The sequence below is a fragment of the Nocardioides sp. BE266 genome, assembly GCF_031457855.1.
Classification (GTDB): domain Bacteria; phylum Actinomycetota; class Actinomycetes; order Propionibacteriales; family Nocardioidaceae; genus Nocardioides.
Map to the genome: position 1 here is coordinate 556,402 of NZ_JAURTI010000004.1, position 56,556 is coordinate 612,957.

Annotated in this window: 57 protein-coding genes (2 of these 57 cut by a window edge); 42 read left to right on the top strand and 15 right to left on the bottom strand. The window is 71.1% G+C overall.

What is annotated here, in order from left to right:
• The 13 genes from uvrA to J2X46_RS15070 form a co-directional block, all read left to right on the top strand.
• Positions 1-1,786, top strand: the 3' portion of a protein-coding gene (uvrA, locus tag J2X46_RS15010) for an excinuclease ABC subunit UvrA (protein ID WP_310252086.1). The gene continues 1,238 nt to the left of window position 1, outside the view; only the last 1,786 of its 3,024 coding nucleotides appear in the window; the start codon falls outside the window, past its left edge; its stop codon occupies positions 1,784-1,786.
• Between the two features lie 40 nt (positions 1,787-1,826).
• Positions 1,827-2,282, top strand: coding sequence for a Rieske (2Fe-2S) protein (locus tag J2X46_RS15015; protein WP_310251882.1), 456 nt, complete (start codon positions 1,827-1,829; stop codon positions 2,280-2,282).
• Between the two features lie 89 nt (positions 2,283-2,371).
• A complete protein-coding gene (locus J2X46_RS15020) occupies positions 2,372-4,549 on the top strand; it encodes a hypothetical protein (protein WP_310251884.1) in 2,178 nt (725 codons plus the stop codon).
• Positions 4,550-4,615: 66 nt separating this feature from the next.
• Positions 4,616-6,592 (top strand): excinuclease ABC subunit UvrC, encoded by a 1,977-nt coding sequence (gene uvrC / locus J2X46_RS15025; RefSeq protein ID WP_310251886.1) that lies wholly within the window; start codon positions 4,616-4,618, stop codon positions 6,590-6,592.
• Positions 6,593-6,595: 3 nt separating this feature from the next.
• Positions 6,596-7,471 carry an RNase adapter RapZ gene (gene rapZ, locus J2X46_RS15030; RefSeq protein ID WP_310251888.1) on the top strand — a complete coding sequence of 292 codons (876 nt, stop codon included), beginning with the start codon at positions 6,596-6,598 and terminating at the stop codon, positions 7,469-7,471.
• Position 7,472: 1 nt separating this feature from the next.
• Positions 7,473-8,444, top strand: coding sequence for a uridine diphosphate-N-acetylglucosamine-binding protein YvcK (yvcK, locus tag J2X46_RS15035; RefSeq protein WP_310251889.1), 972 nt, complete (start codon positions 7,473-7,475; stop codon positions 8,442-8,444).
• Between the two features lie 32 nt (positions 8,445-8,476).
• Positions 8,477-9,463 (top strand): DNA-binding protein WhiA, encoded by a 987-nt coding sequence (gene whiA, locus J2X46_RS15040; protein ID WP_310251891.1) that lies wholly within the window; start codon positions 8,477-8,479, stop codon positions 9,461-9,463.
• A gap of 218 nt (positions 9,464-9,681) precedes the next feature.
• Entirely contained in the window at positions 9,682-10,677 is a 996-nt protein-coding gene (gene gap / locus J2X46_RS15045; RefSeq protein WP_310251893.1) for a type I glyceraldehyde-3-phosphate dehydrogenase, read from the top strand.
• Positions 10,678-10,680: 3 nt separating this feature from the next.
• Positions 10,681-11,883, top strand: a complete 1,203-nt coding sequence (locus J2X46_RS15050) for a phosphoglycerate kinase (RefSeq protein ID WP_310251895.1) — start codon at positions 10,681-10,683, stop codon at positions 11,881-11,883.
• A 28-nt stretch (positions 11,884-11,911) separates the two neighbouring features.
• Positions 11,912-12,682 carry a triose-phosphate isomerase gene (tpiA, locus tag J2X46_RS15055; protein WP_310252087.1) on the top strand — a complete coding sequence of 257 codons (771 nt, stop codon included), beginning with the start codon at positions 11,912-11,914 and terminating at the stop codon, positions 12,680-12,682.
• Between the two features lie 44 nt (positions 12,683-12,726).
• Entirely contained in the window at positions 12,727-12,966 is a 240-nt protein-coding gene (secG, locus tag J2X46_RS15060) for a preprotein translocase subunit SecG (RefSeq protein WP_310251897.1), read from the top strand.
• Between the two features lie 29 nt (positions 12,967-12,995).
• Complete coding sequence (locus tag J2X46_RS15065; RefSeq protein WP_179620948.1) at positions 12,996-13,355, top strand: RNA polymerase-binding protein RbpA; 360 nt, start codon at positions 12,996-12,998, stop codon at positions 13,353-13,355.
• 162 nt (positions 13,356-13,517) lie between these two features.
• Entirely contained in the window at positions 13,518-14,501 is a 984-nt protein-coding gene (locus J2X46_RS15070; protein ID WP_310251899.1) for a hypothetical protein, read from the top strand.
• 114 nt (positions 14,502-14,615) lie between these two features.
• Here the strand turns inward: J2X46_RS15070 and pgl are convergent, their stop codons facing one another.
• Genes pgl through tkt form a run of 6 tightly spaced genes read right to left on the bottom strand, consistent with a single transcriptional unit; the run spans position 14,616 to position 22,705 of the window.
• Positions 14,616-15,359 carry a 6-phosphogluconolactonase gene (gene pgl / locus J2X46_RS15075; RefSeq protein WP_310251901.1) on the bottom strand — a complete coding sequence of 248 codons (744 nt, stop codon included), beginning with the start codon at positions 15,357-15,359 and terminating at the stop codon, positions 14,616-14,618.
• Positions 15,356-16,273: a glucose-6-phosphate dehydrogenase assembly protein OpcA gene (locus J2X46_RS15080; protein ID WP_310251903.1), complete on the bottom strand. Its 918-nt coding sequence runs from the start codon at positions 16,271-16,273 to the stop codon at positions 15,356-15,358. The genes pgl and J2X46_RS15080 overlap by 4 nt, the downstream gene beginning before the upstream one ends.
• Entirely contained in the window at positions 16,273-17,796 is a 1,524-nt protein-coding gene (gene zwf / locus J2X46_RS15085) for a glucose-6-phosphate dehydrogenase (RefSeq protein ID WP_310251905.1), read from the bottom strand. The genes J2X46_RS15080 and zwf overlap by 1 nt, the downstream gene beginning before the upstream one ends.
• Positions 17,796-19,448: a glucose-6-phosphate isomerase gene (gene pgi / locus J2X46_RS15090; protein WP_310251907.1), complete on the bottom strand. Its 1,653-nt coding sequence runs from the start codon at positions 19,446-19,448 to the stop codon at positions 17,796-17,798. Before pgi ends, zwf begins: the two co-directional genes overlap by 1 nt.
• Complete coding sequence (gene tal / locus J2X46_RS15095; RefSeq protein WP_310251909.1) at positions 19,445-20,560, bottom strand: transaldolase; 1,116 nt, start codon at positions 20,558-20,560, stop codon at positions 19,445-19,447. Before tal ends, pgi begins: the two co-directional genes overlap by 4 nt.
• Before the next feature lie 30 nt (positions 20,561-20,590).
• Positions 20,591-22,705, bottom strand: a complete 2,115-nt coding sequence (tkt, locus tag J2X46_RS15100; RefSeq protein ID WP_310251911.1) for a transketolase — start codon at positions 22,703-22,705, stop codon at positions 20,591-20,593.
• 216 nt (positions 22,706-22,921) lie between these two features.
• Between tkt and J2X46_RS15105 the strand changes: the two genes are divergently transcribed.
• The 3 genes from J2X46_RS15105 (at position 22,922) to J2X46_RS15115 (ending at position 25,698) form a co-directional block, all read left to right on the top strand.
• Positions 22,922-23,923 (top strand): heme o synthase, encoded by a 1,002-nt coding sequence (locus J2X46_RS15105; RefSeq protein ID WP_310251913.1) that lies wholly within the window; start codon positions 22,922-22,924, stop codon positions 23,921-23,923.
• A 219-nt stretch (positions 23,924-24,142) separates the two neighbouring features.
• On the top strand, positions 24,143-25,228 hold the full coding sequence (locus tag J2X46_RS15110; RefSeq protein WP_310251915.1) for a hypothetical protein: 1,086 nt from the start codon (positions 24,143-24,145) through the stop codon (positions 25,226-25,228).
• Positions 25,228-25,698 (top strand): class F sortase, encoded by a 471-nt coding sequence (locus J2X46_RS15115; RefSeq protein WP_310251917.1) that lies wholly within the window; start codon positions 25,228-25,230, stop codon positions 25,696-25,698. Before J2X46_RS15110 ends, J2X46_RS15115 begins: the two co-directional genes overlap by 1 nt.
• A gap of 8 nt (positions 25,699-25,706) precedes the next feature.
• Here J2X46_RS15115 and J2X46_RS15120 read toward each other — a convergent pair whose 3' ends face one another.
• From J2X46_RS15120 to J2X46_RS15130, 3 genes are read right to left on the bottom strand one after another with little or no spacing between them, the layout of a single operon-like run.
• Positions 25,707-26,633, bottom strand: a complete 927-nt coding sequence (locus J2X46_RS15120; protein WP_310251919.1) for a COX15/CtaA family protein — start codon at positions 26,631-26,633, stop codon at positions 25,707-25,709.
• Positions 26,633-27,412, bottom strand: coding sequence for an ABC transporter permease (locus J2X46_RS15125; RefSeq protein ID WP_310251921.1), 780 nt, complete (start codon positions 27,410-27,412; stop codon positions 26,633-26,635). Before J2X46_RS15125 ends, J2X46_RS15120 begins: the two co-directional genes overlap by 1 nt.
• Positions 27,409-28,347: an ABC transporter ATP-binding protein gene (locus J2X46_RS15130; protein WP_310251923.1), complete on the bottom strand. Its 939-nt coding sequence runs from the start codon at positions 28,345-28,347 to the stop codon at positions 27,409-27,411. Before J2X46_RS15130 ends, J2X46_RS15125 begins: the two co-directional genes overlap by 4 nt.
• 79 nt (positions 28,348-28,426) lie before the next feature.
• Between J2X46_RS15130 and J2X46_RS15135 the strand changes: the two genes are divergently transcribed.
• The 10 genes from J2X46_RS15135 (at position 28,427) to J2X46_RS15180 (ending at position 36,884) form a co-directional block, all read left to right on the top strand.
• Entirely contained in the window at positions 28,427-29,428 is a 1,002-nt protein-coding gene (locus tag J2X46_RS15135; RefSeq protein ID WP_310251925.1) for an ATP-binding cassette domain-containing protein, read from the top strand.
• Positions 29,425-30,252: an ABC transporter permease gene (locus tag J2X46_RS15140; protein WP_310251926.1), complete on the top strand. Its 828-nt coding sequence runs from the start codon at positions 29,425-29,427 to the stop codon at positions 30,250-30,252. Before J2X46_RS15135 ends, J2X46_RS15140 begins: the two co-directional genes overlap by 4 nt.
• A 70-nt stretch (positions 30,253-30,322) precedes the next feature.
• Positions 30,323-31,030 (top strand): metalloregulator ArsR/SmtB family transcription factor, encoded by a 708-nt coding sequence (locus J2X46_RS15145; RefSeq protein WP_310251928.1) that lies wholly within the window; start codon positions 30,323-30,325, stop codon positions 31,028-31,030.
• A complete protein-coding gene (gene sufB, locus J2X46_RS15150; protein ID WP_310251930.1) occupies positions 31,027-32,445 on the top strand; it encodes a Fe-S cluster assembly protein SufB in 1,419 nt (472 codons plus the stop codon). The genes J2X46_RS15145 and sufB overlap by 4 nt, the downstream gene beginning before the upstream one ends.
• A gap of 43 nt (positions 32,446-32,488) precedes the next feature.
• Entirely contained in the window at positions 32,489-33,691 is a 1,203-nt protein-coding gene (sufD, locus tag J2X46_RS15155; RefSeq protein WP_310251931.1) for a Fe-S cluster assembly protein SufD, read from the top strand.
• On the top strand, positions 33,691-34,026 hold the full coding sequence (locus J2X46_RS15160) for a non-heme iron oxygenase ferredoxin subunit (protein WP_310251933.1): 336 nt from the start codon (positions 33,691-33,693) through the stop codon (positions 34,024-34,026). Before sufD ends, J2X46_RS15160 begins: the two co-directional genes overlap by 1 nt.
• Positions 34,023-34,781: a Fe-S cluster assembly ATPase SufC gene (sufC, locus tag J2X46_RS15165; RefSeq protein WP_310251935.1), complete on the top strand. Its 759-nt coding sequence runs from the start codon at positions 34,023-34,025 to the stop codon at positions 34,779-34,781. Before J2X46_RS15160 ends, sufC begins: the two co-directional genes overlap by 4 nt.
• 35 nt (positions 34,782-34,816) lie before the next feature.
• On the top strand, positions 34,817-36,055 hold the full coding sequence (locus J2X46_RS15170; protein ID WP_397214595.1) for a cysteine desulfurase: 1,239 nt from the start codon (positions 34,817-34,819) through the stop codon (positions 36,053-36,055).
• Positions 36,052-36,507: a Fe-S cluster assembly sulfur transfer protein SufU gene (sufU, locus tag J2X46_RS15175; protein WP_310251936.1), complete on the top strand. Its 456-nt coding sequence runs from the start codon at positions 36,052-36,054 to the stop codon at positions 36,505-36,507. Before J2X46_RS15170 ends, sufU begins: the two co-directional genes overlap by 4 nt.
• Entirely contained in the window at positions 36,504-36,884 is a 381-nt protein-coding gene (locus J2X46_RS15180) for a metal-sulfur cluster assembly factor (RefSeq protein ID WP_310251938.1), read from the top strand. The genes sufU and J2X46_RS15180 overlap by 4 nt, the downstream gene beginning before the upstream one ends.
• Here the strand turns inward: J2X46_RS15180 and J2X46_RS15185 are convergent, their stop codons facing one another.
• A complete protein-coding gene (locus J2X46_RS15185) occupies positions 36,885-37,853 on the bottom strand; it encodes a superoxide dismutase (RefSeq protein WP_310251940.1) in 969 nt (322 codons plus the stop codon). It lies immediately after the preceding gene.
• Positions 37,854-37,973: 120 nt separating this feature from the next.
• On the opposite strand from J2X46_RS15185, the gene J2X46_RS15190 reads away from it, so the two are divergent.
• The gene (locus tag J2X46_RS15190; protein ID WP_310251942.1) at positions 37,974-38,756 is read left to right on the top strand and encodes an aminoglycoside adenylyltransferase domain-containing protein; all 783 of its coding nucleotides are present in this window, start codon (positions 37,974-37,976) and stop codon (positions 38,754-38,756) included.
• Positions 38,757-38,778: 22 nt separating this feature from the next.
• Positions 38,779-39,180, top strand: coding sequence for a hypothetical protein (locus J2X46_RS15195; protein WP_310251944.1), 402 nt, complete (start codon positions 38,779-38,781; stop codon positions 39,178-39,180).
• Positions 39,181-39,184: 4 nt separating this feature from the next.
• Here J2X46_RS15195 and J2X46_RS15200 read toward each other — a convergent pair whose 3' ends face one another.
• Positions 39,185-40,111, bottom strand: coding sequence for a hypothetical protein (locus J2X46_RS15200; protein ID WP_310251945.1), 927 nt, complete (start codon positions 40,109-40,111; stop codon positions 39,185-39,187).
• A gap of 58 nt (positions 40,112-40,169) precedes the next feature.
• Between J2X46_RS15200 and J2X46_RS15205 the strand changes: the two genes are divergently transcribed.
• The 5 genes from J2X46_RS15205 (at position 40,170) to J2X46_RS15225 (ending at position 44,801) form a co-directional block, all read left to right on the top strand.
• Positions 40,170-40,715, top strand: a complete 546-nt coding sequence (locus tag J2X46_RS15205; protein WP_310251946.1) for an NYN domain-containing protein — start codon at positions 40,170-40,172, stop codon at positions 40,713-40,715.
• A 5-nt stretch (positions 40,716-40,720) separates the two neighbouring features.
• Positions 40,721-41,326: an acVLRF1 family peptidyl-tRNA hydrolase gene (locus J2X46_RS15210; RefSeq protein ID WP_310251948.1), complete on the top strand. Its 606-nt coding sequence runs from the start codon at positions 40,721-40,723 to the stop codon at positions 41,324-41,326.
• A gap of 74 nt (positions 41,327-41,400) precedes the next feature.
• Positions 41,401-42,279: an ABC transporter ATP-binding protein gene (locus J2X46_RS15215; protein ID WP_310251950.1), complete on the top strand. Its 879-nt coding sequence runs from the start codon at positions 41,401-41,403 to the stop codon at positions 42,277-42,279.
• The gene (locus J2X46_RS15220; protein ID WP_310251952.1) at positions 42,263-43,888 is read left to right on the top strand and encodes an ABC transporter permease; all 1,626 of its coding nucleotides are present in this window, start codon (positions 42,263-42,265) and stop codon (positions 43,886-43,888) included. Before J2X46_RS15215 ends, J2X46_RS15220 begins: the two co-directional genes overlap by 17 nt.
• A 10-nt stretch (positions 43,889-43,898) precedes the next feature.
• Positions 43,899-44,801: a phosphotransferase gene (locus J2X46_RS15225; RefSeq protein WP_310251954.1), complete on the top strand. Its 903-nt coding sequence runs from the start codon at positions 43,899-43,901 to the stop codon at positions 44,799-44,801.
• Positions 44,802-44,820: 19 nt separating this feature from the next.
• On the opposite strand, the gene J2X46_RS15230 is transcribed toward J2X46_RS15225, so the two are convergent.
• On the bottom strand, positions 44,821-45,759 hold the full coding sequence (locus tag J2X46_RS15230) for a neutral zinc metallopeptidase (RefSeq protein ID WP_310251955.1): 939 nt from the start codon (positions 45,757-45,759) through the stop codon (positions 44,821-44,823).
• Between the two features lie 110 nt (positions 45,760-45,869).
• Between J2X46_RS15230 and abc-f the strand changes: the two genes are divergently transcribed.
• From abc-f to J2X46_RS15250, 4 genes are all read left to right on the top strand, one after another.
• Positions 45,870-47,468 carry a ribosomal protection-like ABC-F family protein gene (abc-f, locus tag J2X46_RS15235; RefSeq protein ID WP_310251956.1) on the top strand — a complete coding sequence of 533 codons (1,599 nt, stop codon included), beginning with the start codon at positions 45,870-45,872 and terminating at the stop codon, positions 47,466-47,468.
• A 28-nt stretch (positions 47,469-47,496) separates the two neighbouring features.
• Positions 47,497-48,282: an enoyl-CoA hydratase/isomerase family protein gene (locus tag J2X46_RS15240; RefSeq protein WP_310251957.1), complete on the top strand. Its 786-nt coding sequence runs from the start codon at positions 47,497-47,499 to the stop codon at positions 48,280-48,282.
• A gap of 92 nt (positions 48,283-48,374) precedes the next feature.
• Positions 48,375-50,261, top strand: a complete 1,887-nt coding sequence (locus J2X46_RS15245; RefSeq protein ID WP_310251958.1) for an ABC transporter ATP-binding protein — start codon at positions 48,375-48,377, stop codon at positions 50,259-50,261.
• Between the two features lie 108 nt (positions 50,262-50,369).
• On the top strand, positions 50,370-51,140 hold the full coding sequence (locus tag J2X46_RS15250; protein WP_310251960.1) for an SDR family oxidoreductase: 771 nt from the start codon (positions 50,370-50,372) through the stop codon (positions 51,138-51,140).
• Here the strand turns inward: J2X46_RS15250 and J2X46_RS15255 are convergent.
• A complete protein-coding gene (locus tag J2X46_RS15255; protein WP_310251962.1) occupies positions 51,084-52,001 on the bottom strand; it encodes an SURF1 family protein in 918 nt (305 codons plus the stop codon). The two genes, J2X46_RS15250 and J2X46_RS15255, sit on opposite strands and share 57 nt — an antisense overlap.
• Before the next feature lie 60 nt (positions 52,002-52,061).
• On the opposite strand from J2X46_RS15255, the gene moaA reads away from it, so the two are divergent.
• Positions 52,062-53,051, top strand: a complete 990-nt coding sequence (moaA, locus tag J2X46_RS15260) for a GTP 3',8-cyclase MoaA (protein WP_310251963.1) — start codon at positions 52,062-52,064, stop codon at positions 53,049-53,051.
• 169 nt (positions 53,052-53,220) lie between these two features.
• Here the strand turns inward: moaA and J2X46_RS15265 are convergent, their stop codons facing one another.
• Both J2X46_RS15265 and J2X46_RS15270 read right to left on the bottom strand, forming a co-directional pair.
• A complete protein-coding gene (locus J2X46_RS15265; RefSeq protein ID WP_310251965.1) occupies positions 53,221-53,424 on the bottom strand; it encodes an acetone carboxylase in 204 nt (67 codons plus the stop codon).
• A gap of 196 nt (positions 53,425-53,620) precedes the next feature.
• The gene (locus J2X46_RS15270) at positions 53,621-53,911 is read right to left on the bottom strand and encodes a DUF3099 domain-containing protein (protein WP_310251967.1); all 291 of its coding nucleotides are present in this window, start codon (positions 53,909-53,911) and stop codon (positions 53,621-53,623) included.
• Positions 53,912-54,008: 97 nt separating this feature from the next.
• On the opposite strand from J2X46_RS15270, the gene J2X46_RS15275 reads away from it, so the two are divergent.
• The 4 genes in view from J2X46_RS15275 to J2X46_RS15290 are tightly spaced (at most 42 nt apart) and all read left to right on the top strand, a layout consistent with a single transcriptional unit that may run on beyond the window.
• Positions 54,009-54,221: a dodecin gene (locus J2X46_RS15275; RefSeq protein ID WP_310251969.1), complete on the top strand. Its 213-nt coding sequence runs from the start codon at positions 54,009-54,011 to the stop codon at positions 54,219-54,221.
• Between the two features lie 37 nt (positions 54,222-54,258).
• Positions 54,259-54,990 carry a 3-oxoacyl-[acyl-carrier-protein] reductase gene (fabG, locus tag J2X46_RS15280; protein WP_310251971.1) on the top strand — a complete coding sequence of 244 codons (732 nt, stop codon included), beginning with the start codon at positions 54,259-54,261 and terminating at the stop codon, positions 54,988-54,990.
• Positions 54,991-55,029: 39 nt separating this feature from the next.
• Positions 55,030-55,800 (top strand): enoyl-ACP reductase FabI, encoded by a 771-nt coding sequence (gene fabI, locus J2X46_RS15285; RefSeq protein ID WP_310251973.1) that lies wholly within the window; start codon positions 55,030-55,032, stop codon positions 55,798-55,800.
• Between the two features lie 42 nt (positions 55,801-55,842).
• Positions 55,843-56,556, top strand: partial view of a Mur ligase family protein gene (locus tag J2X46_RS15290; RefSeq protein ID WP_310251974.1) — the 5' end (the start) only. 975 nt of this gene lie beyond the right edge of the window; the window shows 714 of its 1,689 coding nt (coding positions 1-714); it begins with the start codon at positions 55,843-55,845; the stop codon falls past the right edge of the window.

Sequence of the window (56,556 nt, forward strand, 5' to 3'; positions counted from 1 at the left end):
GTCCTGCAAGGGCACCCGCCTCAAGCCGGTCTCGGTCTCGGTGACCCTCGGCGCCAAGGACCAGGGCGGCAAGAACATCGCCGAGGTCTGTGCCCTCCCGATCAACGAGACCGCCGACTACCTCCGCAACCTCGACCTCTCGGTCCGCGAGCGCCAGATCGGCGAGCGGGTGCTCAAGGAGATCCAGGAGCGGCTCCAGTTCCTCCTCGACGTCGGCCTCGACTACCTCTCCCTCGACCGGCCCAGCGGCTCGCTGTCCGGCGGCGAGGCGCAGCGGATCCGGCTCGCCACGCAGATCGGCGCGGGCCTCGTGGGCGTGCTCTACGTCCTCGACGAGCCCTCGATCGGCCTCCACCAGCGCGACAACCACCGCCTCATCGAGACGCTGGTGCGCCTCAAGGAGCTCGGCAACACCCTGATCGTCGTCGAGCACGACGAGGACACCGTCCGGGTGGCCGACTGGGTCGTCGACATCGGCCCGGGCGCCGGCGAGCACGGCGGCCAGGTCGTCCACTCGGGCTCGGTCGAGGACCTGCTGACGCACCCCGACTCGATGACCGGCCAATACCTGAGCGGTCGCCGCGAGATCCCGATCCCGGCCGTACGCCGTCCGCGCACGGTGGGCCGCGAGCTGACCGTCCACGGCGCCCGTGAGCACAACCTGCACAACGTCGACGTCAGCTTCCCGCTCGGCGTCTTCACCGCCGTCACGGGCGTCTCGGGCTCCGGCAAGTCCACCCTGGTCAACGACATCCTCTACACCTCGCTGGCCAAGCAGATCTACAACGCCCGCGCGGTCCCCGGGCGGCACACGAAGATCACCGGCCTCGAGCACGTCGACAAGGTGATTCACGTCGACCAGTCGCCGATCGGCCGCACCCCGCGGTCCAACCCGGCGACCTACACCGGCGTCTTCGACCACGTCCGCCGGCTCTTCGCCTCCACCCCGGAGGCCAAGATGCGCGGCTACCTCCAGGGCCGGTTCTCGTTCAACGTCAAGGGCGGCCGCTGCGAGGCGTGCTCCGGCGACGGCACGATCAAGATCGAGATGAACTTCCTCCCGGACGTCTACGTCCCGTGCGAGGTGTGCCACGGCGCGCGCTACAACCGCGAGACGCTCGAGGTCCACTACAAGGGCAAGACGATCGCCGAGGTCCTCGACATGCCGATCGAGGAGGCCGCCGACTTCTTCGCCGCGGTGCCCGCGATCGCGCGCCACATGAACACCCTCAAGGAGGTCGGCCTCGGCTATGTCCGGCTCGGCCAGCCCGCGACCACCCTGTCCGGTGGTGAGGCGCAGCGCGTCAAGCTCGCCAGCGAGCTGCAGAAGCGGTCGACGGGACGCACCGTCTACGTCCTCGACGAGCCCACGACCGGTCTGCACTTCGAGGACATCCGCAAGCTCCTCCACGTGCTGTCCGGCCTCGTCGACAAGGGCAACACCGTCCTGGTGATCGAGCACAACCTCGACGTCATCAAGACCGCCGACTGGCTGATCGACATGGGCCCGGAGGGTGGCTCGCGCGGTGGCACCGTCGTCGCCGAGGGCACCCCCGAGGACGTCGCTGCGGTCCCGGAGAGCCACACCGGCACCTTCCTCGCGCCGATCCTCGAGGGCCGGGCGGCCAAGCAGCCGGGGAAGCCGCGCCGGGCCGCGGCGGCGACGTCCGCGCCGGCCCGCACGAGCGCCACCAAGAAGGCCCCCGCCAAGAAGGCAGCAGCGAAGAAGGCCGCGGCGAAGAAGGCGCCCGCCAAGAAGGCGACGGCCCGCAAGGCCACGTCGTAGTCACAGGCTCTTCTCAGGACCGCTGGCTACTGTCCGGGCCATGACAACGATCAACAGACGTCGTGCCCTCACCGGTTCCGCAGCGATCGCGGTGGGCGTGCCCGTCCTCGCTGCCTGCGGGTCGGACAGCTCGAACGCCGAGGACTCCACGGGCTCCGGCGACTCGGGCTCAGGCGACTCGGGGTCGAGCGACGGCGGCGGGACCAGCGGGGAGGTGCTGGCCTCTGCTGCCGACGTACCTGTCGGGGGTTGCTTCGTGGTCTCCGGCGCCAAGGTGGTCGTGACCCAGCCGACCGAGGGCGACTTCAAGGCCTTCACCGCGGTGTGCACCCACCAGGGCTGCCTGGTCGAGACGAGCACGGAGGGCGACATCCCGTGCCCGTGCCACAACAGCAAGTTCTCCCTCGACGACGGCTCGCCGATCTCCGGCCCGGCGTCGGCTGCCCTCGCCGCCGTCGACATCACCGTGGACGGGGACTCGATCACCCGCGCCTGACTTCGCGCGTGCGGGTTTGAGACCGCCCTGCGTGAGACAGAATGCTCCCGGACGCCCCGGACGGGGGCACGGCGCAGGGGGAGCACCACATGTCGTTGACGGCTGTTCGGGCACGGGTCACGGTCGCGACGGCCGCAGCCGTCATGGCCGCGTTGCTGACACCCACTCCAGGTGGTGCAGCCGCCCCGCCAGACGCGTCGCGCGACACCGTGGAGGTCTCGGGCACGGTCCTGGTGACCGCCGGGGAGGGCGACGACGACCGCTACTCCCTCCTGCTGCCGTCCGGCAGCACGGTCGAGCTCGCCGACGGCTTCGAGGCCGAGCCGCTCTCGTCGTTCGTCGGCACCGTCGCGGTGCCGGGCTCCGGCACCGGCGCGCGTCTGACCGGCTCGCTGCGCGGCAGCGCGCTGCGCCGGGCCGCCGCCTCGGGCGCGCCGCTGAAGGTCGTCACCTCCCGCACGTCCGCGCCGGCGCCCTCGCCCGGCCCGGCCAACCACACGACGTACGTCGCCCGGGTGACGAACTTCGGGCCGATCGCCCTGACCGACGCGCAGATCCTGGCGACCGTCGACGCCTCGCAGGCCTACTGGGTCCGTGAGTCCAGCGGCCAGATCCCGGCGTGGAGGCGGGCCACGGGCGTCGTGCCGGTCGCCTCGAGCGTCGGATCCACCAGTGACTGCGGGCTGGGCAACGGAGGAGCCAGCTTCGCCTCGATCAGCCAGGCCGTCGGCAGCGCCGCCTTCCCGGGCGTCGACTTCTCCGGTGCCTCGACCAACCACCTCGTCGTGGTCGTGCCCAACGGGTGCGGCGGCACCACCAGCGGCCGCGGCCGGATCGGTACGTCGTTCGCCAACGGCGGCCCGGTCATCATCGACGCGCGGCCGCAGCCCCAGCCGACGCTCGACCACGAGTTCGGCCACAACCTCGGCCTCCAGCACGCCAACAACTCCGCAGCGGAGTACGGCGACGTCTACGAGGTGATGGGCGCCGGACCCGACCAGTACCGCAGCCCCGTGCTCGGCACGGTCTACCGCTGGGAGCAGGGCATCATCGCGCCCGGCGAGACCGTCGACGGCAGCGCCGGCGGTTCGTGGGCGCTCAACCCCCGTGCCGCCGGGAGCGGCCTGCGCGGCGTCGTCTTCATCGACCCCGACAACGGCCGCCGGATGTTCGTCGACTACCGCACCGGCACGGGCAACGACGCCGGCACCTGCTACATCTCCGGGGCCTGCAACTACACGAGCGGCTCCTACGGCCAGAACTACCTCGCCGGCCTCACAGTCACGCGGGAGAACGAGTCCAGCGGCGCCTTCCTGATGCCCGACCCGGGCAACGACGGCGTGCTGACCGGCGGCCAGCAGTGGCAGAGCGCCAGCACCCGGCTCAAGGTCGCCGGCAACGGCAGCACCGTGACCATCACCCGTGGCCCCGCGGCCGGCACGGTCTCCGGCGGCACCGCCGGCATGACCGCGCCGACGGCGCTGCGCGACGTGACGGCCACGGGCGCCGGCTTCGTCCCCGCACCTGGCGGCTACCGCTACCAGTGGCTGTTCAACGGACAGCCGATCCCGGGCGCGGAGGACGCGACCTTCCGGCCCACCGCCGCGATGACCGGCGGGGCGCTCAGCGTGACCGTCACGGCCTACGCACCGAGCTACGACCCGGTCTCGCGCACCTCGGCGCCGCAGACCGTCGCGCCCGCCGGCTGGTACGCCAACGGCACGCGTCGCTACCCCGAGATCACCGGCAGCACCCGGGTCGGCGGCACGCTGACCGCGGTGGGCCTGGACTGGGTGAACTACTACGGCCAGAAGCCCGCCGACTACGCGCCGGTCTACCAGTGGACCCGCAACGGCAGCGTCATCAAGGGCGCCTCGGCCAGCACCTACCGCCTGACGTCGAAGGACAAGGGCAAGACGATCCAGGTCAGCGAGTACCCGCGCGCCGGCGGCTATGCCACGTCGACGTACGCCCGCTCGGACTCCACGGGCAGGATCCGCATCGGCAAGCTCGTCACGAAGCGGCCACTCATCGGCGGCAAGGCCAAGGTCGGCAAGCGCGTCGTGGCGAAGGCGAAGGGCTGGACCAACGGCACGAAGTTCACCTACCAGTGGTTCGCCGGCAAGTTGGCGATCCGTGGTGCGACCACGAAGAAGCTCAAGGTCACCCGCTCGATGCGGGGCAAGAAGCTGGTCGTGAAGGTGACGGGCAAGAAGAACGGGTACAAGAAGGCGAGCTCGAAGTCGAAGCCGAAGAAGGTGAAGTGACCTGAGCCCCGACCGGGCGGCCCCCACCAGATGAGCGGTGTCGGGGGTCGCCCGTAGGGTTGGCGGGTGGCCACGCCGAGCTCCTATCGACCCGCTCCCGGGTCGATCCCGACCAAGCCCGGCGTCTACCGCTTCCGCGACGCCAAGGGCCGCGTGATCTACGTCGGCAAGGCCAAGAGCCTGCGCCCCCGCCTGTCGTCGTACTTCCAGGACATCGGCAACCTCCACCCGCGCACGGCCACCATGGTCACCACCGGCGCGAGCGTCGAGTGGACCGTCGTCGACACCGAGGTCGAGGCCCTCCAGCTGGAGTACAGCTGGATCAAGGAGTTCGACCCGCGCTTCAACGTGAAGTACCGCGACGACAAGTCCTACCCGTGGCTCGCGGTCACGGTCGGCGACGAGTTCCCGCGGGTGATGGTCGGGCGCGGCGCCAAGCGCAAGGGCACCCGCTACTTCGGCCCCTACAGCCACGCCTGGGCGATCCGCGAGACCGTCGACCTGCTGCTGCGCGTCTTCCCGATGCGCTCGTGCAGCAACGGCGTCTTCAAGCGGTCGGCGCAGATCGGGCGTCCGTGCCTGCTCGGCTACATCGACAAGTGCTCGGCGCCGTGCGTCGGCAGCGTCACCCCCGAGCAGCACCGCGAGATCGTCGACGACTTCTGCGACTTCATGGCCGGCAACACCACGGCCTTCACCCGACGCATCGAGAAGGAGATGTACGCCGCCTCGGAGGCGCTCGACTTCGAGAAGGCCGCCCGGCTGCGTGACGACCTCGGTGCGCTGACCAAGGCGCTCGAGAAGCAGGCGGTGGTGCTCGGTGACGGCACCGACGCCGACGTGATCGCGCTCGCCGAGGACCCGCTCGAGGTCGCAGTGCAGATCTTCTACGTCCGAGGCGGCCGCATCCGCGGCCAGCGGGGCTGGGTCGCCGACCGCTCCGACGACGGCGGCACCCCCGAGCTCGTCCAGGACTTCCTGCTCCAGCTCTACGGCGGAGAGACGGAGTCGATCCCGCGCGAGGTGCTGGTTCCGGCGCTCCCGCCCGACTCCGGCGTGCTCGAGGAGCTGCTCGGCGAGCGGCGGGGGAGCAAGGTCGCGATCCGGGTGCCGCAGCGCGGCGACAAGCGCGACCTCCAGGAGACCGTGGCGACCAACGCCGCGCAGGCGCTCGCGCTCCACAAGACCAAGCGCGCCAGCGACCTCACCACCCGCAACCGGGCGCTGGAGGAGATCCAGCAGTCGCTCGGCCTCGACGAGGTGCCGCTGCGCATCGAGTGCTACGACGTCTCCAACCTCCAGGGCACCGAGGTCGTCGCCTCGATGGTCGTCTTCGAGGACGGCCTCTCCCGCAAGTCCGAATACCGGCGCTTCGTGATCCGCGGTGTCGACGGGCAGAACGACGTCGCCTCGATGCACGAGGTGATCACCCGTCGCTTCAAGCGGCTCCTCGACGAGCAGGCGCGGAGCGAGACCGTGACGACCGACTCCGGTCCGATGCTCGTCGATCCGGAGACAGGAAGGCCGCGGAAGTTCGCCTACGCGCCGTCCCTCGTCGTGGTCGACGGTGGTCCGCCCCAGGTCGCGGCCGCCCAGCAGGCGCTCGCCGAGCTCGGCATCAACGACGTACCCGTGTGCGGGCTCGCGAAGCGGCTCGAGGAGGTGTGGCTGCCGGGCGAGGAGGACCCGGTGATCATGGCCCGCACCAGCGAGGGGCTCTACCTCCTCCAGCGGATCCGCGACGAGGCCCACCGCTTCGCGATCACCCACCACCGCAACCGCCGCTCCAAGTCGATGGTCGAGAGCATGCTCGACGACGTGCCGGGGCTCGGCGAGGTGCGCCGCAAGACGCTGCTCAAGCACTTCGGGTCGCTGAAGAAGCTGCGCGAGGCGGAGGTCGAGGCGATCGCGCTGGTGCCCGGCATCGGCCCCCGCACCGCGACCGCCATCAAGCACGCGGTCGCGAAGGCCGACGCGACCCGCAAGACTTCAGCCAAGGCACCGACGATCAACACCGCCACCGGCGAGATCATGGAGGACTAGGGCATGGCTGCCAACGAGCAGGCTCCCGGCGAGCTGGTCATCGTCACGGGCATGACCGGCGCCGGTCGCAGCACCGCCGCCAAGGAGCTCGAGGACCTCGGCTACTTCGTGGTCGACAACCTCCCGCCCACCCTCGTGCGCGACGTGGTCCGGCTCGTCGACGACAGCCGGGGGATCCACCAGCCCATCGCGGTCGTGGTCGACGTGCGCTCCGGCTCCTTCTTCGACTCCCTCCACGCCAACCGCCACCAGCAGGTGACCGGCAGGCCGACCACGTTGCTCTTCCTCGAGGCCACCGACGACGTCCTCGTGCGCCGCCAGGAGGCCGCCCGGCGCCCGCACCCGCTCCAGGCGGGCGGGCGTCTGCTCCACGGCCTCCAGCGTGAGCGGGAGGCGATGGGCGCGATCCGCGGCGACGCCGACGTGCTCCTCGACACCTCCAACTTCAACGTGCACCAGCTCCAGGACCGGATCAGCGCGCTCTTCGGCACCGAGGCCTCGACCCGGCTCAAGGTGACGGTGATCAGCTTCGGCTTCAAGTACGGCATCCCGGTCGACGCCGACTGGGTCGCCGACATGCGGTTCCTGCCCAACCCGCACTGGATCCCCGAGCTGCGCCCGCAGAACGGCCGCGACCCTGATGTCTCGGCCTACGTCCTGTCCCAGCCCGGGGCCGGGAAGTTCCTCGAGCAGTACCTCCCGGTCCTGCGCACGGTCGCCGACGGCTACCTCACCGAGGGCAAGCGGTTCATGCAGGTCGCTGTCGGCTGCACCGGCGGCAAGCACCGCAGCGTGGCGATGACCGAGGCGATCGCCGGGCTGATGCGCGAGGCCGGCTACGACGTCAGCACCGCGCACCGCGACCTCGGCAGGGAGTGACGTGGCGCGCCACACCGCGCAGGCCGCGGTCGCCCTCGGAGGCGGGCACGGCCTCGCGGCCACCCTGTCGGCGCTGCGACGCCTCCACGACGACCTCACCATCGACGACCTGACCGCCGTCGTGACCGTCGCCGACAACGGCGGGTCGTCCGGCCGGCTGCGCGGCGAGTTCGGCGTGCTGCCGCCCGGCGACCTCCGGATGGCGCTGGCCGCGCTGTGCGGCGACGACGAGTGGGGCCGCACCTGGGCGGAGGTCGTCCAGCACCGCTTCGCCGGCGACGGCGAGATGAACGGCCACGTCGTCGGCAACCTGCTGATCGTGTCCCTGTGGGAGCAGATGGGCGACCACGTGCGCGCGCTCGACTGGGTGGGCCGCCTCCTCGGCGCCCACGGCCGGGTGCTGCCGATGGCGACCACCCCGATGGACATCACCGCCCGGATCCGCGGCGCCGACCCGGCCGACCCCGCCGGCGTCGCCGTCGTACGAGGTCAGGTGGAGGTCGCCACGAGCGCCGGGCAGATCGAGTCCGTCGCCCTCGTGCCGGAGGACCCGGAGCCGTGCGCGGAGGCGGTCGACGCCATCCGCTCGGCCGAGTGGGTCGTGCTCGGGCCGGGGTCGTGGTTCACCTCCGTGATCCCGCACCTGATGGTGCCCGGCCTGCGCCGCGCCCTCGCCGAGACCGAGGGCAAGCTCGTCGTCGTGCTCAACCTGGAGGCGCAGGCGGGGGAGACCACCGGGTTCGGGCCCGAGGACCACCTGGCCGCCCTCTACGAGCACGCGCCCGACCTCACCGTGCACGCGGTCATCGTCGACGCGGCCTCGGTGGGCGACGACCGCGAGCAGCTGGCCAAGGCGGTGGCGGACCGCGGTGCCCGGCTCGTCGTCGACGACATCGCGGTCCCGGGTGAGCCGCGTCACGATCCCGACCGGCTCGCCGCCGCCTTCCGCAAGATCGTCGAGGGAACCGGCTGAGGGTCGTTGACCCGCATGGCAGGATTCCGACCATGGCAATGACGGCACAGGTGAAGGCAGAGCTCGCCTCCACCCAGATCACCAAGACCTGCTGCCGGAAGGCCGAGGTTGCCTCCATGCTCCGCTTCGCGGGCGGCCTCCACATCGTGAGCGGCCGCATCGTCGTCGAGGCCGAGCTCGACACCGGCGCCGCCGCCCGTCGGCTGCGCAAGGACATCTCCGAGGTCTACGGCCACCCCTCCGACGTGGTGATGGTCCAGGGCAACGGCATCCGCAAGGGCAGCCGCTACATCGTGCGCGTGACCAAGGACGGCGAGGCCCTGGCCCGCCAGACCGGGCTCCTCGACCAGCGCGGCCGCCCCGTGCGCGGCCTGCCGCCCGCTGTCGTCAGCGGTGGCGGCTGCGACGCCGTCGCCGCCTGGCGCGGCGCGTTCCTCGCCCACGGCTCGCTGACGGAGCCCGGCCGGTCGTCCTCGCTCGAGATCACCTGCCCGGGCCCCGAGGCCGCCCTCGCGATCGTCGGCGTCGCGCGGCGACTCGGGATCTCCGCCAAGGCCCGCGAGGTGCGCGGCGTCGACCGGGTCGTGATCCGCGACGGCGACGCGATCGGTGCCCTGCTCACCCGCCTCGGCGCCCACGAGTCGCTGATGGCCTGGGAGGAGCGGCGGATGCGCCGCGAGGTCCGCGCCACCGCCAACCGGCTCGCCAACTTCGACGACGCCAACCTGCGCCGGTCCGCCCGCGCGGCCGTGGCCGCCGGAGCCCGCGTCGACCGTGCGCTGGAGATCCTCGGCGAGGAGATCCCCGACCACCTCCGCCAGGCCGGCCACCTCCGGCTCGAGCACAAGCAGGCCTCGCTCGAGGAGCTCGGCCAGCTGCACGACCCGGTCCTGACCAAGGACGCGATCGCCGGCCGCATCCGTCGCCTGCTCGCGATGGCCGACAAGCGCGCCGAGGAGCTCGGCATCCCCGACACGGAGGCCTCGCTGACCCCGGAGATGCTCGCCGACGAGGGCTGACCTCGGGACCATCTCCTCGGGCGCGGGCCCTTGCGCCCGGCGTACGACTCTGTGACGCTCGTCCCGACCTTTGGAACGATCCAAAGTTACCTGTCCGTACCGCGGGAGACTGCGGTTCAGCCGGTGTTCGCGACCCGCTAGTGTCGGTCTCGGTCACCAAAGGCCACAGTTGTCCACGGGGTCACCAAAGGCCCCACACCTCAAGGAGACATGCACCCATGACCGTCCGCGTAGGTATCAACGGATTCGGCCGCATCGGCCGCAACTTCTTCCGCGCCGTCCGTGCGTCGGGCGCCGACATCGAGATCGTCGGCGTCAACGACCTGACCGACAACGCCTCCCTCGCCAACCTGCTCAAGTTCGACTCGATCCTGGGCCGCCTCGACGCCGACGTGTCGAGCGACGACACCTCGATCAAGGTCGGCGACCAGAGCATCGCCGCGTTCGCCGAGCGCGACCCGTCCGCCCTCAAGTGGGGCGACCTCGGTGTCGACATCGTCGTCGAGTCGACCGGCTTCTTCACCGACGCGACCAAGGCCAAGGCCCACGTCGACGCCGGTGCCAAGAAGGTCATCATCTCCGCGCCCGCCTCCAACGAGGACATCACCATCGTGATGGGCGTCAACCACGAGCTCTACGACCCGGCCGCCCACACGGTCATCTCCAACGCCTCGTGCACGACCAACTGCCTCGCGCCGATGGCGAAGGCCCTCAACGACGGCCTCGGCATCACCAAGGGCCTGATGACCACGATCCACGCCTACACGGCCGACCAGAACCTCCAGGACAACATCCACAAGGACCCGCGCCGCGCCCGTGCCGCCGCGCTCAACATGGTCCCGACGTCGACCGGTGCCGCCAAGGCCATCGGCCTCGTGCTGCCCGAGCTCAAGGGCAAGCTCGACGGCTACGCCATGCGCGTCCCGGTGCCGACCGGCTCGGCCACTGACCTCACCTTCGAGGCCGCGCGCGAGACGTCCGTCGACGAGGTCAACGAGATCGTCAAGGCGGCCGCCGACGGTCGCTACCTGAAGTACTCCACCGACCCGCTGGTCTCGACCGACATCGTCACCGACCCGGCGTCGTGCATCTTCGACGCGCCGCTGACCAAGGTCATCGGCAACCAGGTCAAGGTCCTCGGCTGGTACGACAACGAGTGGGGCTACTCCAACCGCCTCGCCGACCTGATCACGCACGTCGGCTCGTCGCTCTGATCGATGTCCGACATCACCTCGCTGGGTGACCTGAAGGGCAAGCGCGTCCTGGTCCGCTCGGACCTGAACGTGCCCCTCGACGGCACCACCATCACCGACGACGGCCGGATCCGCGCGAGCGTGCCGACCATCCAGCAGCTGTCCGACGCAGGGGCCCGGGTGGTCGTCACCGCCCACCTGGGCCGCCCGGACGGCTCGCCCGACCCGAAGTACTCGCTCGAGCCGGTCGCCGCGCGGCTCTCCGAACTGCTCGGCCGCCCGGTCGCCTTCGCGACCGACACGGTCGGGGCCAGCGCCACGGAGACCGTCGCGGGCCTCGAGGACGGCGGCATCGCCGTGCTCGAGAACGTCCGGTTCAACGACGGCGAGACCAGCAAGGACGACGCCGTGCGTGGCTCGTTCGCCGACCAGCTCGCGCAGCTCGCCGACGCCTTCGTCTCCGACGGCTTCGGCGTGGTCCACCGCAAGCAGGCCAGCGTGTACGACGTCGCGCTGCGGCTGCCGTCGGCGATGGGTGGCCTGGTGGCCGCCGAGGTCGACGTGCTCCGCCGGCTGACCGAGCACCCCGAGCGGCCCTACGTCGTCGTCCTCGGCGGCTCGAAGGTCTCCGACAAGCTCGGCGTCATCGACAACCTGATCGACAAGGCCGACAAGCTGCTGATCGGCGGCGGCATGGTCTTCACCTTCCTCAAGGCCCAGGGCCACGAGGTCGGCAAGAGCCTGCTCGAGGCCGACCAGCTCGAGACCTGCACCCGCTACCTCACGGAGGCTGCGGACCGCGGGGTCGAGATCCTGCTCCCGACCGACGTCGTGGTCGACACGGCGTTCCCCTCGGGCGACCGGGAGCCCGAGCCTGTCGTCGTACCTGCTTCGGGGATCCCGGCCGACGCCCTCGGGCTCGACATCGGGCCGGAGTCGGCTGCGGCCTTCGCGGACGCCCTGCGCGACGCGAAGACCGTCTTCTGGAACGGCCCGATGGGCGTGTTCGAGGTCGACGCCTTCGCCGAGGGCACCCGTGCGGTGGCGCAGGCGCTGACCGAGGTCGACGGGCTGTCCGTCGTCGGTGGTGGCGACTCCGCCGCGGCCGTGCGCAAGCTCGGCTTCGACGAGGCCGCGTTCGGCCACATCTCCACCGGCGGTGGCGCGTCGCTGGAGTTCCTGGAGGGCAAGGAGCTCCCGGGCATCGCCGTACTCGAGAGGGACTGACGTGGCCAAGAACGACCGCACCCCGCTGATGGCGGGCAACTGGAAGATGAACCTCAACCACCAGGAAGCGGTGGTGCTCGTCCAGAAGCTCGCGTGGACGCTGTCCGACAAGCGCCACGACTACGGCAAGGTCGAGGTGGTCGTGGTGCCGCCCTTCACCGACATCCGCTCGGTGCAGACGCTCGTCGACGGCGACCGGCTGTCGATCCGCTACGGCGCCCAGGACGTGTCCGTGCACGACAACGGCGCCTACACCGGAGAGATCTCCGCTGCGATGCTGTCGAAGCTCGGCTGCTCCTACGCCGTCGTCGGCCACTCCGAGCGCCGGATGCTCCACAACGAGAGCGACGAGCTGGTCAACGCCAAGGCCCACAAGGCGCTGGCGGCCGGCATCACGCCGATCGTGTGCGTGGGCGAGGGCCTCGACGTACGCCAGGCGGGCGAGCACGTCCCCTACACGCTGACGCAGCTCGACGGCTCGCTCGACGGCTTCACGGCCGAGCAGGTCGCCGGCCTGGTCGTGGCCTACGAGCCCGTGTGGGCCATCGGCACCGGCGAGGTGGCGACCCCGGACGACGCGCAGGAGGTCTGCGCGGCGATCCGTGACCGCATCCGCGAGGTGCACGGTGACGGCGCCGCGGACGGCGTCCGGGTGCTCTACGGCGGCTCGGTCAAGGCGGCCAACGTCGGCGGCATCATGGACAAGGCCGACGTCGACGGGTGCCTGGTCGGTGGCGCGAGCCTGCAGGTCGACGAGTTCGGCGGCATCTGCCGGTTCTACGACATGCCGGTGCTGTGAGGGCGCTCACCGCATCGTCATGGTCGTGACGTAGGCTTCCGCTCGTGATTCTGCTCTTCACCATCCTGCTCGTCATTGCGAGCGCGATCATGATTCTGCTGGTGCTGCTCCACAAGGGGCGTGGCGGAGGCCTCTCCGACATGTTCGGTGGCGGCGTGACCAGCAGTCTGGGGGGATCGTCGGTGGCTGAGCGCAACCTCGACCGTTTCACGATCGGGGTCGGCGTCATCTGGTTTGCCTGCATCATCGCCCTGGGCCTGCTGATGGCCTACCAGGGCAACTGATTCCCCCAAACCCCTGAGAAGGAGCTGTCGTGGCTGGTGGAGGAAACGCGATCCGCGGTAGTCGGGTCGGGGCTGGCCCCATGGGTGAGGCCGAGCGCGGCGAGGCCGCGCCCCGGCAGACGGTCACCTACTTCTGCAGTCATGACCACCGCTCGGTGGTCACGTTCGCGATCGAGGCCTCCGTGCCCGACTCGTGGGACTGCCCCAAGTGCGGCCTCCCGGCCAGCCTGGACAGCGAGAACCCGCCCCCGGCGCCCAAGATCGAGCCCTACAAGACGCACCTCGCCTACGTGAAGGAGCGTCGCAGCGAGACCGAGGCCGCCGACATTCTCGACGAGGCCGTCGCGCTCCTGCGCAGCCGCCGCAAGGCCGGCGAGATCATCTTCTGACCGGGCACCTCGTCCGCGTCCGGGGCGCTGACCGGGCACTTCGTCCGCGTCCGGGGCGCTGACCGGGCACTTCGTCCGCGTCCGGGGCGCTGACCGGGCACTTCGTCCGCATCCTGTGGATGACGTGAGCGCTCACCTCGACGTTCGGTGCACGGTGATGGCATGCACGTCATGCCGACCTGGGCACGGGACGCCGTCGTACTCGGACCCGAATCGCCCCTGCCCCTCGATCGCCCCTTCACCGCAGGCGAGGCCGACGGTCTCGGCGTGGGTCGCGGACTTCGCGGCAGGTTGGTCGGGCGCGGCCTCATCCGGCCCCTCCTGCGCGGCGTGTTCGTCGCCGACCAGGTGAACGACTCGCTGAGGCTCCGTGTCGCGGCGCTCAAGCTGGTGGTGCGCGATCACTCGATCGTGGTGGACCGCACGGCGGCGTGGTTGCACGAGGTCGATGCCCTGCCGAGATCGGCCGTCCATCGCATGCCTGCGCTCGACGTCGTCAGCAGCCAGTCGAGCCGGATGCGGCGTCCCGGTATCGACAGCGGCATCAGGGAATTCAGGCCAGCTGACGTGATGGTGCTCGACGGGCTGCGGGTGACCACCAAATTGAGGACGGCCTGCGACCTCGGACGACTCCTGTGGCGCTTCGACGCGCTGGCCGCCATCGACGGATTCCTGAGGTCTGGACTCGATCAGGCAGAGCTGCTCAGCGAGATGGACCGCTTCAAGGGCTTCCGCGGCGTCGTGCAGCTGCGCACCCTCGCGCCTCTCGGCGACAAGAAGGCGGAGTCGCCACCCGAGAGCGCGCTGCGTCTGCACTGGTACGACGCCGACATCGGCACGCCCCATACGCAGATATGGGTGTGCGACGACTCGGGCCGGCCGACGTACCGCATCGACGTCGGGGACCCCGAGGTGCGTTACGGCGCCGAGTACTTCGGCGAGGAGTTCCACGACGAGGACGTCGCGGAGCACGACGACGCCAGGATCTCGTGGCTGGAGAAGCGGGACTGGAAGATCGAGGTCTTCACGAAGGAGCACGTCTACGGCAGCGAGCTGTGTGCCGCGGAGCGGCTTCGGCGGGGATTCCTGTCCGCGGAGGCAGCGTTGGGCTCGAAGCGGACGACGTACGTCGACCTGGCGCGGTGACTGGCGGGACGAAGTGCCCGGTCACCGCTCCGGACGCGGACGAAGTGCCCGGTCACCGCTCCGGACGCGGACGAAGTGCCCGGTCACCGCTCCGGACGCGGACGAAGTGCCCGGTCAGCGTTGGGGGGCGGCGGCGTCGTCGAGCCACCAGACGGTCTCGACGGTGCCGCGGGGGACGCGGGCGGGGCACTCGACGGCCTCGGGGGAGCCGGGGGCGGCCGGGCCGGAGAGGGCGCGGGCGATCGCGTCGGCCTTGTCGGCTCCGGCGGCGACGAACCACACCGCGTTGCTGCGCTCCATCGCCTCGAAGGTGAGGGAGAGCCGCTCGGGCGGGGGCTTCGGCGACCCCTCGACAGGTACGACGATCGCGTCGGCGACCACGGCCGCAGGATGCCCGGGGAAGAGCGAGGCCACGTGCCCGTCGGGGCCGATGCCCAGCATCAACACCTCGAAGAACCCCGCACCCCGCTCCCGCACGGTGGCGCTGTAGGCATCGGCCGCCTCGGTGAGGGACAGGCCGGCGTCGCTCGGCGGCATGACGTGGACGTTGTCGGGGTCGACGCCGACGGCGTCGATGAACGCCCGGTGGGCCTGGACCTCGTTGCGGTCGTCGGAGCCGGCGGGCACCCAGCGCTCGTCGCCCCACCACAGCACGACGCGCGACCAGTCCACGTCGGACTCGGCGGACAGGCGGGCGATCGCCCGGTGGATCTCGTCGGCGATGCTGCCGCCCGTCAGGCCGATCTGGGGCACCTCGCCGCGGGCCTGGGCCGCGGCGAGCCGCTCGAGCAGCGCAGCGGCCACGTCGGCGGCGAGCTCGCCCCGGCTCGGGAAGGGCCGGACCTCGGAGACGCTCACTTCCTCGCGCCCCCCTCGAGCTTGACCAGCTTGGCCGCCGTGGCGGCGTACATGTCGTCCTCGTCGAGGCGCCGCAGCTCCTCGGCGAGCAGAGCGGGCACCTCGCGGCGCTTCAGGGCGACCGGGCGGTCCGGCCGGTGCGGCGAGGAGAAGGTCGCGAGCCGGCCGTCGGAGCGCGAGATGCTGATCGGCCCCTCCTTGGTGTCGAGCGTGACGTCGGTGATGCCCGGGCCGGCGGAGTTGGCACGCTTCACCGCCACCTTGAGGCGGTCGCACAGCCAGGCGACGAGCAGGTCGGCGCTCGGGCTGATCCGCTCTGCGGTGACCGTCGCGCCGGTCGCCTTGAGGGGGTGCTGGTCGAGCGCGGCCGCCAGCAGTGCACGCCACGGCGTGAGCCGGGTCCAGGCCAGGTCGGTGTTGCCGGGGGCGTAGGAGCGGCACTGGGTGAGCATCGCGGTCGACTTGCCTCGCGAGACCGCGGCGGCGTCAGTGATGCGGCGCTGCGCGAGCTTGCCGAGCGGGTCGTCGGCCGGGTCGTCCGGAGCCGCGGTCGGCCACCAGATGGCGACGGGGGAGTCGGGGAGCAGCAGCGGCAGCACGACGGAGTCGGCGTGCTTGACCACCTCGCCCTTGAGCCGGATCAGGGCGGTCTCGCCGCCCCAACCGTCGCCGCTGCCGACCTGGGCGTTGACGTGCGGTGCGCCGCGGCCGTCGCCCAGGATCACGCCGAGCACCCGCGACGGGTGCTCGCGCGAGGCGCGCTTGGCGGCCTGCATCGCCTCGACGGCGTCGTCCTCGGGCGCCACGATGATCAGGGTCATCACCATGCCCATCGCCGGGCTGCCGGCACGGGTGCGCGCACGGACGAACTCCGCGGCGATGCCGGACGAGGTGGTGTCAGTGAGCTCGATCATCAGGGCCTCCTCCAGGTGCGGCCCTCGCGGGCCAGCATCGCGTCGGCGGACGCGGGTCCCCACGTGCCGGAGTCGTACTGCTCGGGCTTGCCCTTCTTCGCCCAGTGCTCGAGCACGGGGTCGAGGATCTTCCAGGACAGCTCGACCTCCTCGTGCCGGGGGAACAGCGGCGGGTCGCCGAGCAGGACGTCGAGGATCAGCCGCTCGTAGGCCTCGGCGCTGGCCTCGGTGAAGGAGCCGCCGTAGGCGAAGTCCATGTTGACGTCGCGGATCTCCATCGCCGTGCCCGGCACCTTGGAGCCGAACCGCATCGTCATGCCCTCGTCGGGCTGCACGCGGATCACGAGGGCGTTCTGGGTGAGGTCCTCTGTGGCGGTCTGCGTGAACGGCAGGTGCGGAGCCCGCTTGAAGACGATCGCCACCTCGGTGACACGGCGACCGAGCCGCTTTCCGGTGCGGAGGTAGAACGGCACGCCTGCCCAGCGGCGGGTCTCGACGTTGACCGTGATGGCGGCGAAGGTCTCGGTGGTGGAGGTCTTCTTGATCCCCTCCTCCTCGAGGAAGCCGTTGACCTTCTCACCACCCGCCCAGCCGGGGGCGTACTGCCCGCGCGCGGTGGTGAGGTCGAGCCGCTTCGGCAGGACGGTGGAGGCGAGCACCTTCTGCTTCTCGATGCGCAGGCTCTCGGCGTCGAAGGCGATCGGCTCCTCCATGGCGACGAGCGCCATCAGCTGGAGGAGGTGGTTCTGGATCACGTCGCGGGCGGCGCCGATGCCGTCGTAGTAGCCCGCGCGACCGCCGATGCCGATGTCCTCGGCCATCGTGATCTGCACGTGGTCGACGTAGTTGGAGTTCCAGATCGGCTCGAACATGTTGTTGGCGAAGCGCATCGCCAGGATGTTCTGCACCGTCTCCTTGCCGAGGTAGTGGTCGATCCGGAAGATCGAGCCCGACGGGAAGACGCCGGCGAGGATGTCGTTGAGCTCGCGGGCCGACTCGAGGTCGTGGCCGAACGGCTTCTCCACCACCACGCGCCTCCACTGGTCCTCGCGGTGGTCGGCGAGGCCGTGCTCCTTGAGCTGCCCGACCACGGTGCCGAAGAAGCCGGGCGGGATGGCGAGGTAGAACGCCATGTTGCCGCCGGTGCCGCGGAGCTGGTCGAGCTCCTCGATGGTGCGCCGCAGCTGGTCGAAGGCTATATCGTCGTCGAAGTTGCCCGGCACGAACCGGAAGCCCTCGGAGAGCTGGTTCCACACCTCCTCGCGAAACGGGGTGCGCGCATGCTCGCGTACCGCGTCGTGCACGATCTGCGCAAAGTCCTGGTCGGCCCAGTCGCGCCGCGCGAAGCCGACGAGGCTGAACCCCGGCGGCAGCAGGCCGCGGTTGGCCAGGTCGTAGATCGCCGGCATGACCTTCTTGCGCGACAGGTCGCCCGTGACGCCGAAGAGCACGAGGCCGCACGGCCCGGCGATCCGGGGGAGGCGGCGGTCCTGCGGGTCGCGGAGGGGATTGACGTACGTCATCAGGCTCGGTGCTCCTGGTAGTAGGAGATGAGGGACTGCGTGGAGGGGTCCTGCTGGGCGAGGACGTCGGCGTCGCCGGAGACGGCCGGGCCGAGCTGCTGGGCGAGCTGCTTGCCGAGCTCGACACCCCACTGGTCGAAGCTGTCGATGCCCCACACCGCGCCCTCGACGAACGTGATGTGCTCGTAGAGCGCGATCAGCTGGCCGAGCACGCCGGGCGTCAGCGCGGGCGCCATGATCGACGTGGTGGGCCGGTTGCCCGGGAAGGTCCGGGCCGCGACCAGGTCCTCGGCCACGCCTTCGGCGCGCACCTCGTCGGCGGTCTTGCCGAAGGCGAGCGCCTTGGTCTGGGCGAAGAAGTTGGCGAGGAACAGCTCGTGCACGTCGGTGTCGCCGTCCCGGAGTCCGTACGACGGCGTGGCGAAGGCGATGAAGTCCGCCGGGATGATCCGGGTGCCCTGGTGGATGAGCTGGTAGAAGGCGTGCTGCCCGTTGGTGCCGGGCTCGCCCCAGAAGACCTCGCCGGTGTCGTAGCCGACGGCAGCGCCGTCCCAGCGCACCGACTTGCCGTTGGACTCCATGGTGAGCTGCTGGAGGTAGGCCGGGAACCGGTGCAGCAGCTGGGCGTAGGGGAGGACCGCGTGCGTGTGGGCACCGAGGAAGTTGGTGTACCAGACGTTGAGCAGGCCCATCTTCAGCGGCACGTTGGACTCCGCCGGCGCGGTGCGGAAGTGCTCGTCCATGGCGTGGAACCCGGCGAGCAGCTCGGCGAAGTGCTCCGGGCCGATGGCGACGACCAGGGAGAGGCCGATGGCCGAGTCCATGGAGTAGCGGCCTCCCACCCAGTCCCAGAACCCGAAGGCGTTGGCGGGGTCGATGCCGAAGTCGGCGACCTTGTCGAGCGCCGTCGAGACCGCCACGAAGTGCTGGGCGACCGCGGCCTTCTCGTCCGTGCCGGACGGGAGGTGCTCGAGCAGCCACGCCTTGCAGAGCCGGGCGTTGGTCAGCGTCTCGAGCGTGCCGAAGGTCTTGCTGGAGACGATGAACAGCGTCGTCTCGGGGTCGAGGCCGGAGAGCTTCTGCCCGGCGTCGGTCGGGTCGATGTTGCTGATGAAGCGGCAGGTGAGCCCGTCCTGGCGGTAGGGCTCGAGCGCCTCGTAGGCCATCACCGGCCCGAGGTCCGAGCCGCCGATGCCGATGTTGACCACGGTCTCGATCCGCTTGCCGGTCACGCCGGTCCAGTCGCCGGACCGCACCCGTTCGGCGAACGCGTAGACCCGGTCGAGGACCTCGTGGACGTCGGCCACCACGTCCTGCCCGTCGACGGTCAGCGACGCGCCGCGGGGCAGCCGCAGGGCGGTGTGGAGCACGGCGCGGTCCTCGGTGACGTTGATGTGCTCACCGGCGAACATCGCCTCGCGACGACCGGCCAGGTCGACCTCCTCGGCCAGCCTCAGCAGGGCAGCCTCGACGTCGGCGTCGAACAGGTTCTTCGACAGGTCGACGTGGAGCTCGGCCGCCTCCAGCGACTGGTCCCCGACCCAGGCGGGCGTCAGGGCGCCGCGCAGGTCGGGTCGGAAGGCCTCTGCGAGGCGGGCCAGCTCGGCCCACGCTGATGTGGTCGTGGGATCGACCGGCCCGCTGGAGGTCACGACCGTGCGGCCTCGAGCGACGCGGCCAGGGTCGTCTGGAGCTCGTCCCAGGCGACGACGAACTTGTCGACGCCCTCCTTGATCAGGACCTCGATCACGTCGTCGTAGTCGATGCCCGCGTCGGCGAGCGCCTGCATGTGGGCGGCGGCGTCGTCGTAGAACGGCCGCACCCGGTCACCCCGCACCTCGCCGTGGTCGGCGACGGCGTCGAGGGTCTTCTCGGGCATGGTGTTGACGGTGTCCTCGACCACCAGGTCGACGACGTACATCGTGTCGTCGTAGTCGGGGTTCTTCACGCCGGTCGAGGCCCACAGCGGCCGCTGCTTGCGCGCGCCCTTGGCCTCGAGGGCCTCCCAGCGCGGGCCGGCGAAGAACTCCTCGAACATCTGGAACGCCAGCCGCGCGTTGGCCACGCCGGCCTTGCCCTTGAGGTCCGGGTCGGTGCCGGGCCCCTCGGTCGTGGCGTCGAGCCGCTTGTCGATCTCGGTGTCGACGCGCGAGACGAAGAACGACGCGACCGAGTGGATGTCGGCGAGCTCGTGGCCGTTGGCGTCGGCCTGCTCGAGCCCGGTGACGTAGGCCTCCATCACGTTGCGGTACTGCTCGAGGCCGAAGATCAGCGTGACGTTGACCGAGATGCCGGCCGCGATCGTCTCGGTGATGGCGGGCCAGCCCTCCTCCGTGCCCGGGATCTTGATGAGGAGGTTGGGCTGGTCGACGATCGACCAGAGCTCGGCGGCCTCCTTCACCGTCGAGGCGGTGTCGTGGGCGAAGCCGGGGGAGACCTCGATCGAGACGCGGCCGTCGACGCCGTCGGTGGCGTCGAAGACGGGCCGCATCACCGTGCAGGCCTCGCGGACGTCGTCGGTGGTGATCGTCTGGGTCGCCTTGTCGACGTCGGCACCGGCAGCGGCGAGCTCGCGCACCTGCGGGTCGTAGCGCTCGCCGTCGGCGAGCGCGGCCTGGAAGATCGCCGGGTTGGACGTCACGCCCACCACGTTGCTGTTCTTCACGAGGTCGGCGAGGTTGCCGGTCTCGAGTCGCTCGCGCGACAGGTCGTCGAGCCAGATGGACACCCCGGCGTCGGCCAGGGCCTTGAGACGGTCGTTCATGGTGTGCCTCCCGTGCGTGGGTGGGTGGGATCAGGCGTTGACGACGGCGATGCTGTCGCGGGCCGCGTCGGCGACGGCCTGGGCGGTGATGCCGAACTCGGTGTAGATCCGGGCGAAGTCGGCCGAGGCGCCGTAGTGGTCGATCGAGATGATCCGGCCGTTGTCGCCGACGATCTCGCGCCAGCCCTGCTTGACGCCTGCCTCGACGGAGACGCGCGCCTTCACGGTCGGCGGCAGGACGGTGTCGCGGTAGGACTCGTCCTGCTCCTCGAACCACTCGAGGCAGGGCATCGACACGACGCGGGCGTCGATGCCGTCCTCGGCGAGCAGCCGGCGGGCCTCGACGGCGAGCTGCACCTCGGAGCCGGTGCCGATCAGGATCACGTCGGGCGTGCCCTTCTCGGCGTCGACCAGCACGTAGGCGCCGCGGGCGACGCCCTCGGTGCTCTGGAAGCCGTCGGTGCCACGCGGGAAGACCGGCACGTTCTGCCGGGTCAGCGCGAGTGCGGCCGGGGTGTTGGTGCGCTGCAGGATGTGGTGCCAGGCCGCGACCGTCTCGTTCGCGTCCGCAGGGCGTACGACGTCGAGGCCGGGCATGGCGCGCAGGGCGGCGAGGTGCTCGATCGGCTGGTGGGTCGGGCCGTCCTCGCCGAGGCCGATGGAGTCGTGGGTCCAGACGTAGGTCACCGGCAGCTTGCTCAGGGCGGCGACCCGGACAGATCCGCGCATGTAGTCGGAGAACGTGAGGAACGTGCCACCGAAGACGCGGGTGAGCCGGTCGGCGGCGATGCCGTTCATGATCGCGCCCATGCCGTGCTCGCGGATGCCGAAGTGCAGCACCCGGCCGGCGTGCGGGTCCGTGCTCCACTCGCCGACCTTCGAGACCTCCGGGCCGACGGAGGGCGCGCTGGTGATCGTGGTGTTGTTCGAGCCGGCGAGGTCGGCCGAGCCGCCCCACAGCTCGGGGAGCACGGGAGCCAGGGCGTTGATGACCTTGCCGGACGCGGACCGGGTGGCCACGCCCTTGGCGTCGGCCTCGAAGGTCGGCAGGGCGGCGGGCAGGTCGACCGGGAGCTCGCGGCGCTTGAGGCGGTGGAGCAGCTCGGCGGACTCCGGGTGGGCCTCGGCCCACGCGGCGTACTGCTCGTCCCACTCCGCACCCCACGCGGCGCCGCGCTCGCGGAGCTGCCGGGTGTGCTCGAGGACGCCGGGCGGCACCTCGAACGTCTGCTCGGCATCGAAGCCGAGGACCTTCTTGGTCGCGGCGACCTCCTCGGCGCCGAGCGCACTGCCGTGGGCGGCCTCGGTGCCCTGGGCGTTGGGTGCGGGCCACGCGATGATGGTGTCGAGCACGATCAGGGACGGCTTGTCGGTGACGGCGCGGGCCTTGCGGACCGCGGAGTAGAGGGCCTTGACGTCCTCGACGTACTCCTTGCCGCCGTTGGTCCAGTCGACCGTCTGCACGTGCCAGCCGTAGGCCTCGTAGCGCTTGGCGACGTCCTCGGTGAAGGCGATGTCGGTCTCGCCCTCGATCGAGATGTGGTTGCGGTCGTAGATCATCGTGAGGTTGCCGAGCTTCTGGGTGCCGGCGATCGAGCTGGCCTCGGAGCTCACGCCCTCCTCGAGGTCACCGTCGGAGGCGAGCGCGTAGACGTGGTGGTCGAAGAGACCCTCGCCGGGAGCGGTGTCCGCGTCGAGCAGGCCGTGCACGCGGCGGGCCGAGAGGGCCATGCCGACGGCGTTGCCGACGCCCTGACCCAGCGGCCCGGTCGTGACCTCGACGCCGGCGGTGTGGCCGAGCTCGGGGTGGCCGGGGGTCTTGGAGCCCCACGTGCGCAGCGCCTTGATGTCGTCGAGCTCGAGGCCGAAGCCGCCGAGGAAGAGCTGGATGTAGAGGGTGATGCTCGAGTGGCCGCACGACAGGACGAAGCGGTCGCGGGCGACCCACTCGGGGTCGGCGGGGTCGTGGCGCATGACCTTCTGGAACAGCAGGTACGCCGCCGGCGCCAGGCTCATGGCCGTGCCGGGGTGGCCGTTGCCGACCTTCTGCACCGCGTCCATCGCCAGCACGCGGACCGTGTCGACGGCCTTGTCGTCGATGTCGTCCCACTCGAGGGTGGCGGGCAGGGCGGACTTCTCGGTCAACGCAGTTCCTCTCGGTGGAGTCAGGGCCTCGTGCGGGTGGGGAGTGCGGGATCACAGGTCCCCCGGGGTGGCCTCGACTGCGAGCCTATCGCCGTGGCCGAGTAGACTCGACCCCGCCCGAGGGTCGCTCCGGACGCCTGTTCAGCTGGCGGTCCGCACCCTCCGGTTCCCCGAAGCCCGCGTCCCATCCGTCCCCGTTCTCCCGAGGTCCTCACCGTGTCCCAAGCCGGCCCGCACGCCGCTGCGTCCGACCGGCCGTCGACCGGTGACGAGGGTGCGGCCGGCACCTCCGCCGGGAGCACCGGAGAGCCTCCCGAGCCCGGACGCAAGACCTGGCAGGACGTGGTCGCGGCCTACGTCGGGCTGACCAAGCCGAGGGTCATCGAGCTGCTGCTCCTCACCACCGTGCCGGTGATGTTCTTCGCCGAGCGCGGCATCCCGCCGCTCGGCCTCGTGGTCGCGACCGTCATCGGCGGCGCGCTCTCCGCGGGTTCTGCGTCGGCCTACAACTGCGTCTACGACCGCGACATCGACGAGCAGATGCGCCGTACGCGTCGTCGCGCGCTGCCGCGCCACATCGTCTCGGCCGGCTCGGCGCTCGTCTTCGCCACCGTCCTCGCGGTCGTGTCGACGGTGGTGCTGGGGCTGTGGGTCAACTGGCTCTCGGCCGGGCTGTCGCTGCTGGCCAACGCGTTCTACGTCTTCGTCTACACGATGCTGCTCAAGCGGCGCACCACGCAGAACATCGTGTGGGGCGGCCTCGCGGGCTGCTTCCCGGCGCTCATCGGCTGGACGGCCGTCACCGGCGAGCTGGCCTGGACCCCCGTCGTGCTGTTCCTGGTGGTCTTCTTCTGGACGCCGCCGCACACGTGGGCGCTGGCGCTGCGCTACCGCGAGGACTACGCCAACGTCGACGTCCCGATGCTGCCGGTGGTCAAGCCCGCGGCCGAGGTCGGCCGCCAGGTCGTGGTCTACAGCTGGGTGATGGTCGCGGTGTCGCTGCTGCTGTGGCCGGTCGCCGGCACCAGCCTCGTCTACCCGGTCGCCGCGGTCGTCCTGGGCGCGGTCTTCCTGGTCGAGGCGCACCGGATGTGGGGCCGCGCGAAGGCGTCCGAGGTGCTGTCGGACATCAATCCGATGCGCCTGTTCCACGCCTCCAACCTCTACCTCTCGCTGCTCTTCGTGGCCGTCGCACTGGATCCCTTGCTCGGTCGCTAGCGCACTGTTGGTGAAACGTCCCGGAACTGAGAGTTTCTAGAGAACCTCTTGAGAATTCCTTCCGTGTGACTCTCCGTCAGATCCCGTTGAATCATCCAAATTGAAGAGGCGCAGGGCCTCTTCTGGATGCATGGGGGTTACACGAAGATGTTGAGCGCGCCGCGTCAGCGACTGACCGAGGGCCGTGGGGGCCCCGCCGGCAGGAGCGTGTCGAGGATCATGACGCTGGTGGTGGCCGTCGGCTTCGCCATCGTGGGCCTCGCTGCTCCTTCGAGCGCACACCACAACACGATCAATGGCAGCGTGAGCTGTCGCGACGGCGGCGGCTGGACCGTCACCTGGCAGGTCACCAACAGCGAGCAGCGGACCGAGACGATCACCTCGTCCAACCGTCCGTCCGCGGTGCCGGTGGGCACGACGCTCACCTCCACCCAGACCCGGAGCTTCACCGAGGCCGTGACCACCAAGCCGTCATCGACCGTGACGCTGACCCTCGGTGCCCGCTGGACCAACGGCGTCACCCAGACCAACTCCGGCTCGATCCCGGTGGCGTCCTTCACCGACAGCTGCAACGTGACGAAGGTCGTTGCGCCCACCGTCCCCGTCGTGGACGACTGCGGCCCGGGCAACGCCCACTTCGGCACCGTGCCGAGCGGTCCCTGGACCTCGGTCCTCAACCCCGATGGCAGCCTGACGATCACGGCCAACCAGGGCTACGTCTTCAGCAACGGCCAGACCTCCGTCACCTACCCGGCGCCCGCCGACAGCAACCAGCCGTGCGTCACCGGAGCTCCCGTCGTCCCGGTCGTCGACACGTGCGGCCCCGGCAACGCCCACTACGGCACCGTGCCGAGCGGTCCGTGGACCTCGGTGGTCAACCCCGACGGCAGCGTCACCATCACCGCCAACCCGGGTCACTCGTTCGGCAACGGCCAGACCGTGATCACGCTGCCCGCTCCCGCTGACAGCAACGAGCCGTGCGAGGTGCTGCCCGCCCAGGTCAAGGTCGTCAAGGCGTTGGCCAAGCACATCGACAAGTGCGGTCTGGCGAGCGACCTGTTCAAGGTGAGCAAGCGACCCGGCGTGGTCTACACCGTCAACGGCACCGTGCTCCGCCAGGGCGTCTGGCTGAAGGCCCGCACCCTCAAGGGCGCCAACGGCAAGGCCGGCTCCTACGGCATCACCGTGCGGGCCCGCGCGGCTGACGCGACCTACCGCCTCGAGGGCAAGCAGTCGTGGCGGATGACCTTCAGCACGAAGGCGTGCGCCAAGGCTCCCGAGATCGCGCCCCACACAGGTTCGTGATGCGTCGCGCCGCGATCCTCGCGGTGCTGCTCTGGCCGATCGTGCTGGTCGGTCAGGGTGCGGCCCAGGCCGCCCCTGACCGACTGCAGATCGCCCGCACCGGCACCGACGCCGTGGTGGTGAAGGTTCCCGCGCGCAACGACACCCTCGACGTCGGGTGGCGCCTGCGCGGCACCGTCTACACCTGGGCCAAGGGCGACCCGCCCTGCGACCCGTCGGGCAGCACCGTGTACGCCGGTCACGCCTGGCGCGCCGGCAACGGCGTGGCCGACCACTGGGGCCGGCTCCGCAAGGGCGACCGGATCAGCGTCGGCGGCTGCCGCTTCGAGGTGACCAGGCGCGAGTACTGGGCGGCCAACCGCCGGATGGGCTCGCTCTACTCGGTCTCCGGGCCGCCGCGGATCGTGCTGGTGGCCTGCAAGGCCGACGACTACTCCAAGCGCACGGTGATCTTCGCCCGCAAGCTCTGAGGGCAGGACTACGGCAGGCGGGTCGCGGCGTCGTGCTGCGGCTCGCCGTCCGCCGTCGCCTCGTGGGCGGCGTGGTGGGGGAGCACGGCCAGCGCGATCCGGCCGAGGCCTGCCGCCAGCAGCGCCGCGCCCAGCATGTGCAGCGCCACGAGGCCGACGGGCAGGTCGAGCCAGTACTGCACCCATCCGAGCACGCCCTGGAGCAGCTCGATCAGCAGCACCAGCCCGGTCACGGTCGCCAGCCAGCGGTGCCCACCGCGGAGCGCGACGACCAGCAGCGCGAGTGTGAGCGCGACCAGCACGTAGACGGCGTACGCATGGACGTGCGAGACCGTCGCCGGGTCGAGGCCGTTGCGCGGGGAGTCGGTGTCGCCGGCGTGCGGCCCGGCTCCGGTGACGACGGTGCCGAGGTAGAGCACGACGCAGCCGGCCGCGGTCGTCGCCCAGGCGAGGGCGCGGGGAAGCGCGGGCGCAGCGGCCCGGTCGGGGCTGCGCAGCTCGTCGAGCAGTGCGATGCAGACCATGATGATCGCCATCGAGATCAGGAAGTGGCCCGCCACGATCCAGGGGTTGAGGTCGGTCAGCACCGTGATGCCGCCGAGCACCGCCTGGAACGGGATGCCGAGGCCGATGACGAAGGCCAGGCGGGTCGCCCGGCGGTGCCGCGCGCCCAGCGCCGCCAGGAAGCACAGCAGGGCGATCGCGGCGAGCAGGAAGGTGAGGGTGCGGTTGCCGAACTCGATGACACCGTGGATGCCGAGCTCGCCGTGGGCGACGTACGACTCGTCGGAGCAGCGCGGCCACGTCGGGCAGCCGAGCCCGGAGCCGGTGAGGCGCACGGCGGCGCCGGTCACCACGATCCCGATGTTGGCGAGCAGGTTGGCGACCGCGAGCGGCCAGAGGTACCGGGCGAGCCGGTCGAGCAGGGCAGACATCATTCCCACCTGAAGGTCCGGGCAGTGAGCACCGTGCCGACGACCGACCAGGCGGCGAGCACGAGAAGAGAGCGGCCGTCGATGCTCGCGTGGACGAGAGCGTCGCGCATCGCCTCGCCGAGGGCGGCCGACGGCAGCCAGGTGATCACCGGCGACGCGGCGCCGTACGTGCTCGTGGGCAGCACGACGCCGCCGCCGGCCATGAGCAGGAGGTAGACGAGGTTGGCGAGGGCGAGCGTCGCCTCGGCCCGCAGCACGCCGGCCACGAAGAGCCCGAGGGCCGCGAAGGCCGCGGTGCCGAGCGCGATCGCGAGTGCGGTGCCGGCGACGGACTTCAGCGGGTGGTCGAGAGTCGGCTCCCAGCCGAGGACCAGGCCCACGACGACGAGCACCACGAGCTGGAGCAGCACCACGTTGAGCAGCGCGAGCACCTTGCCGAGCAGCAGGCCGTGCCGGGGGAGCGGTGAGGAGCCGAGCAGCTTGATCACGCCGTAGCGCCGTTCGAAGCCGGTCGCGATCGCCACGGAGGTGAAGGCGGTCGACATGACGGCGAGCGCCAGCACGCCCGGGGTGAGGATGTCGACCGGCCGGTGGCCGTCGAGGTCGATGCCGATCCGGTCGGCGACGGCGACACCGCCCACCAGCACGATGACCGGGATGACGATCGCCAGCAGCAGCTGCTCGCCGTTGCGCAGCATCAGCCGCGCCTCCATCCGCGACTGGGCGAGCACCATCCGCGAGAGCGAGGCACCACCGGGTGCGGGCGTGAAGGTGCTCACGGCGCCAGCTCCCGTCCGGTGAGCTCGAGGAAGACGTCCTCGAGGTTGCGCTGGCCCAGGTTGAGCGTCTCCGGCAGCACGTCGTGCTGCTCGCACCACCGCGAGACCAGGCCCAGGGTCGTCGAGTCGGCCGGACCGTGGATCAGCATGCTGACCTCGTCGAGCTGGCGTACCTCCGTGTCGGGGCCGAGGTCGGCACGCAGCGACTCGGGGGCACCGTCGGGGAACGGCCGGTTGACGACGAGGCGGATGGTGGCGGAGCGGCCCTCGCGGGTCAGCTCGCCCGGCGTGCCGGTGGCGATGACGCGGCCCCGGTCGATGATGTGGATCCGGTCGGCGAGCCGCTCGGCCTCGTCCATGTGGTGGGTGGTCAGCACGACGGTCACCCCGTCACCGCGGATCTCCTCGAGCAGCTCCCAGGTCGTCCGCCGGGCCTGCGGGTCCATGCCCGCCGTCGGCTCGTCGACGAAGACCAGCTCGGGGCGCCCGACCAGCGCGATCGCGAGCCCGAGCCGCTGCTGCTGCCCGCCGGAGAGCCGGCGGTAGGGCGTGCGCCCGCAGTCGGCGAGGCCGAGCCGGTCGCTGAGCATGTCGGTGTCGAGCGGGTGGGCGTGCAGGGACGCCATGTGGTCGAGCATCTCCCGCGCCCGTACGCCGCTCCACGCGCCGCCCGACTGCAGCATCACGCCGATCCGGGGGAGCAGGTCCGCGCGGTCGCGCCGCGGCTCGAGGCCGAGCACGCGGACGGTGCCCTGCTGCGGCACGCGGTAGCCCTCGCACGTCTCGAGCGTGGTGGTCTTGCCCGCGCCGTTGGGTCCGAGGACGGCCGTGATCGACCCGCGGGCCACCTCGAGGGACAGCCCGTCGACCGCCACCTTGTCGCCGTACGCCATCACCAGGCCGTCGATCTCGACAGCGGGGGAGGCGGGTGGCACGTCGCGAAGTCTAGGTCGGGGCGTCGGCCCCCCGAATTCGAGGGGCGCGGTGTCGGTGGCCGCGGATAGCGTGGGTGACATGACACGCTCTCTCGCCATCGAGGCCGAGGGCCTCGTCAAGCACTTCGGCGACACGGTCGCCGTCGACGGGGTCTCCTTCGTCGTCCCCGAGGGCTCGGTCCTCGGGCTGCTCGGCCCCAACGGCGCCGGCAAGACCACCACGGTGCGGATGATGACCACCCTGACCCGCCCGACGGCCGGCACCGGACGGGTCGCCGGCCACGACATCCTCACCGACCCGGCCGCCGTGCGGCGCAGCATGGGCCTCACCGGCCAGGCCGCCACCGTGGACGAGCTCCTGACCGGCCGGGAGAACCTCCGCCTCATCGGCTCGCTCTACGGTCTCGACTCCGGCTACATCAAGCGCGCCAGCGACGAGCTGCTGGAGCGGTTCTCGCTGGCCGACGCCGGCGACCGGATCGCCAAGACCTACTCCGGTGGCATGCGACGGCGCCTCGACCTGGCGGTGAGCCTGATCGCCACGCCGCCGGTGTTGTTCCTCGACGAGCCCACGACCGGCCTCGACCCGCGCTCGCGCGTCGAGCTGTGGGAGGTGCTGCGCGAGCTGGTCGCCGACGGCACGACGCTGCTCCTGACGACCCAATACCTCGAGGAGGCCGACCAGTTGGCCGACAACATCGTGGTGATCGACCGGGGCACGGTCATCGCCGAGGGCACGCCGCTCCAGCTCAAGGACCAGTCGGGGGCGGCGGCGCTCGTGGTCACCGTCTCCAACGCGCCCGACCTCGAGCAGGCCGAGGCGCTGCTGCTTCCTCACGTGCGCGAGGTGCACGTCGACGCCGGCGCACGCCAGCTGACCGCGCCCGCCGAGGGTCTGGCCCACATGACCCGCGTGGCCGGCATCTTCGACGAGAGCGGCATCGTCCTCGACGACATCGGGCTCAAGAGGCCCAGCCTCGACGACGTCTTCCTCCACCTGACCGGCCACCGTGCCGAGGAGCGGCTCGACGACGACACCGACGAGACCACCGACGCGCCGGCAGGGGAGATGGCCCGATGAGCACCACCCTCGAACGACCCGAGATCCGACCCACCGGGCTGCTGACGCAGGCGTGGGCGATCGCCCGGCGCAACTTCCTCCACATCAAGCGGATGCCCGAGATGTTGATGGACGTGACCATCCAGCCGGTCATGTTCGTGCTGCTCTTCGCCTATGTCTTCGGCTCGTCCATCGACGTCGACACCGCCGCCGGCTACCGCGCCTTCCTGCTCGGCGGGATCATGGCGCAGACCGTCGCCTTCGCCTCCTTCATCGTGGCCGTGGGCCTCACCGCCGACCTCGACAAGGGCATCGTCGACCGGATGCGGTCGCTGCCGATCAACCCGGCGGCGGTCCTCGTCGGCCGGAGCATCTCCAGCCTGGCCCACTCCTCGATCGGCCTGGTGGTGATGTCGCTGACCGGCCTGGTCATCGGCTGGCGCATCCACACCGACCCCTTCCAGGCCGCCCTGGGCTACCTCCTGCTCCTCGGCTGGGGCTTCGCGATGATCTGGGTCGGCATCTGGGTCGGCTCGGCCATGCGATCGGTCGAGGCGGTCAACGGCGTCATGTTCGCCACGATGTTCCCGATCACCTTCCTGGCCAACACCTTCGCGCCCACCGACCGGATGCCGACCGTGCTGCGCTTCATCGCCGAGTGGAACCCGATCTCCTCGCTCACCCAGGCGGTGCGCGTGCTCTGGGGCAACGACCAGCCGCTGGCCGCGGGGGCCGCGTTCCCGATGCACCACCCGATCCCGTTCACCATCGGCTGGATCGTGCTGATCACCGCGGTCGTCGCACCGCTCGCGATCCGCACCTTCCGCGCGCGCACGGCTGACTGAGAGGAGTGGTCCGGGTCACTTAGGTGACCCTTGCTTGAACGGTGAACGGCAATAACGTCACACTGGCGTTGTGGAATTCACCAGGACGGCCGCGACCCCGGACGGGGACGCACCCACGCGTGACCGCGTGGCGCGCACGATCCTGGAGAACGGGCCCTCGACGGCCGCCGACCTGGCCCGCCGCCTCGACCTCACGCCGGCCGCCGTACGCCGTCACCTCGACCACCTCGCGCTCGAGGGCGTCGTGGAGTCGCGCGAGCCCAAGGTCTACGGCGCCCGCGGTCGCGGCCGCCCGGCCAAGGTCTTCGCGCTGACCGAGTCCGGCCGCGACAGCTTCGACCAGCAGTACGACGACCTCGCCGTCCAAGCCATGCGGTTCCTGGCCGAGACGCAGGGCGAGGACGCCGTGGTGGAGTTCGCCCGTCGCCGGGTCGCGTTCGTCGAGCGGGACTACACCGCGGTGACGACGGCCGACCCCGACCTGACGCCCGCCGAGGCGTTGGCGAAGGTGTTCACCCAGAACGGCTACGCCGCCTCGGTGCGTGACCTGCCTGCAGCGAACGGGCAGAGCGTGGGGGAGCAGCTGTGCCAGCAGCACTGCCCCGTCTCCCACGTCGCCCACGAGTTCCCCCAGCTCTGCGAGGCCGAGACGGAGGCCATCGCCGCCGTCCTCGGCACTCACGTCCAGCGCCTGGCGACCATCGCCCACGGTGACGGCGTGTGCACCACCTGCATCCCCCAGACCCTGAAGCCAGCATCGAAGAAGGAGAAGGCATGACCTCCATCGAAGAACTCAACCCGGAGCTCAAGGGCATCGGCAAGTACGAGTTCGGCTGGGCCGACTCCGACGACGCCGGCGCTGCCGCGACGCGCGGCCTCAACGAGGACGTCGTACGCGACATCTCCTCCAAGAAGTCCGAGCCGCAGTGGATGCTCGACCTGCGCCTGAAGGGCCTCAAGCTCTTCCACCGCAAGCCCATGCCGACCTGGGGCTCCGACCTCGGCGGCATCGACTTCGACAACATCAAGTACTTCGTGCGCTCCTCGGAGAAGCAGGCCGCCTCATGGGAGGACCTGCCCGAGGACATCAAGAACACCTACGACAAGCTCGGCATCCCGGAGGCGGAGAAGCAGCGCCTCGTGGCCGGCGTCGCCGCGCAGTACGAGTCCGAGGTCGTCTACCACTCGATCCGCGAGGACCTCGAGGAGAAGGGCGTCATCTTCGTCGACACCGACACCGCGCTGAAGGAGCACGAGGACCTCTTCAAGGAGTACTTCGGCACCGTCATCCCGGTCGGCGACAACAAGTTCGCCGCGCTCAACACCTCGGTGTGGTCGGGCGGCTCGTTCATCTACGTGCCGAAGGGTGTGCACGTCGACATCCCGCTGCAGGCCTACTTCCGGATCAACACCGAGAACATGGGCCAGTTCGAGCGGACGCTGATCATCGTCGACGAGGACGCCTACGTGCACTACGTCGAGGGCTGCACCGCGCCGATCTACTCCTCCGACTCGCTGCACTCCGCGGTCGTGGAGATCATCGTGAAGAAGGGCGGCCGCTGCCGCTACACGACCATCCAGAACTGGTCGAACAACGTCTACAACCTCGTCACCAAGCGCGCGACCTGCGAGGCCGGCGCGACGATGGAGTGGGTCGACGGCAACATCGGCTCCAAGGTCACGATGAAGTACCCCGCCATCTACCTGATGGGCGAGCACGCCAAGGGCGAGACCCTGTCGATCGCCTTCGCGGGCGAGGGCCAGCACCAGGACGCCGGCGCCAAGATGGTGCACGCGGCGCCGCACACCTCGTCGTCGATCCTGAGCAAGTCGGTCGCGCGCGGCGGTGGCCGCACGTCCTACCGCGGCCTGATCCAGGTCAACGAGGGCGCCCACGGCTCGAAGTCCAACGTGCTCTGCGACGCGCTGCTGGTCGACCAGATCAGCCGCAGCGACACCTACCCCTACGTCGACATCCGCGAGGACGACGTGTCGATGGGCCACGAGGCGAGCGTCTCGAAGGTCTCCGACGACCAGCTCTTCTACCTCATGTCGCGCGGCATGGAGCAGGACGAGGCGATGGCGATGATCGTGCGCGGCTTCGTCGAGCCGATCGCCAAGGAGCTGCCGATGGAGTACGCCCTCGAGCTCAACCGCCTGATCGAGCTCCAGATGGAAGGCGCAGTGGGCTGATCCCCGCCGCCCGACCGACGTACGCACCGAAGAAAGTAGAGCTTTGACCGTCACCACCGAATCCGTCCGTGCTGCCCTGGAGCAGGACAAGATCGAGAGCCACCTCAACCCGGTGGGCTCCTTCGACGTCGCCGACCACCCCGTGCCGACCGGCCGCGAGGAGATCTGGCGCTTCTCGCCGCTCAAGCGGCTCAAGGGCCTCCACGCCGACGCCTCCTTCGAGGCGCGGACGTCCAAGCTGAGCTGGAACGAGCCCGAGGGCGTCTCGGTCGGCATCGTGACCGGCGACGAGGCCCGTGCCCTGCGCGGCATCAGCGGCCTCGTGCCCAACACGCGGTTCGCGGCCCGGGTCCTCGCCGAGGTCGGTCCGAGCGTCCTGGTCGACGTCCCGGCCGACACGGTGGTCTCCGAGCCGCTCGCGCTCGACATGGTCGGCCTCGGTGCCGAGGAGACCATGGGCGGCCACCTGGCCTTCCGCTTCGGTGCGCACAGCAAGGCCGTCGTGGTCATCAACCACACCGGCAGCGCTGCGGTCGCCGCGGTCGTGGAGATCGTCGTCGGTGACGGCGCCGACGTCACCGTCGTCTCGATCCAGGACTGGGACGACGACGCGGTGCACCTCGCCCACCACCAGGCGGTCGTGGGGCGCGATGCGTCGTACAAGCACGCGGCGATCTCGTTCGGCGGCGACGTGGTCCGGATGGACGCCAACGTCACCTACGCCGGTCCCGGCGGCTCCGCGGAGCTGCTCGGCCTCTACTTCGCCGACGCCGGCCAGCACATCGAACACCGCCTCTTCGCCGACCACAACGCGCCCCACACCAAGAGCCACGTGGTCTACAAGGGCGCGCTCCAAGGCGAGGGCGCCCACACCGTGTGGATCGGCAACGTGCTGATCCGCAAGGTCGCCGAGGGCATCGAGACCTACGAGGAGAACCGCAACCTCGTCCTCACCGACGGCTGCCGCGCCGACTCGGTCCCCAACCTGGAGATCGAGACCGGCGAGATCGAGGGCGCCGGCCACGCGTCGGCCACCGCCCGCTTCGACGACGAGCAGCTGTTCTACCTCCAGTCGCGCGGCGTCTCCGAGCAGGAGGCCCAGCGCCTGGTCGTGCACGGCTTCTTCAACGACCTGATCCGCAAGGTCGGCGTGCCGTCCATCGAGGACCGCCTGCTGACCACGGTCGAGGCCGAGCTCGCCAAGAACGTCCTCAAGGACCTCGCCGCGCTGGGCGGCGACGCCTGATGGCATTCGAGCGCGCCTGCGCCCTCGACGAGGTGGCGACCGACCAGGCACTCGCCGTCACCCTCGGCCGGTACGACATCGCGGTCGCCCGCGACGGCGACGAGGTCTTCGCGATCGAGAACACCTGCAGCCACGCCGAGGTCGCCCTCACCGAGGGCGAGGTCGCGGACTGCCAGATCGAGTGCTGGCTGCACGGGTCGATGTTCGACCTGCGCACCGGCAAGCCCACCAACCTCCCCGCGACCGAGCCGGTCGCGACCTTCCCCATCGAAGTACGCGGCACGGACGTGTACGTCGACACCGAGACCACCCTGAACGGAGTCACCCCCGCATGAGCAAGCTCGTCATCACCGACCTCCACGTCACCGTCGACACCGAGGACGGCCCCAAGGAGATCCTCAAGGGCGTCACCCTCACCATCAAGGAGGGCGAGACCCACGCGATCATGGGCCCCAACGGCTCGGGCAAGTCCACGCTGGCCTACTCGATCGCGGGCCACCCCAAGTACACGATCACCGGTGGCACGGTGACCCTCGACGGCCAGGACGTCCTCGCGATGACCGTCGACGAGCGCGCCCGCGCCGGCCTCTTCCTCGCCATGCAGTACCCCGTCGAGGTGCCCGGCGTCTCGGTCGCGAACTTCCTGCGCACCGCCAAGACGGCGATCGACGGCGAGGCCCCCAAGCTCCGCACCTGGGTCAAGGACGTCAACGGCGCCCTCGACCGCCTCAACCTCGACTCGTCGTTCTCGCAGCGCTCGGTCAACGAGGGCTTCTCCGGCGGTGAGAAGAAGCGCCACGAGATCGCCCAGCTCGACCTGCTCGACCCCAAGGTCGCGGTGCTCGACGAGACCGACTCCGGCCTCGACATCGACGCGCTGAAGATCGTCTCCGAGGGCGTCAACCGCTTCCGCGAGCGCGAGGGCAAGGGTGTCCTGCTGATCACCCACTACACCCGCATCCTGCGTTACATCGAGCCCGACTTCGTCCACGTCTTCGTCGACGGCAAGGTCGCCGAGTCCGGCGGCAAGGAGCTCGCCGAGGCCCTGGAAGCGGAGGGCTACGACAAGTACCTCAAGGCCAACGCCTGATCGTCGGCGACAACGAGCTGAGAAGGGAGACCACGATGGAAGGACTGCTTCCGGATCTCGACGTGATCCGCAAGGACTTCCCGATCCTCGAGCGCACGCTCGCGGGCGGGGTGCCGCTGGTCTACCTCGACAGCGCCAACACCTCGCAGAAGCCGCAGATCGTGATCGACACGATGGTCGACCACCTCGAGCGCCACAACGCCAACATCGCCCGCGCGATGCACCAGCTCGGCGCGGAGTCGACCGAGGCCTACGAGGCGGCGCGCGACAAGGTGGCGGCCTTCCTCAACGCGCCCTCGCGCAACGAGGTGATCTTCACCAAGAACGCCACCGAGGCGCTCAACCTGCTGGCCCGCACGATCGACCTCGGTCCCGGCGACAACGTCGTCATCACCGAGATGGAGCACCACTCCAACATCGTGTCGTGGCAGCTGGCGTGTGAGCGCTCCGGCGCCGAGCTGCGCTGGTTCGGGCTGACAGACGACGGCCACCTCGACCTGTCGACCGCCGACCAGCTGGTCGACGAGCACACCAAGGTGGTCGCCTTCACCTGGGTGTCCAACATGCTCGGCACGATCAACCCGGTCGTCGACCTGGTCGCCCGTGCCAAGGCCGCGGGCGCCCTCTCGGTCGTCGACGCGTCGCAGGCCGCGCCGCAGCTGCCGGTCGACGTACAGGCTGCGGGGTGCGACTTCCTGGTCTTCACCGGCCACAAGGTGACCGGCCCGACCGGCGTCGGCGTCCTCTGGGGCCGCGAGGAGCTGCTCAACGGGCTGCCCCCGTTCCACGGCGGCGGCGAGATGATCGAGACCGTCACCATGGCGCGCTCGACCTACGCCAAGGCACCCCACCGCTTCGAGGCCGGCACTCCGCCGATCGTCGAAGCGGTCGGCCTCGGTGCGGCCGTCGACTACCTCGGCCACATCGGCCTCGACGCGATCCACGCCCACGAGCAGGCCATCACCGCCTACGCCCTCGAGGGGCTGCAGTCGGTGCCGGGCGTGACCGTCCTCGGCCCGCTCGACGCGACGCAGCGCGGGGGAGCGATCTCCTTCGAGCTCGACGGCGTGCACCCGCACGACATCGCGCAGGTCCTCGACTCGCGCGGCGTCGCCGTGCGGGCAGGCCACCACTGCGCGAAGCCGGCCCACGCGCGGTTCGGCGTGCAGGCGTCCACGCGCATGTCGTCGTACCTCTACACGACGCCGGGCGAGATCGACGCGCTCGTCGAGGCGCTCCACCACACCCGCAGCTACTTCAAGGTGGACCGATGAGCACCGACCTCGACGCGCTCTACCAGGAGATCATCCTGGACCACTACAAGAACCCGCACCACAAGGGCTTGCGCGACCCGTTCGAGTCCGAGGTGCACCACGTCAACCCGACCTGCGGCGACGAGGTCACCCTCCGGGTGCACCTCTCGGGCGGGGTCGTGGAGGACGTGTCGTACGACGCCGTCGGCTGCTCCATCTCGCAGGCCTCCGCCTCGGTGCTGACCGACCTCGTGATCGGCAAGCCGGTCGACGAGGCGATGGAGATCCACCAGACCTTCCTCGAGCTCATGCAGGGCAAGGGGCAGGTCGAGCCCGACGAGGACGTCCTCGAGGACGGCATCGCGTTCGCCGGTGTCGCCAAGTTCCCCGCGCGCGTGAAGTGCGCACTGCTCTCCTGGATGGCGTGGAAGGACGCGACCGCCCAGGCCCAGACCGAAGGAGATCCCGCATGAGCGAGTCCCAGGCTGACCACAGCGACCTGCCCGAGGTCCCCGAGGCCGCCGGCCACGGCGGCACCGCGACGGTGACCGTCGACGACGTCACCGAGGCGATGAAGGACGTCGTCGACCCCGAGCTCGGCATCAACGTCGTCGACCTCGGCCTGGTCTACGGCGTGCACCTCGACGAGCACAGCAACGCCGTGCTCGACATGACCCTCACGTCCGCGGCCTGCCCGCTGACCGACGTGATCACCGACCAGACCGAGTCGGCCCTCGAGGGCCTCGTCGGCGACGTCGCGATCAACTGGGTCTGGATGCCGCCGTGGGGCCCGGACAAGATCACCGAGGACGGCCGCGAGCAGCTGCGGGCCCTCGGATTCAACGTCTGATCAGCGCGTGCGCCCTCGCGCGACCACCTGGGTGATCCAGTAGTCGGTGGTCGGTGAGGGCGTCGTCGTGAAGCGGGCGTTGGGCAGGTAGAGCGCGGACCCGAAGCGGGCGAGCGTCGTCGGCACGTCGAAGCTGGTCGAGGGATCGAGGTCGGCGGCCGTGATCGTGCGCACCAGCCGTCCGCTCGACCCGTCCCGCGAAAGCCTGAGGACGGCGATCTCGTTCGCCTGGTTGCGTACGACGTAGAGGATCCGCCCGAGGCGGAGCATGCCGTCGCCCATGGTGAGCGACGCTCCGCCGAGGTCGACCTCCGTGGCCGCGCCCGACGTGGTGTCGACCCGGTAGAGCAGGCCGGTGGTCGAGTTGACCACCAGGAGGCCGCGGCCGGTCGGGGTCGTCTCGATGCCGTTGGCCCCGAACCCGGTGCCCTGCACCCACTCGCCACTGAGCGGCACCGTGGTCGCGCTGGGAGCCGGGGCGCCTCGGCGCAGTGTGGTCAGCCGGTAGAGCTGGGGCTGCGAGGAGTCGGTGAACCAGGCTGCCCGCCGGGTAAGGACGACGTCGTTGACGAAGCTGGTGCTCGTGGTGAGCGGGACGTCGGCGAGCACGCGGCCGCTGTGCGTGTCGACAACGCGCGCGGTGCCGGCGGGCCCGCCGGCGACGTACAGGCGGTCGCGGTGGTCGGCCTTCATGCCCACCGACGGGGTGCCGGGTCCCTGGCTGATCACCGTCCCGCGACCGGTGCGCAGCGACACCTCGTAGATGTCGCCGTCGGCGAGGGAGCCGAGCCAGGCCGTCGGCCCGTCGCCGATGGCGATGCCCTCCGGCTGGAAGCCGTCGGGGAGCTCGATGCGCGCCGGGAAGGTGCCCGGCTTGTGTGCCGTCGCCCCTCCCGAGACCGCCGCGCCGGGTGGCAGGAGGGCCAGGCCGAGGACGACGGCGGTGCTGGTGACGAGCAGACGGCGCATGGGAGGCCTCCGGGTCGGTGGGGATCCTCGACCGTAACCCGGTCCGGCCGGAGCGGACCAGCCTCGTGACCGGCGATAATCCCGTGGCGGTGGGGGATCGGGCGAGCGCACACTCCATCCGTGCTGAACCCCCACCCCACGCGCTACGCCGAGCTCAACGGCGTGCTCCACGACCTCGTCACCGGCGCCCAGGCGGCGCTCGGCGACTCGTTCGTGGGTGCCTACCTCCAGGGGTCGTTCGCACTCGGGGCGGGTGACCTCCACAGCGACTGCGACTTCCTCGTCGTCGTCCGCGACCGACCCGACGCCGCGCAGGAGGCGGCGCTCCGGGCCCTCCACCACGACCTCCCGCACCGCGACGGCTTCTGGTACCACCACCTCGAGGGGTCCTACGCCGTCCTCGACGACCTGCGCACGACCGCCGGGCTGGGCCGCGACTGGCTCTACGTCGACCACGGCCACGACGAGATGGCGTGGTCCGTGCACTGCAACCAGCCGTGGAGCCGCTGGATCCTCCGTGAGCACGGCATCACCCTCGTCGGCCCCTGCCCGGTCGAGCTGATGGAGCCGGTGCCCGACGACGTGCTGCGTGACCACGCACGGGCGACCCTCACCACCCTCACCGACGACGTGCTCGGGTGGTGCCCGCCGACGATCGCCTGGTGCCAGCGCTACCTCGTCGTGCAGGCGTGCCGCAGCCTCTACACCGTCCGCACCGGCCAGGTCGCCAGCAAGCGCGACGCCCTGCGGTGGGCGATGATGCACGCCGACCCGAGCTGGCGGCCCCTGCTCCAGCAGGTCCAGGCCGACCGCGACCTCGGCTTCGACCCGGGTGCCGAGCCGCGGCCGGGCTCGATGGAGTCGGCGCGCGCCTTCGCGGCGTACGTCGCCGAGGCGGCGTGACCACCCCGACTAGGCTTGCTGCATGAGCGATCCCGAGGTCGACCCCAGCAATGTCGAGCTCAGCCTGATCGACTTCGACCACGAGGAGCTGCGGGTCTACTGGGACCTGGCCCGCTTCCACGCCAAGCTCAACGCCGCGCCGACCTACTTCGGGCCGACGACGCTCGAGTCGGTGCCGCCGCCCGCCTGGGCGTACGGCGACTCGGTGGAGGAGTCCGACGCCTTCGTCACCCAGGTGCTGGCCGACGAGCGCGGCGAGACCACGGCCGCGGCGGCCGACTACGCCGACGACCTGCCCGAGCCCGGCGTGCTGTCGATCCTGTGCGACGGCTCGGGCGTGCCGTGGGCGCTGGTCGAGGTCACCGACGTCCGGGTCACCGGCGACCAGGTCGTCGAGGCGTTCAAGGTCGTCTACAAGTCCTGACGGCTCAGCCGCGGTAGACCGGGAGTGCCGGCTCCCACGTGAGCGGCACGCCCGGCGTGATGTCGTCGTTGGTGTCGTCGGGCCACGTCGCCCGGCCGACGTACGTCGTCGAGCCGAGGACCAGCCGCACCTCGTAGTCGAACGGTCCCTCGCCGATCGTGGTCGCGCGGCGCCCCACGGAGTCGGGGGACCGGAAGAAGAGGCCGCCCTCGTCGTAGCACTCGCCCGGCGGCCGCAGCGGGAGCACGACGGACTCACCGGTGGACGATGTGACCTCGATCGTCGCGCGTGCCTGCTCGTAGCGACGGTCGAGGTCGGACACGCTGAGCTCGACGCCGTAGGAGTCCAGCGCGCCGTCGTGGTCGGCCAGCACGGCCGCGGTGCCGGTGGCCGCCTCGGGATAGGTCCCGTCGGTCGGCGTCTGCCACCGGACCGTCGTCACGGCGTCGCCGCCCGGGCCGCGCCCGAAGATGTCGACGTCCCAGTCGCCGGCCGGTCCCGCAGGCAGGACGCGGAAGGTCCGCTCACCGGTCGTCTCGGCCGCGACAGTGATGGTCCGGCCGCAGCCGGCGCGGGTGCCGTGCTCGCGGAAGGAGACGCTGTCGAAGGTCCAGCCCGGCACGTCGAAGCCGAAGAGCAGCGCCTCCGGGCTGCCGATCGACGGCGGGTTGTCAGCGGGGCCACCGTCTGCGCAGCCGCCGGTGTAGCAGATGGTCCACGGGCTGAGGTCGACCTGCCCGTCGTCGGTCAGCACGTGGAAGCGCGGCGGGTTCGAGATCGAGTACGCGTCCGGGGACGTCACCGCCGGCAGCACCAGTCCGTTCGGGAGCACGGTGTGGGAGACGTCGGGCGGGGCGACGGTGACCTCGGTGGGCCGGTCGGCGCAACCCGCGGCGAGGAGCACCAGGCACACGGCGGCGACGACCCTCATGGGGCTGGGACGCCGGAGTCGTGGCCCGGGTTCCGTCGCCTTGTGGGAGAGTCCTCGCATGGCCGAAAGGATGACCTACCTCCTCGTCGACGGGGAGAACATCGACGCGACTCTCGGCACCTCGATCCTGGGGCGACGACCCCGCCCCGAGGAGCGGCCCCGGTGGGACCGGCTGCTCGAGTGGGCGGAGCGCGCCTTCGACCAGGACGTCAGCGGCCTGTTCTTCCTCGCCGCGAGCACCGAGCTGCCGACGAGCTTCGTGCAGGCCCTGCTCGCGATCGGCTTCAAGCCGATCCCGCTGAGCGGCGAAGGCAAGATCGTCGACATCGCCATCCAGCGCACGGCCGAGGCCCTCGTCGACCGCGAGGCCGACGTAGTTCTGGTGAGCCACGACGGCGACTTCATCGAGCAGGTCACCCGCCTGTGCGACGGCACCCGCCAGGTCGGGGTCATCGGCTTCACCGAGTTCGTGAACTCGCAGTTCCGCAACCTGCCGGGCCTGCGCATCTTCGACCTCGAGTACGACATCGCGGCCTTCAACTCCTCGCTCCCGCGGGTGCGGGTCATCCCGATCGACGAGTTCGACCCGCTCGAGTTCCTCTGAGCGCCGTGGCGCACGTCCTCGTCCCCACCGCGCGCTGGGGTCGATGGGTCGACAACTTCGCCGCGCGCCACGGCACTGCGACCGTGTCCGTGTCCGACGGTGGGCTGAGCGGGGAGGCCGTCGACGGCTCCACCTTCCTCGCGCAGCTGCCCTTCGCGAACTCGTACGACGGACCGCCGGAGGCGGGTGCCTTCGCCGAGGCGGCGGTGCCGCCCGAGCGGTGGGGCGTGCTGCTGGTGCGCAAGGGCGGCTTCGCCGTGGCCCGGCTCGAGGGCCCGCGGATGGTCGAGCACAAGATCGGCCAGCGGCACGTGCAGGGCCGCAGCAAGGCCGGCGGTCAGAGCCAGCAGCGGTTCGCCCGCCGCCGGGACAACCAGGCGCGGCAGGCCTACGAGGCGGCTGCCGACCATGCAGCGCGGCTGCTCGGCGGCGTACGCCTCCTGGTGACGGGCGGCGACCACGCCGCCGTCGACGCGGTGCTCGAGGACCCGCGACTCTCGTCGGCCACCGTCGTCGGGCCGTGGCTCCCGGTGCCGGATCCACGCCGAGCCGTCCTCGATCAGGCGATCGCCGACGCCCAGGCGATCGGTGTCGAGGTCACCAACGCCTGACGGATCACGCATCACGGCGACACGGGCCGAACGGCTCTGACGGTGCGCCCCGCCGCGGTCGTAGCGTGGATCCCGTGAGCAACCCGATCGAGGTCCACGGCCTCGTCAAGACGTTCGGCAGGGCACGCGCCCTCGACGGCCTCGACCTCGAGGTGGCCGCCGGCGAGGTGCACGGCTTCCTCGGCCCCAACGGTGCCGGCAAGTCGACCACGATCCGGGCGCTGCTCGGGCTGATGCGCACCGACGGTGGGACGGTCTCGGTCCACGGGCTCGACCCGTGGGCCGACGCGGTCGCCATCCACCGGCGACTGGCGTACGTGCCGGGCGACGTCGCGATCTGGCCGAACCTCAGCGGGGGAGAGGCGATCGACACGCTGCTGCGGATGCGGGGCCTCGACCCGAAGGCGACCGACCGCGACGCACTGCTCGAGCGCTTCGACCTCGACCCCACCAAGAAGGGACGCACCTACTCGAAGGGCAACCGGCAGAAGGTCGCGCTGGTCGCTGCGTTCGCCACCCAGGTCGAGCTGCTGGTGCTCGACGAGCCGACGTCCGGCCTCGACCCGCTGATGGAGCGCGTCTTCAACGAGTGCCTCGCCGAGCACAAGGCGCAGGGCACCACCGTCCTGCTGTCCAGCCACATCCTCAGCGAGGTGGAGCGGCTCGCCGACCGGGTGACGATCATCCGGCAGGGGAGGACCGTCGAGAACGGCACGCTCGCCGAGCTGAGGCACCTGCGGCGCAACCACGTCCGCGCGCAGATCACGGGCGCGCTCCCGGCCGACCTCACCGGCGTGCACGACCTGCAGGTCACGGACGGTGCGGTGACCTGTGCGGTCGACCCCGACGGCCTGCCCGGGCTGCTCCGGGCGCTCGACGCCGCGGGCGTGGAGTCGCTGACCTGCACGCCGCCGTCGCTGGAGGAGCTGTTCCTCGATGCCTACCGCAACTGAGGCCCGGGCCGAGGCCCGGACCGAGGCCGGGACCGACGCGGCCGGCACCACCGGCCTGCTGCGGCTGAACCTGCGCCGCGACCGCATCCTGCTCCCGGTCTGGATCTGGCTGCTGACCGCGATGGTCGCGGCGTCGGCGTTCGCGACCACCGGCCTCTACACGGACGCGGCGGAGCGGGTCGCCGCCTCCCGCGTGATCAACACCAGCCCGGCGCTGGTCGCGCTCTACGGGCCGATCCTCAACGAGCACAGCGCCGCCGAGCTCGCGATGAGCAAGATGACGGTGATGTACGCCCTCTTCGTGATGGGCCTGGGCCTCGTCGTCGTACGACGCCACACGCGCGTCGAGGAGGAGTCCGGTCGTGCGGAGCTGATGGGCGCGACGCTGGTCGGCAGGTCCGCCCCGCTGCGGGCCGCCCTGCTCGAGGCGGCCGCAGCAGCGGTCGTGCTCGGGGTGCTGTGCATGGTCGTCGACGTCGCCGCGGGCCTGGAGGTCGCCGGCTCGGTCGCCTTCGGCCTGAGCTGGACGGGCGCTGCGCTGGTCGGCGCGGGCACCGGCGCTGTGTGCGCGCAGCTGGCCGCGAGCGCCCGCACGTGCGGCGGCCTCGCGCTGGCGACCTTCGCGGTCTGGGACGTCATCCGGGCGGCCGGCGACATCGGGCCCGACGCCCTCGGCTGGCTCTCGCCGCTGGGGTGGGGCACCCGCCTCGACGCCTGGGGCGACACCCGCTGGTGGGTGCTCGGGCTCTACGCCGCCCTCGCCGCCGTCCTCGTCGTGGCCGCGCACGTGCTCCGCGGACGACGCGACCTCGGCAACGGGCTGCTGGCCGAGGGGGCGGGGCCGGCCGATGGGCAGATCGGCAGCACGCTGGCGCTGGTGTGGCGGCTCAACCGGCTCTCGACCGCGTGGTGGCTGGTGGCGAGCCTGGTCTCCGGCGCGTTGTTCGGCTCCGTCGCACCGCACATCGGCTCGCTCTTCGACTCGCCCGCCGGCAAGGCCGCGCTCGAGGCGCTCGGCGGCAAGGGGCGGGTCGAGGACGCGATGCTCGCCGCCCTCCTCGCCGTGATGGCGGCGATCCTGTCGGCGTACGCCGTCCAGGTGACCGTGTCGGGTGCCCGCGAGGAGACCGACGGCCGGACGCCCGAGGTGCTGGCCGCGACCGGCTCACGCGCCCAGGTCTTCGGCGCCCAGGTCCTGGTTGCCGGTGCCGGCCTGGCCGCGCTGGCCGTGGCCTACGGCGCCGGGTCGGCGATCGGCTACGGCAGCCAGGTCGGCGGTGTGGGCGACGCCCTCGGCCGGCTGGTCCCGGCGGCCCTGGCCCACGTGCCGGCGATGTGGGTCGTGGCGGCGGTCGCGGTGCTCGCGTGGGCGTGGTCGCCGCACCAGCCGTGGATCGGCTGGGCCGCGCTCGTGGCGTTCGTGACCCTCGGCGAGGTCGGACCGCTGCTCGAGCTCCCCGACTGGGTCATCGGCCTCTCGCCCTTCCAGCACGTGGTGGCGGTCCCGGTGCAGCCGGTCGACGTCTCGTCGGAGGTGGGCCTGGTCGTGGCCGCCACGCTGCTGCTCGCGGTCGCGTTTGGGCGCTACCGGGCCCGTGACATCGGCTAGCGTCACGCCCATGTGGCAACCCGAGCCGGGGTGGACCCGACTTGCAGGGGCAGGTCCGGCGACCGTGGGCGTCTGGTCGGCGACCATCAGGGGCCGTGACGTCGTGGTCAAGCGGCTCCAGGCGCCCGAGCCCCACGACTCGAGCGGGGTGCTGTCGCCCGGCGACGTGAACTACTGGCGGCGCGCGGCCGACGTCGCCCTCAGCGGGGTCGTGGCCGGTGCGCCGGGCTTGCGCGAGGCGCCCGTCGTACGCGTCGACGAGGACGACGAGGGCGTGACGCTGGTCCACGAGCGCGTCGAGCACCACGACGCCCCCGGCCTGTGGCTGGCCGCCTGCCTGGGCCGGTTCGCCGCCGCCGACCTCGGCACGCACGGCTGGCTGGCGCGCAACCAGCTCCGCACGCGGCTCGGGCTCGTCGAGCGCCGCGGCGGCTGGAAGACGCTGGCCCGCACCCCGATGGCCGACGTCGCCGACCACCTCTGGAGCCACCGCACCGTGTGGCTCGACCAGTGCGACGCGCTGCCGCAGGTGGCTCAGCACGGCGACCCGTCGGCCGCCAACATCCCCGGGCGGGCAGGGGAGGGCGCCGTCGCGATCGACTGGGCGCACCTGGGCCGCGGCCCGGTCGGAGCCGACCTCGGCTACCTCTCCCTCGCCACCCGCGAGGACGTCGACCCGCTCGTCGAGGCGTACGTCGCTGCGCTCCCGTCGGCGCTCGCCTCACCCGACGAGGTCAGGACCGGCGCCCGCGTGATGGCCGTCTACACCGCGCTGACCCGCCTGGACTGGGCGCTCGCCCGCGTCGCCGACGGTGAGGGTGCGCTCGCAGGCAAGTTCCGCCACCCCAGCGTGGCGCCGTACATCTATGCCATGCAGCGGCAGGTCGGCCAGATCGAGGCGCTGCTCGCCTGACCTCGACCTGAGCTGGGCCTCAGAGCGAGCTGGCCGAGAAGGTGTCGCAGTCCTCGATCGTGCCGTCCTGGTAGCCGGTCATGAACCAGTGCATCCGCTGCTCCGAGGAGCCGTGGGTCCACCCCTCGGGGTCGACGCCCTGCCCGGACTTCTGCTGGATCCGGTCGTCGCCGACGGTCTTGGCGGCGTCGAGCGCCTCCTGGATGTCGGCGTCGTCGAGGTCGGAGAAGATCGCGACGCCGTCGGTGTCGGTGGTGCCGGTCGCGGCGTTGGTCCAGAGGCCGGCGTAGCAGTCGGCCTGCAGCTCGAGGCGTACGGCGTCGGACTCGGGGCCCTGCTGGGTGCGGACCTTGCCCATGGTGCCCATCAGGTTCTGGATGTGGTGGCCGTACTCGTGACCGATCACGTAGGGCTCGACGAAGTCGCCGCCCTTGCCGCCGAGCTGGCCCTCGAGCACGTCCTGGAAGAAGGTGGTGTCGAGGTAGATCTGCTGGTCGTTGGGGCAGTAGAACGGGCCGACCTGCGAGGTGGCCTGGCCGCAGCCGGTGTTGACCGCACCGCTGAACGTCATCATCGTCGCCGGCTTGAAGCCGCTGCTGAACTGCGTGGACCAGAAGTTGTAGAGCGAGTTCTCCACCGCGACACGGGCGCAGTCCTCGTCCGTGTTGGCGTCGGCGCCGGTCTTGCAGTTGGCATAGCGCTCCGAGTCGCCCATCCGGCTGGTGTCGGTGCCGCCCTGCGACGTGGTGTCGGTGCCGCTGCCCGTCCCACCGCCGAGGCCACCGCCCAGGCACTGCGTCAGCAGGACGAACAGGATGATGATCAGGATGCCGCCGATGCCGCCGCCGGCACGCGTGCCGCCCGGGATCGGGATCCGCATCGGACCGCCGCCACCGCTGCCGCCGCCACCGTCACCGACGCGGGAGGTGTCGAGCCTGGCCTTCGGGTTGAAGCGCATGGGCGTTGCCTTTCCGCAGGTCGTGCAGCGAGGTGGATCTCCGCGCAGGTTAGCGCGTGGGCACGCCGATGGGGCTCGAGCACCCACCCCTTCGTAGGATGTCGTCCGAGATGATCACCGCCCAGAAGCTCGAGGTCCGAGCCGGCGCGCGGCTCCTCATGGAGGACGTCACCTTCCGCATCGCCGCCGGCGACAAGGTCGGCCTCGTGGGGCGCAACGGTGCCGGCAAGACGACGCTCACCCGCATCCTCGCCGGAGAGGGCCAGCCCGCGTCCGGGCAGGTCCTCCGCAGCGGCGACATCGGCTACCTGCCGCAGGACCCGCGAGTCGGCGACCCCGAGGTCATCGCCCGCGACCGGATCCTGTCCGCGCGCGGCCTCGACGAGGTCGTACGACGCCTGCGCGAGGCCGAGGTCGACATGGCCAGCGAGGACCCGAAGGTCCACGAGCGCGGCATGCGCCGGTGGGCCAACGCCGACGCCGAGCTGCACGCCGGTGGTGGCTATGCCGCCGAGTCCGAGGCCGCGCAGATGGCGGCGGCCCTCGGCATCGAGGAGCGCATCCTCGCCCAGCCGATCGGCACGCTCTCGGGTGGCCAGCGCCGCCGCGTCGAGCTCGCCCGCATCCTGTTCTCCGGTGCCGAGATCATGCTGCTCGACGAGCCGACCAACCACCTCGACGCCGACTCGATCGTCTGGCTGCGCGACTTCCTCAAGGCGCACAAGGGCGGGTTCGTGGTGATCAGCCACGACAACGCGCTGCTCGAGGCGACCGTCAACAAGGTCTTCCACCTCGACGCCAACCGCGCGGTCATCGACGTCTACAACATGGGCTGGCACAACTACCTGACCCAGCGCGAGGACGACGAGAAGCGCCGGCGCCGCGAGCGCCAGAATGCCGAGAACAAGGCGAAGGTGCTCACCGACCAGGCCAACAAGATGCGGGCCAAGGCGACCAAGGCCCAGGCCGCGCAGTCGATGCTCAAGCGCGCCGAGAAGATGATGGCCGGCATCGAGAGCGAGCGCGCGGCCGACAAGGTCGCCCGGATCGCCTTCCCGGAGCCCGCCCCGTGCGGCAAGACGCCGCTGATGGGCACCGAGCTGTCGAAGTCCTACGGCTCGCTCGAGGTCTTCACCGCAGTCGACCTCGCGATCGACCGGGGGAGCCGCGTCGTCATCCTCGGCCTCAACGGCGCCGGCAAGACCACGATGCTGCGCATCCTCGCGGGCGTCGACCAGCCCGACACCGGTGAGGTCGTCCCGGGCTACGGCCTCAAGATGGGCTACTACGCCCAGGAGCACGAGACCCTCGACGTCAACCGCACCGTGCTGGAGAACATGCACAGCGCGGCTCCCGAGCTCACCGACACCCAGGCGCGCTCCGTGCTCGGCTCGTTCCTCTTCTCCGGCGACGACGCCCACAAGCCCGCCGGCGTGCTGTCCGGTGGCGAGAAGACCCGCCTCGCGCTCGCGATCCTGGTCGTCTCGAGCGCCAACGTGCTGCTGCTCGACGAGCCCACCAACAACCTCGACCCGGCCTCCCGCGAAGAGGTGCTGCACGCCATCCGCAGCTACACCGGCGCGATCATCCTGGTCACCCACGACGAGGGCGCGGTCCGCGCGCTCGACCCCGACCGCGTGCTCCTGCTCCCCGACGGCGACGAGGACCTCTGGTCCGAGGAGTACGCCGACCTGGTCTCCCTCGCCTGACGTTACTGACGAGTAGTAACCTCGGGGCATGACTCCCGAAGACCTTGCCGCCGTCGGCCTCCGCCTCGAGATCGAGGGTCCCGTCGCCACGGTCACCCTGGACCGGCCCGATGTCCGCAACGCGCAGACGCCGGCCATGTGGATCGTCCTCGGCGAGATCGGCGCGACCCTGCCGGACGACATCAAGGTCGTCGTGGTGACGGGGGAGGGGGAGACCTTCTCCGCCGGCCTCGACCGGGCCATGCTCGACCCGTCGACCTCCGGGCAGGAGAGCGTCGTGGGGCTGCTGGCGCTCAGCGACGAGGACGCCTCGGCCCGCATCGAGGAGTTCCAGCGCGGCTTCACCTGGCTGCGCGACCCGCGCTTCGTCTCGATCGCCAAGGTCCGCGGCTACGCCATCGGCGCCGGCTTCCAGCTTGCGCTCTCGTGCGACCTGCGGGTGGTCGCCGACGACGCGAAGTTCTCCATGAAGGAGTCGGCCCTCGGGCTGGTGCCCGACCTGACCGGCACCAAGCCGCTGGTCGAGCACGTCGGCTACGCGCGTGCCTTGGAGATCTGCGCCACCGCGCGCGTCGTACCTGCTGACGAGGCGGTCCGCATCGGCCTGGCTGCGGCCGCGGTCCCGGTTGCGGACCTCGACGCCACCGTCGCCGAGCTGGCCGCCGCGCTGGTCGCGCCGATGCCGGGCGTCGTGGCCGAGACCAAGGCCCTGCTCCAGGGCGCGGCCGACCGCGACCTCGACGAGCAGCGGCGACTCGAGCGTGAGGCGCAGGTACGCCGCTTCCGCGCGGTCGCGGCGGCGTTCGCGGGCTGATCCGCCCCGGCGCCGCAGTCACTGTCGGTCCTGCGAGGAACAATGCCTGGCGACCGGGAGTTGTCCCGGGGAACAGGTGAAGAGGAGCAGGGATGTCGATGGGGCCGGGGGCCGGGGGCCCGCCGTGGCGGTTCCTCCGCAGCGACCGGAGCGTGGTCGAGAACAAGATCGAGCGCAAGACCGTGCGCCGGGTGCTGGGGTTCGCGCGCCCGCACCGCAGGCTGATCGCCGGGTTCCTCGCCGTCACGGTGGTGGATGCCGCGCTGGTCGTGCTGCCCCCGCTGCTGCTCAAGGCGATCATCGACGACGGCGTCCGCACCGGTGACACCTCGCTCGTCGTGTGGCTCGCAGTCCTCGTCGGCATCGTCGCGGTGGTCGACGCAGGCTTCGGCCTGATCACCGGGTGGCTCTCCAGTCGCATCGGCGAGGGCCTGATCTACGACCTCCGCACCCAGGTCTTCGCCCACGTCCAGCGGCAGTCGCTGGCGTTCTTCACCCGCACGCAGACCGGCGCCCTGGTCAGCCGGCTCAACAACGACGTCATCGGCGCCCAGCGGGCGTTCACCTCGACGCTCCAGGGCACCGTCTCCAACATCATCGCGGCCGTCGTCGTGGGCGTGACCATGCTCTTCCTGAGCTGGCCGGTGACGCTGCTGTGCGTCGCGCTGTTCCCGATCCTGCTCATCGCCTCGCGCCTGGTCGGCAACCGGCTGGCCGACCTGTCGCGCCAGCAGATGGACGGCAACGCCGACCTCGGCAACGCCATGACCGAGCGCTTCAACGTCGGCGGCGCGATGCTGCTCAAGCTCTTCGGGCGCCGCGACGTGGAGGACGTCGCCTACGCCCAGAAGGCGGCCGTCGTGCGCGACCTCGGCGTGCGGATCTCCCTGCTCACCCGGATCTTCTTCGCCGCGATGACGCTCGTGCCCTCGCTCGCCACCGCGCTCGTCTACGGCATCGGCGGGTGGCTCGCGATCCGCGGCGACCTGTCGGTCGGCACGATCGTCGCGCTAGGCGTGCTGCTGACCCGCCTCCTCGGCCCGCTGCAGGGGCTCTCCAACGTGCGGATCGACGTGATGACCGCCCTGGTGAGCTTCGACCGGGTCTTCGAGGTGCTCGACCTGCCGTCACTGATCCAGGAGAAGCCGGGCGCGGTCGAGCTGCCGCTCTCGGCGTCACGGCTGGAGTTCGACCACGTCGCCTTCACCTACCCGCGCGCCGACCAGATCTCCCTCGCCTCGCTGGAGACCGTCGCGCGCACGGAGTCGCGCGACACCGGGCAGGTGCTCCACGACGTCTCGTTCACCGCGCAGCCCGGGCAGATGGTCGCGCTCGTCGGGCCCTCGGGCGCCGGCAAGACGACGGTGACCCACCTCGTCGCCCGGCTGTACGACGTCGAGGCCGGGGCTGTCCGGGTCGGCGACCACGACGTCCGCGACGTGACGCTGCAGTCGCTGGAGGACGTCGTCGGCTACGTCACCCAGGACGCCCACATGTTCCACGACACCATCCGCGCCAACCTGCTCTACGCCCGACCGGCCGCGACCGAGGCCGACGTCTGGGCCGCGCTCGAGGCGGCGCAGATCGCCCACCTGGTGCGGTCGCTGCCCGACGGGCTCGACACGGTGGTCGGCGACCGGGGCTACCGCCTCAGCGGTGGCGAGCGGCAGCGTCTGGCCATCGCCCGGCTGCTGCTCAAGGCGCCCGCGATCGTGGTGCTCGACGAGGCCACCGCCCACCTCGACAGCGAGTCCGAGGCAGCCGTGCAGGACGCGCTCGACGCCGCCCTCGAGGGCCGTACGTCGCTGGTGATCGCGCACCGGCTCTCCACGGTCCGCAACGCCGACCTGATCCTCGTCCTCGACGACGGCCGCGTCGTGCAGCAGGGCACCCACGCCGAGCTGCTCGCCGCCGGTGGCCTCTACGCCACCCTCCACGCGACGCAGTTCCGCGCCGAGAAGGTCGACCTTCCCGGCTAGGCCTGGTCTCGATACACCGCGTCGCGACCTCGTGCCTCGATCGCGGCGGCACTCGACCTCCCTCGGCACGCCGTCCACGACTTCGTCGTGCCCGACTAGCCTCGTGACATGGACCTGCAGCTCGCCGATCGCGTCTTCATCGTCACCGGAGGCGCTCGCGGGCTCGGGCGGGCGACCGCCGACGTGCTCGTGGCGGAGGGGGCCCGGGTCGTGCTCTCCGGTCGCTCCGAGGAGTCACTGGACAAGGCAGTGGCCGCGCTCAACGGTGACTCGGGCCGCGACGCGGCCGTCGCGGTCGCGATCGACAACGCCGACCGTGAGGCGCCCGCCCGGCTGCTCGCCGCCGCTGACGAGGCATGGGGGCGCGTGGACGGGGCCCTGATCAGCGTCGGCGGCCCGCCCAAGGGGTCCGTCGCGGCCATCACCGACGACCAGTGGACGACCGCCTTCGAGTCGGTCTTCCTGGGCGCCGTACGCCTCGCCCGCGAGGTCGGCGCGGCGCTGCCCGCGGGCGGAGCCCTGGGCCTGGTGCTCTCCTCGAGCGTCCGGGCGCCGCTGGCGGAGATGGCGATCTCCAACGGCCTCCGGCCCGGCCTCGCCATGGTCGCCAAGACGCTGGCCGACGAGCTCGGCCCCCGCGGCGTACGGGTCAACGGGCTGCTGCCGGGCCGCATCGGCACCGAGCGGGTCGCCGAGCTGGACGCCTCGACCGGCGACCCCGACGGCGCCCGTCGCGCCGCCGAGGCGGGCATCCCGCTCGGGCGCTACGGCGAGCCCGAGGAGTTCGGCGCGGTGGCTGCGTTCGTCATGTCGCCGGTCGCGTCATTCGTGACCGGCGTGATGCTCCCGGTCGACGGCGGGCTCCTGCGGGCGCTCTGACGGGTCCTCGACCTCATCGTCCTCGTCGCCGGGGTCGAGGCGCTCGCGCCAGGTCTTGCGCCGCGGCTTGGGCGGAGCCTGGGGGACCGGTGCGCGCACCGGCTTCTCCGCCGGTGCCGCGGTCCTCGCCGGACCGCGACCGCCCCGCAGCTCGTCGTAGATGAGGAAGAAGAACCCGAAGATCGCCATGGCCCCGAAGAACCACCACTGCAGGCCGTAGAAGAAGTGCGGACCGTTGTCGAGCTCGGGCAGCTCGACCGACAGCAGGGGAGTCTCGGGTTCGGGCGACTCGCTGCGCAGGTCGACCCACCCGCCGAGGACGTCACGGCCGAGCGCCTCGGAGATCCGGTCGCTGTTGACCGCGCGGGTGGAGAGGTCGGAGACCTCCGTGCTGTCGCCCTCGGCGTCCTGGCGTACCCACCCGGTCACGGTGACCTCCCCGGAGGGTGGCTCGGGCACGTCGGCGGAGGTCGCACCACGGTTGTCGGTGGCGTACCAGCCGCGGTCGACGAGCAGCGTCGAGCCGTCGGCGAGCTCGAGGGGTACGACGACGTCGACGCCCGCGGACCCGTCGCGGGTGCGGTAGCGGACGATCACCGTGTCGTCGACGGCATAGGTGCCGGTTGCCTCGACGATGCGCCACTCGTCGGCACGGGCCACGGGCTCGCCGGGGGCGAGCACGTCGGTCACCGGGTCGGCGCCGGCCTTCTCGTTGCGCTCGATGATCGCGTTTCGCTCCTTGCGGTCGTCGAGGCGGTGGAACTGCCACTCGCCGAGGCGCCACGCGACCCAGGCGAGGAAGACGACCACGAGCGCGAAGACGATCCAGCGCCGCGAGACGAGGAACCGCAGCTTGTGCACCTGCCGAGGCTATCCGGGACGGCCTGAGCTTCTGACCCCCACCTCGTTAGACTCGTACAGGTGACGACACCTCTGGCAGACCGCTTCGGCCGCGTGGCCACGGACCTGCGCGTCTCGCTCACCGACCGGTGCAACCTGCGGTGCAACTACTGCATGCCCGCAGAGGGCCTCGACTGGCTCCCGACCGAGCAGACCCTCACCGACGACGAGGTCGTCCGGTTGGTGACGATCGGCGTCGAGCGGCTCGGCATCCGCGAGGTCCGCTTCACCGGCGGCGAGCCGCTCCTGCGCCGTGGTCTGGTCGACATCGTCGCCCGCACCCACGCGCTCGGCGTCGAGACCTCGCTGACCACCAACGCGCTCGGGCTCCAGCGCACCGCGCAGGCGCTCGCCGACGCCGGCCTCGACCGCATCAACGCGAGCATCGACACCGTGCGGCCCGACACGTTTGCCACGATCACCCGCCGCGACCGGCTCAAGGACGTCATCGCCGGCCTCGAGGCCGCCAAGGCCGCCGGGCTGGGCCCGATCAAGCTGAACGCCGTGCTGCTGCGGGGCACCAACGACGACCAGGCCGCCGAGCTGCTGCGCTGGAGCATCGAGCACGGCTACGACCTCCGCTTCATCGAGCAGATGCCGCTCGACGCCCAGCACGACTGGAACCGCGCCGCGATGGTCACTGCCGACGAGATCTTCGCGGCGCTGAGCGCCGAGTTCACCTTGACCCCGCACGGCGCCCCGCGGGGCAGCGCTCCGGCCGAGCTGTTCGACGTCGACGGCGGGCCGGCGACGGTCGGGGTCATCGCCTCGGTCACCCGCCCGTTCTGCGGCGACTGCGACCGGGTCCGCCTCACCGCCGACGGCCAGGTGCGCAACTGCCTCTTCGCCCGCGAGGAGTCCGACCTGCGCACGTCGCTGCGCACCGGCGCCGGCGACGAGGAGATCGCCGAGCGCTGGGTCATCGCGATGCGCGGCAAGCGCGCCGGCCACGGCATCGACGACGAGACCTTCCTCCAGCCCGACCGCCCGATGTCGGCGATCGGCGGCTGATCTCCCGCCCCGCCGCCTGAGGGTGGCGGCGTACGACATCCGGCTGGGCTGTTCGAATGTTGTCTCCCGCCAGGGTGGCGGACGCCCGGACAGTCCAGTGGCGAACGGCTGTCCGAAGGCAGTCCGGACGACCACTCGTCACTGGACTACCCAGCCGGCGGGGAGGCGCCTACGCCGACACCTCGTGGGGGACGATGTCCTTCAGGAACCCCCGCGCCCCGAGGAAGTCCGAGAGGGACTCCCGGTGCTCCTCGCAGGCGAGCCAGACCTTGCGGCGGTCGGGCGTGTGGATCTTCGGGTTGTTCCAGCGCAGGTCCCACACGGCGTCGGCCTGGCAGCCCTTGGCCGAGCAGATCTCGCGGTCGAGCTCCATCGGGTGACCTCTCGTCAGCGGCAGGCAGGCAGAAAAGGCTGGAAAAGGGAAGTGCCGGACAGCCACGGGGGGAAGCTGTCCGGCACTTCGAGAACGATCACAGACGGGGGATGCTGCGATCGCTGCTCGGGATCATTGCACGGCCGTTGTGTGAAAACCAAACTTCCGGCCACGACACGCGCGAAAGAGATTTTCCTCAGTCTTCGTCCTCGCCTGCCATCAGTTCATGTGTGGAAGGCCCGTTCGGGAGCGTGAATCCGTCGTCACGCTGGTCGCCGGCGTTGGCCATGATCACGGCGAAGAGGGGCAGGAAGACCGCGGCTGCGACCAGCACCCAGCGCAGCACGCCGGGGCCCACCGCGACGGCCGCGACGAAGCAGACGATGCGGATCGTCATCGAGATCGCATAGCGCCGCTGGCGCGACCGCATGTCGTCGGCGGCGCTGCTGCGAGCCGTGGTGATGCGTACGGCGTCGTGCTTGGCCATGCCTCCCATCGTACGTCGCTAGGCTCGGGAGCCAACGGGGCGGCCGAGGACCCAGTCAGGGACGCCGCCCCTCCCCACCGGGACGAAGGAGCACCCCATGACCAACCGCACCTACCGCGTCACCGAGATCGTCGGCACGTCTCCCGACGGCATCGACCAGGCGGTCCGCAACGGCATCGAGCGCGCTGGGCAGACGCTGCGCCACATCGACTGGTTCGAGGTGACCCAGATCCGCGGCCAGGCCAAGGACGGCGAGGTCGAGCACTTCCAGGTCGGGATGAAGGTCGGCTTCCGCCTCGAGGACGAGTGATTCCTCGTACCCAGCGGTAATCACTAGCGTCGTGGGCGTGACCGAGACTCCCGGATCCAGCGCCGCCCCCCGCTCCGTCCTCGTGACCGGAGGCAACCGCGGCATCGGCCGCGCGATCGCCGAGGCCTTCATCGAGCTCGGCGACAAGGTCGCGGTGACCACCCGCAACGGCGGTGCACCCGAGGGCGCGCTCGACGTGCGCTGCGACATCACCGACCCCGAGGCCGTCGAGGCCGCCTTCGCGACGGTCGAGGAGGCGCACGGGCCGGTCGAGGTGCTGGTCGCCAACGCCGGCATCACCAAGGACACCCTCGTCCTCCGGATGAGCGAGGACGACTGGTCCTCGGTCATCGACACCAACCTGACCGGCACCTTCCGGCTCGCCAAGCGCGCCGCCAAGGGCATGCTCCGCCAGCGCCGAGGCCGCATCATCCTGATCTCCTCGGTCGTGGGCCTCCTCGGCTCAGCGGGGCAGGTCAACTACGCCGCCTCCAAGTCCGGTCTCGTCGGCCTGGCACGCTCGCTGGCCCGCGAGCTCGGCAGCCGCTCGATCACGACCAACGTCGTCGCGCCGGGCTTCGTCGAGACCGACATGACCGACGTCCTCACCGACGACCAGAAGGCGGCCATCCGCACCCAGGTCCCGCTGGGCCGCTACGCCTCGCCGGCCGAGATCGCCTCGGCCGTCACCTGGCTCGCCTCCGACGGCGCCGCCTACGTCACCGGGGCCGTGATCCCGGTCGACGGCGGCCTCGGCATGGGCCACTGACCCCCGAACCCGACCGACGCGACAGCAAAGGACACACTCATGGGAATCCTCGACGGCAAGCGCATCCTGGTCGCCGGCGTCACGATGGACAGCTCCATCGGCTTCGCGACCGCCCGCATCGCGCAGGAGCAGGGCGCGACGGTCCTGATCTCCAACTTCGGCCGCGCGCTGGGCATCACCAAGCGCATCGCCAAGCGGCTGCCGCAGGAGCCGCCGGTCCTCGAGCTCGACGTCACCGACGAGGACCACCTCGCCGGGCTCGCCGACCAGGTCCGCGAGCACGTCGACGGCCTTGACGGCGTGGTCCACTCGATCGCCTACGGCAACCCCGAGACGCTCCTCGGCGGCAAGTTCATGGACGGCCCGTGGGACGACGTCGCGCAGGCCGTGCAGGTGTCGGCGTACTCCCTGAAGTCGCTCGCCGTCGCCACCAAGCCGCTGCTCTCGCGCGGCAGCTCCATCGTCGGGCTCACCTTCGACGCCACCACGGCGTGGCCGGCGTACGACTGGATGGGCGTCGCCAAGGCGGCCCTGGAGAACACCAGCCGGTACGTCGCCCGCGACCTCGGTCCGGAGGGCATCCGCTGCAACCTGGTATCGGCCGGCCCGCTCAAGACGCTCGCGGCCAAGGCGATCCCCGGCTTCGAGGACCTCGAGTCGGCGTGGAAGGACCGCGCCCCGCTGGGCTGGGACGAGACCGACCACACGCCGACCGCTCAGGCCGTGTGCGCCCTGCTGAGCGACTTCTTCCCGGCGACGACGGGCGAGATCGTGCACGTCGACGGCGGCTTCCACGCGATGGGCCTCTGAGGGGTCTGTAGCCAGACGCCCGCGGTCCGCTAGTTTCCTGCGGTGACCTCCCTCGTCGAGCTCCGCATCCTCGAAGGCCCCAACCTGTACTTCCCGCGCGCCGCGGTGAAGCTCACCCTCGACGTCTCGACGATCACCGAGGCGAGCGACGAGGCGGTGCTGCGCTTCGCCCGGCGGATCGGGCTGCGGACGACCCGTCCGGGTGCTGCCGGCACGGGCTTCCGGCAGCGGTTCGCGCTGCGCGCGGTCGAGCGTCTGGTGCGCGCCATCGCGGGCGAGGCGGGCACGAAGCGACTCGCGGTGCGGGTCCGCCCGACGTCGGACCCCGACGTGCTGGTCGTCGCCTTCCCGTGGCGCAACCGCGGTCGCGCCCGGGCGCTCGGCGAGGCCGTCGCCCACGCGCTCGACGCGCTGCCGACCCCCGACGTCGAGGCGGCGGTGAGCGCGGCGGCTCACGAGGTCGCCCAGGCGCCGAGGGGCGACCGGCCGACCACGATCACCCCGACGATCCCGGTGGTCGCGGTGACCGGCACCAACGGCAAGACGACCACCAGCCGGATGATCGCGCACATCGCGCGCACGAGTGGCCTGGTCGTCGGGTGGTCCAACACCGACGGCATCTACCGCGACGGCGTGCTGGTCGAGGCCGGCGACTACTCAGGTCCGTCCGGTGCGGGACGAGCGCTCGCCCTCGAGGGCGTGCAGTTCGCCGTCACCGAGACCGCGCGCGGCGGCATCCTGCTCAAGGGCATCGGG

Coding starts and splice junctions, on each gene's coding strand:
- J2X46_RS15015 (WP_310251882.1), top strand. CDS start 1,827: ATGACAACGATCAACAGACGTCGTGCCCTCACCGGTTCCGCAGCGATC.
- J2X46_RS15020 (WP_310251884.1), top strand. CDS start 2,372: ATGTCGTTGACGGCTGTTCGGGCACGGGTCACGGTCGCGACGGCCGCA.
- rapZ (WP_310251888.1), top strand. CDS start 6,596: ATGGCTGCCAACGAGCAGGCTCCCGGCGAGCTGGTCATCGTCACGGGC.
- whiA (WP_310251891.1), top strand. CDS start 8,477: ATGGCAATGACGGCACAGGTGAAGGCAGAGCTCGCCTCCACCCAGATC.
- gap (WP_310251893.1), top strand. CDS start 9,682: ATGACCGTCCGCGTAGGTATCAACGGATTCGGCCGCATCGGCCGCAAC.
- J2X46_RS15050 (WP_310251895.1), top strand. CDS start 10,681: ATGTCCGACATCACCTCGCTGGGTGACCTGAAGGGCAAGCGCGTCCTG.
- tpiA (WP_310252087.1), top strand. CDS start 11,912: ATGGCGGGCAACTGGAAGATGAACCTCAACCACCAGGAAGCGGTGGTG.
- J2X46_RS15070 (WP_310251899.1), top strand. CDS start 13,518: ATGCACGTCATGCCGACCTGGGCACGGGACGCCGTCGTACTCGGACCC.
- J2X46_RS15080 (WP_310251903.1), bottom strand. CDS start 16,273: ATGATCGAGCTCACTGACACCACCTCGTCCGGCATCGCCGCGGAGTTC.
- zwf (WP_310251905.1), bottom strand. CDS start 17,796: ATGACGTACGTCAATCCCCTCCGCGACCCGCAGGACCGCCGCCTCCCC.
- tal (WP_310251909.1), bottom strand. CDS start 20,560: ATGAACGACCGTCTCAAGGCCCTGGCCGACGCCGGGGTGTCCATCTGG.
- J2X46_RS15110 (WP_310251915.1), top strand. CDS start 24,143: ATGACGCTGGTGGTGGCCGTCGGCTTCGCCATCGTGGGCCTCGCTGCT.
- J2X46_RS15115 (WP_310251917.1), top strand. CDS start 25,228: ATGCGTCGCGCCGCGATCCTCGCGGTGCTGCTCTGGCCGATCGTGCTG.
- J2X46_RS15120 (WP_310251919.1), bottom strand. CDS start 26,633: ATGTCTGCCCTGCTCGACCGGCTCGCCCGGTACCTCTGGCCGCTCGCG.
- J2X46_RS15135 (WP_310251925.1), top strand. CDS start 28,427: ATGACACGCTCTCTCGCCATCGAGGCCGAGGGCCTCGTCAAGCACTTC.
- J2X46_RS15140 (WP_310251926.1), top strand. CDS start 29,425: ATGAGCACCACCCTCGAACGACCCGAGATCCGACCCACCGGGCTGCTG.
- sufB (WP_310251930.1), top strand. CDS start 31,027: ATGACCTCCATCGAAGAACTCAACCCGGAGCTCAAGGGCATCGGCAAG.
- J2X46_RS15160 (WP_310251933.1), top strand. CDS start 33,691: ATGGCATTCGAGCGCGCCTGCGCCCTCGACGAGGTGGCGACCGACCAG.
- sufC (WP_310251935.1), top strand. CDS start 34,023: ATGAGCAAGCTCGTCATCACCGACCTCCACGTCACCGTCGACACCGAG.
- J2X46_RS15170 (WP_397214595.1), top strand. CDS start 34,817: ATGGAAGGACTGCTTCCGGATCTCGACGTGATCCGCAAGGACTTCCCG.
- sufU (WP_310251936.1), top strand. CDS start 36,052: ATGAGCACCGACCTCGACGCGCTCTACCAGGAGATCATCCTGGACCAC.
- J2X46_RS15180 (WP_310251938.1), top strand. CDS start 36,504: ATGAGCGAGTCCCAGGCTGACCACAGCGACCTGCCCGAGGTCCCCGAG.
- J2X46_RS15185 (WP_310251940.1), bottom strand. CDS start 37,853: ATGCGCCGTCTGCTCGTCACCAGCACCGCCGTCGTCCTCGGCCTGGCC.
- J2X46_RS15195 (WP_310251944.1), top strand. CDS start 38,779: ATGAGCGATCCCGAGGTCGACCCCAGCAATGTCGAGCTCAGCCTGATC.
- J2X46_RS15200 (WP_310251945.1), bottom strand. CDS start 40,111: ATGAGGGTCGTCGCCGCCGTGTGCCTGGTGCTCCTCGCCGCGGGTTGC.
- J2X46_RS15205 (WP_310251946.1), top strand. CDS start 40,170: ATGGCCGAAAGGATGACCTACCTCCTCGTCGACGGGGAGAACATCGAC.
- J2X46_RS15220 (WP_310251952.1), top strand. CDS start 42,263: ATGCCTACCGCAACTGAGGCCCGGGCCGAGGCCCGGACCGAGGCCGGG.
- J2X46_RS15225 (WP_310251954.1), top strand. CDS start 43,899: ATGTGGCAACCCGAGCCGGGGTGGACCCGACTTGCAGGGGCAGGTCCG.
- J2X46_RS15230 (WP_310251955.1), bottom strand. CDS start 45,759: ATGCGCTTCAACCCGAAGGCCAGGCTCGACACCTCCCGCGTCGGTGAC.
- abc-f (WP_310251956.1), top strand. CDS start 45,870: ATGATCACCGCCCAGAAGCTCGAGGTCCGAGCCGGCGCGCGGCTCCTC.
- J2X46_RS15240 (WP_310251957.1), top strand. CDS start 47,497: ATGACTCCCGAAGACCTTGCCGCCGTCGGCCTCCGCCTCGAGATCGAG.
- J2X46_RS15245 (WP_310251958.1), top strand. CDS start 48,375: ATGTCGATGGGGCCGGGGGCCGGGGGCCCGCCGTGGCGGTTCCTCCGC.
- J2X46_RS15250 (WP_310251960.1), top strand. CDS start 50,370: ATGGACCTGCAGCTCGCCGATCGCGTCTTCATCGTCACCGGAGGCGCT.
- J2X46_RS15265 (WP_310251965.1), bottom strand. CDS start 53,424: ATGGAGCTCGACCGCGAGATCTGCTCGGCCAAGGGCTGCCAGGCCGAC.
- J2X46_RS15270 (WP_310251967.1), bottom strand. CDS start 53,911: ATGGCCAAGCACGACGCCGTACGCATCACCACGGCTCGCAGCAGCGCC.
- J2X46_RS15275 (WP_310251969.1), top strand. CDS start 54,009: ATGACCAACCGCACCTACCGCGTCACCGAGATCGTCGGCACGTCTCCC.
- fabI (WP_310251973.1), top strand. CDS start 55,030: ATGGGAATCCTCGACGGCAAGCGCATCCTGGTCGCCGGCGTCACGATG.